41 protein-coding genes and 2 pseudogenes (1 of these 43 running past the window's edge) are annotated in these 57,671 nt (G+C 69.8%); 22 read left to right on the top strand and 21 right to left on the bottom strand.

What is annotated here, in order from left to right:
• On the bottom strand, positions 1 to 1,171 hold the 5' portion of the coding sequence (locus tag ABT263_RS26495) for an ABC transporter substrate-binding protein (RefSeq protein ID WP_352293985.1). The gene continues 170 nt to the left of window position 1, outside the view; the window shows 1,171 of its 1,341 coding nt (coding positions 1-1,171); it begins with the start codon at positions 1,169 to 1,171; the stop codon falls past the left edge of the window.
• Positions 1,172 to 1,497: 326 nt separating this feature from the next.
• Here ABT263_RS26495 and ABT263_RS26490 point away from each other — a divergent pair, with 326 nt between their 5' ends.
• Complete coding sequence (locus ABT263_RS26490; RefSeq protein WP_352293983.1) at positions 1,498 to 3,342, top strand: glycoside hydrolase family 2 protein; 1,845 nt, start codon at positions 1,498 to 1,500, stop codon at positions 3,340 to 3,342.
• 395 nt (positions 3,343 to 3,737) lie between these two features.
• On the top strand, positions 3,738 to 4,691 hold the full coding sequence (locus ABT263_RS26485) for an aldo/keto reductase (protein WP_352293981.1): 954 nt from the start codon (positions 3,738 to 3,740) through the stop codon (positions 4,689 to 4,691).
• Positions 4,692 to 4,806: 115 nt separating this feature from the next.
• Here the strand turns inward: ABT263_RS26485 and ABT263_RS26480 are convergent, their stop codons facing one another.
• The 8 genes from ABT263_RS26480 to ABT263_RS26445 form a co-directional block, all read right to left on the bottom strand.
• A complete protein-coding gene (locus ABT263_RS26480) occupies positions 4,807 to 7,665 on the bottom strand; it encodes a SpoIIE family protein phosphatase (RefSeq protein WP_352293979.1) in 2,859 nt (952 codons plus the stop codon).
• Between the two features lie 464 nt (positions 7,666 to 8,129).
• On the bottom strand, positions 8,130 to 8,597 hold the full coding sequence (locus ABT263_RS26475) for a DUF4232 domain-containing protein (RefSeq protein WP_352293977.1): 468 nt from the start codon (positions 8,595 to 8,597) through the stop codon (positions 8,130 to 8,132).
• 363 nt (positions 8,598 to 8,960) lie between these two features.
• Positions 8,961 to 9,620, bottom strand: coding sequence for an HAD family hydrolase (locus ABT263_RS26470; protein ID WP_352293975.1), 660 nt, complete (start codon positions 9,618 to 9,620; stop codon positions 8,961 to 8,963).
• Complete coding sequence (locus ABT263_RS26465; protein WP_352293973.1) at positions 9,617 to 11,287, bottom strand: prenyltransferase/squalene oxidase repeat-containing protein; 1,671 nt, start codon at positions 11,285 to 11,287, stop codon at positions 9,617 to 9,619. Before ABT263_RS26465 ends, ABT263_RS26470 begins: the two co-directional genes overlap by 4 nt.
• A gap of 154 nt (positions 11,288 to 11,441) precedes the next feature.
• Positions 11,442 to 12,209: a hypothetical protein gene (locus ABT263_RS26460; protein WP_352293971.1), complete on the bottom strand. Its 768-nt coding sequence runs from the start codon at positions 12,207 to 12,209 to the stop codon at positions 11,442 to 11,444.
• 249 nt (positions 12,210 to 12,458) lie between these two features.
• Positions 12,459 to 14,783, bottom strand: a complete 2,325-nt coding sequence (locus ABT263_RS26455) for an FtsX-like permease family protein (protein ID WP_352293969.1) — start codon at positions 14,781 to 14,783, stop codon at positions 12,459 to 12,461.
• A gap of 4 nt (positions 14,784 to 14,787) precedes the next feature.
• Positions 14,788 to 15,564, bottom strand: coding sequence for an ABC transporter ATP-binding protein (locus ABT263_RS26450; RefSeq protein WP_352293967.1), 777 nt, complete (start codon positions 15,562 to 15,564; stop codon positions 14,788 to 14,790).
• Positions 15,561 to 16,064: a helix-turn-helix transcriptional regulator gene (locus tag ABT263_RS26445; protein WP_352294003.1), complete on the bottom strand. Its 504-nt coding sequence runs from the start codon at positions 16,062 to 16,064 to the stop codon at positions 15,561 to 15,563. The genes ABT263_RS26450 and ABT263_RS26445 overlap by 4 nt, the downstream gene beginning before the upstream one ends.
• A gap of 243 nt (positions 16,065 to 16,307) precedes the next feature.
• On the opposite strand from ABT263_RS26445, the gene ABT263_RS26440 reads away from it, so the two are divergent.
• Complete coding sequence (locus tag ABT263_RS26440; protein ID WP_352294001.1) at positions 16,308 to 17,522, top strand: ABC transporter substrate-binding protein; 1,215 nt, start codon at positions 16,308 to 16,310, stop codon at positions 17,520 to 17,522.
• Between the two features lie 292 nt (positions 17,523 to 17,814).
• On the opposite strand, the gene manA is transcribed toward ABT263_RS26440, so the two are convergent.
• From manA to ABT263_RS26425, 3 genes are all read right to left on the bottom strand, one after another.
• A complete protein-coding gene (gene manA / locus ABT263_RS26435; RefSeq protein ID WP_352293965.1) occupies positions 17,815 to 19,038 on the bottom strand; it encodes a mannose-6-phosphate isomerase, class I in 1,224 nt (407 codons plus the stop codon).
• Positions 19,039 to 19,291: 253 nt separating this feature from the next.
• Positions 19,292 to 20,227: an ROK family protein gene (locus tag ABT263_RS26430; RefSeq protein ID WP_352293963.1), complete on the bottom strand. Its 936-nt coding sequence runs from the start codon at positions 20,225 to 20,227 to the stop codon at positions 19,292 to 19,294.
• Entirely contained in the window at positions 20,224 to 21,582 is a 1,359-nt protein-coding gene (locus ABT263_RS26425) for a glycoside hydrolase family 125 protein (RefSeq protein WP_352293961.1), read from the bottom strand. The genes ABT263_RS26430 and ABT263_RS26425 overlap by 4 nt, the downstream gene beginning before the upstream one ends.
• A gap of 161 nt (positions 21,583 to 21,743) precedes the next feature.
• Between ABT263_RS26425 and ABT263_RS26420 the strand changes: the two genes are divergently transcribed.
• The 10 genes from ABT263_RS26420 (at position 21,744) to ABT263_RS26375 (ending at position 35,557) form a co-directional block, all read left to right on the top strand.
• Positions 21,744 to 22,697 (top strand): carbohydrate ABC transporter permease, encoded by a 954-nt coding sequence (locus ABT263_RS26420; RefSeq protein WP_352293959.1) that lies wholly within the window; start codon positions 21,744 to 21,746, stop codon positions 22,695 to 22,697.
• A 115-nt stretch (positions 22,698 to 22,812) separates the two neighbouring features.
• Complete coding sequence (locus ABT263_RS26415; protein ID WP_352293957.1) at positions 22,813 to 23,592, top strand: carbohydrate ABC transporter permease; 780 nt, start codon at positions 22,813 to 22,815, stop codon at positions 23,590 to 23,592.
• A 61-nt stretch (positions 23,593 to 23,653) separates the two neighbouring features.
• Positions 23,654 to 24,961 carry an ABC transporter substrate-binding protein gene (locus tag ABT263_RS26410; protein ID WP_352293955.1) on the top strand — a complete coding sequence of 436 codons (1,308 nt, stop codon included), beginning with the start codon at positions 23,654 to 23,656 and terminating at the stop codon, positions 24,959 to 24,961.
• Between the two features lie 261 nt (positions 24,962 to 25,222).
• Positions 25,223 to 26,260 carry a LacI family DNA-binding transcriptional regulator gene (locus ABT263_RS26405; RefSeq protein ID WP_352293953.1) on the top strand — a complete coding sequence of 346 codons (1,038 nt, stop codon included), beginning with the start codon at positions 25,223 to 25,225 and terminating at the stop codon, positions 26,258 to 26,260.
• Positions 26,261 to 26,776: 516 nt separating this feature from the next.
• On the top strand, positions 26,777 to 28,507 hold the full coding sequence (locus tag ABT263_RS26400) for a M4 family metallopeptidase (RefSeq protein ID WP_352293951.1): 1,731 nt from the start codon (positions 26,777 to 26,779) through the stop codon (positions 28,505 to 28,507).
• 378 nt (positions 28,508 to 28,885) lie between these two features.
• A complete protein-coding gene (locus ABT263_RS26395) occupies positions 28,886 to 30,586 on the top strand; it encodes a glycoside hydrolase family 13 protein (protein ID WP_352293949.1) in 1,701 nt (566 codons plus the stop codon).
• A gap of 94 nt (positions 30,587 to 30,680) precedes the next feature.
• Entirely contained in the window at positions 30,681 to 32,003 is a 1,323-nt protein-coding gene (locus tag ABT263_RS26390) for an ABC transporter substrate-binding protein (RefSeq protein ID WP_352293947.1), read from the top strand.
• Positions 32,004 to 32,017: 14 nt separating this feature from the next.
• Positions 32,018 to 33,334 carry a carbohydrate ABC transporter permease gene (locus ABT263_RS26385; RefSeq protein ID WP_352293945.1) on the top strand — a complete coding sequence of 439 codons (1,317 nt, stop codon included), beginning with the start codon at positions 32,018 to 32,020 and terminating at the stop codon, positions 33,332 to 33,334.
• Positions 33,331 to 34,248 carry a carbohydrate ABC transporter permease gene (locus tag ABT263_RS26380; RefSeq protein WP_352293943.1) on the top strand — a complete coding sequence of 306 codons (918 nt, stop codon included), beginning with the start codon at positions 33,331 to 33,333 and terminating at the stop codon, positions 34,246 to 34,248. The genes ABT263_RS26385 and ABT263_RS26380 overlap by 4 nt, the downstream gene beginning before the upstream one ends.
• Positions 34,249 to 34,621: 373 nt before the next feature.
• Positions 34,622 to 35,557: a hypothetical protein gene (locus ABT263_RS26375; RefSeq protein WP_352293941.1), complete on the top strand. Its 936-nt coding sequence runs from the start codon at positions 34,622 to 34,624 to the stop codon at positions 35,555 to 35,557.
• A gap of 90 nt (positions 35,558 to 35,647) precedes the next feature.
• Here the strand turns inward: ABT263_RS26375 and ABT263_RS26370 are convergent, their stop codons facing one another.
• Positions 35,648 to 36,394: a DNA-methyltransferase gene (locus tag ABT263_RS26370; RefSeq protein ID WP_352293939.1), complete on the bottom strand. Its 747-nt coding sequence runs from the start codon at positions 36,392 to 36,394 to the stop codon at positions 35,648 to 35,650.
• A gap of 555 nt (positions 36,395 to 36,949) precedes the next feature.
• On the opposite strand from ABT263_RS26370, the gene ABT263_RS26365 reads away from it, so the two are divergent.
• The 5 genes from ABT263_RS26365 to ABT263_RS26345 all read left to right on the top strand — a co-directional run bounded on the left by ABT263_RS26365 (position 36,950) and on the right by ABT263_RS26345 (position 40,442).
• A complete protein-coding gene (locus ABT263_RS26365; protein WP_352293937.1) occupies positions 36,950 to 38,107 on the top strand; it encodes a C40 family peptidase in 1,158 nt (385 codons plus the stop codon).
• Positions 38,108 to 38,184: 77 nt separating this feature from the next.
• Complete coding sequence (locus ABT263_RS26360) at positions 38,185 to 38,493, top strand: DUF6112 family protein (protein ID WP_352293935.1); 309 nt, start codon at positions 38,185 to 38,187, stop codon at positions 38,491 to 38,493.
• Between the two features lie 41 nt (positions 38,494 to 38,534).
• Entirely contained in the window at positions 38,535 to 39,194 is a 660-nt protein-coding gene (locus tag ABT263_RS26355) for a hypothetical protein (RefSeq protein WP_352293999.1), read from the top strand.
• Positions 39,195 to 39,216: 22 nt separating this feature from the next.
• The gene (locus ABT263_RS38965) at positions 39,217 to 39,552 is read left to right on the top strand and encodes a hypothetical protein (protein WP_502885868.1); all 336 of its coding nucleotides are present in this window, start codon (positions 39,217 to 39,219) and stop codon (positions 39,550 to 39,552) included.
• Positions 39,553 to 39,959: 407 nt separating this feature from the next.
• Positions 39,960 to 40,442: an ATP-binding protein gene (locus ABT263_RS26345; RefSeq protein WP_352293934.1), complete on the top strand. Its 483-nt coding sequence runs from the start codon at positions 39,960 to 39,962 to the stop codon at positions 40,440 to 40,442.
• A 123-nt stretch (positions 40,443 to 40,565) separates the two neighbouring features.
• Here the strand turns inward: ABT263_RS26345 and ABT263_RS26340 are convergent, their stop codons facing one another.
• From ABT263_RS26340 to ABT263_RS26325, 4 genes and pseudogenes are all read right to left on the bottom strand, one after another.
• Positions 40,566 to 43,385, bottom strand: a complete 2,820-nt coding sequence (locus ABT263_RS26340; protein ID WP_352293932.1) for an ATP-binding protein — start codon at positions 43,383 to 43,385, stop codon at positions 40,566 to 40,568.
• A 477-nt stretch (positions 43,386 to 43,862) separates the two neighbouring features.
• On the bottom strand, positions 43,863 to 44,234 hold the full coding sequence (locus ABT263_RS38960; protein ID WP_502885867.1) for a recombination directionality factor: 372 nt from the start codon (positions 44,232 to 44,234) through the stop codon (positions 43,863 to 43,865).
• A 468-nt stretch (positions 44,235 to 44,702) separates the two neighbouring features.
• On the bottom strand, positions 44,703 to 46,286 hold the full coding sequence (locus ABT263_RS26330) for a recombinase family protein (protein ID WP_352293930.1): 1,584 nt from the start codon (positions 46,284 to 46,286) through the stop codon (positions 44,703 to 44,705).
• 65 nt (positions 46,287 to 46,351) lie between these two features.
• Positions 46,352 to 47,566 (bottom strand): annotated as a pseudogene (locus ABT263_RS26325) (GH1 family beta-glucosidase); the annotation flags it as partial.
• A 943-nt stretch (positions 47,567 to 48,509) separates the two neighbouring features.
• Between ABT263_RS26325 and ABT263_RS26320 the strand changes: the two are divergent.
• On the top strand, positions 48,510 to 51,374 hold the full coding sequence (locus tag ABT263_RS26320; protein WP_352293928.1) for an AfsR/SARP family transcriptional regulator: 2,865 nt from the start codon (positions 48,510 to 48,512) through the stop codon (positions 51,372 to 51,374).
• Positions 51,375 to 51,394: 20 nt separating this feature from the next.
• The gene (locus tag ABT263_RS26315) at positions 51,395 to 52,237 is read left to right on the top strand and encodes an MBL fold metallo-hydrolase (protein WP_352293926.1); all 843 of its coding nucleotides are present in this window, start codon (positions 51,395 to 51,397) and stop codon (positions 52,235 to 52,237) included.
• 85 nt (positions 52,238 to 52,322) lie between these two features.
• Here ABT263_RS26315 and ABT263_RS26310 read toward each other — a convergent pair whose 3' ends face one another.
• Positions 52,323 to 53,786: a S8 family peptidase gene (locus ABT263_RS26310; protein ID WP_502885866.1), complete on the bottom strand. Its 1,464-nt coding sequence runs from the start codon at positions 53,784 to 53,786 to the stop codon at positions 52,323 to 52,325.
• A gap of 189 nt (positions 53,787 to 53,975) precedes the next feature.
• Positions 53,976 to 54,803 (bottom strand): SAM-dependent methyltransferase, encoded by an 828-nt coding sequence (locus ABT263_RS26305; RefSeq protein WP_352293924.1) that lies wholly within the window; start codon positions 54,801 to 54,803, stop codon positions 53,976 to 53,978.
• Positions 54,804 to 55,216: 413 nt separating this feature from the next.
• Between ABT263_RS26305 and ABT263_RS26300 the strand changes: the two genes are divergently transcribed.
• Both ABT263_RS26300 and ABT263_RS26295 read left to right on the top strand, forming a co-directional pair.
• Entirely contained in the window at positions 55,217 to 55,774 is a 558-nt protein-coding gene (locus ABT263_RS26300) for a sigma factor-like helix-turn-helix DNA-binding protein (RefSeq protein WP_352293922.1), read from the top strand.
• Positions 55,771 to 56,472: a hypothetical protein gene (locus ABT263_RS26295; protein ID WP_352293920.1), complete on the top strand. Its 702-nt coding sequence runs from the start codon at positions 55,771 to 55,773 to the stop codon at positions 56,470 to 56,472. Before ABT263_RS26300 ends, ABT263_RS26295 begins: the two co-directional genes overlap by 4 nt.
• Positions 56,473 to 56,677: 205 nt before the next feature.
• Here ABT263_RS26295 and ABT263_RS26290 read toward each other — a convergent pair whose 3' ends face one another.
• Entirely contained in the window at positions 56,678 to 57,466 is a 789-nt protein-coding gene (locus tag ABT263_RS26290) for an ABC transporter permease (protein ID WP_352293918.1), read from the bottom strand.
• Positions 57,463 to 57,671 (bottom strand): annotated as a pseudogene (locus tag ABT263_RS26285) (ABC transporter); the annotation flags it as partial. The pseudogene ABT263_RS26285 and the gene ABT263_RS26290, both read right to left, overlap by 4 nt.

The raw sequence follows: 57,671 nt of genomic DNA, 5'->3' as shown, positions 1-57,671 counted from the left end.
AGGCATCCAGCTTGGTGGCGGCCTGCGCCTGCGGGCTGGACTGGAAGTCGGCCCCGACACGGGCGGAGTTCCGCGCGGGGATCATGCCCGACTTGGCCCAGTCGGCCGAGTGCCGGCCGATCCAGTCGATGAAGGTCTTGGAAGCGGCGAGCTTGTTGTCGTCGGGGGCCTGGCGCATCAGTACGAAGTTGTGACCGTCCGCCCACACCGCGGGCGTCTGGCCGATCGTGGGCAGGAAACCCATCTGCCACTGGAGGGACGGAGCCGTGGTCTTCAGGTCGTTGATCTGCCAGATGCCGTCCCAGGTGACTGCGGTGCGGCCGGTCTTGAAGGCGTTGTACTGGGTGTCCTGGGCCACATTCGCCGGGCTGTACCCCTTCTTGACCTGCTCGGTCATCCAGGTCAGCGCCTGCACTCCCTGGTCGGAGTCGAAGGCCGCACGACTGGTGTCGTCACTGAACGGCTGTCCGCCGTTCTGCCAGAGCAGTGACAGGAAGATCAGGTGCGCCGGCCACTGGTTCGGCATCCAGAAAGGCTGTCCGGCGCCGCCGGCGGCGAGCTTGGCGAGCGACTCGTCGAAGTTCGTCGACGGGTCGGAAAGACCTGCCTTGCCGGTCAGGTCGGTGTTCCAGTACGACGCCAGGCAGTGCACGTCCAACGGGATGCCGTAGCGGGCCCCCTGGTACAGGCCGGCCTGCCAGATGGCGGGGATGAAGTCGGATTCGGCGATCTTGAGCTCCTTGGCGACGTCGTCCAGGGGGAGGATCGCTCGGCGGGCTGCAAGAGTTGCCAGCTGGTGCTGGTGGGCGATGCCCACGTTGGGTCCCTGACCGGCCTGGACCGCAGTGGGGACCTTCTTGTAGTAGTCCGCCCACTGCATCGTGGTCATGGTCACCGAGATGTTGGGGTGCTCCGCGTTGAACTGCTTCACCAGCTCCCGCATGGTGGGGCCGTCACCGCCGGTGAAGCCGTTCCAGAAGTTCAGCGTGACGTTCGGCCCAGTGTAAGCGCCCGTGTAGGCACGACCGGGGTTGGACTGGGACGAAGGCCCCGAGGAGCCACCGCAAGCGGTGAGCAGGCCGACGCCGGCGGCCGCACCGGCCAGGCCGAGCAAGCGACGGCGGGACATGGCAGGGGTTTCGGCGGGCCCCTGCGGACGGAGTGCAGACATGGTGGCGTCCTTCGAACAAGCCCAGGGGGCGGGTGGGGGGCGGTGTCGGCGAACACCGGGTGAGGCACTTCCTACCTTTCCATTACCAACGTTGTAAAGGGGAAGGTCGGCATCGTTGCCAGGGAAGTACACACGGGCGGGGTGTCCACACCTGCGCCCGGAGGAGCAAAGTAGCAGGTGGAGGGGGTACGGCATGGTTGCCGATCCCAACAAGAGCTGTGCACCGTGCACTGTCGCTTTCCCCTCGTGATGTGATATTCAACGTTGAACCTGAGGAGATACCCACTGGCCGCACTCCCCCGAGCGGCCCCGACAGAGGAGCGCCGATGACCGAGCCCACGGCTCCCGAGCAGCACCCCGCCCCCGTACCACGGCCCGAATACCCCCGCCCGCAGTTCGCCCGCGCGCAGTGGCTGTGCCTCAACGGCGAATGGCAGTTCGAGATCGACCGCGGCGACTCAGGCCTTGAGCGGGGGCTGAGGGATCGCCCGCTCGACTCGCGCATCACCGTGCCGTTCTGCCCAGAGTCCGAACTGTCTGGAATAGGCGATACCGACTTCATGGAGGCCGTCTGGTACCGGCGCACCGTGCGCGTGCCGGAGGAATGGGCCGGCCAACGAGTCCTGCTGCACTTCCAGGCGGTGGATCACGACACCACGGTGTGGGTCAACGGCACCGAGGTGGTGCGACACCGGGGCGGGTTCACCCCGTTCAGTGCGGACCTGACAGGTACGACGGCACCCGGCGGGGAGGCCGTGATCGTCGTACGTGCGCGGGACAGCAGGCACGCGGTCCAGGCCCGCGGCAAGCAGGCCACGTGGTACGCGAACAGCGAGTGCAACTACACCCGCACCACGGGCATCTGGCAGAGCGTGTGGCTGGAGCCCGTCCCCCAGGTCCACATGAGGCGACCCCGTATCACCCCGGACCTGGCCGGCCGCGCCTTCCAGGTGGAGGTTCCCGTGTCCGCCAACCGGCGCGGACACCGCGTGCGCGCCGTCCTCCGCGACGAGTCCGGCGAGGTCGTCAGCGCCGAGATCCGGGCTGACCTCGACCTCACCCCACGCCTGCACCTGCCGCTGCCGGCCGACCGCGTACGCCCGTGGTGCCCCGAGGACCCGCACCTGTACACGCTCGACCTGGAACTGCTCGACGCGCACGGGAACGCCGTCGACCGGGCCACCAGTTACGCCGGACTACGATCGGTCGCCATCGACGGTCGCACCGTGCTGCTCAACGGCCAGCCGGTCTTCCAGCGCCTGGTCCTGGACCAGGGCTGGTACCCCGAAAGCCTGATGACCGCCCCCAGCGACGAAGCCCTGGTACACGACATCCAGCTCGGACTGCGCGCCGGCTTCAACGGCGCGCGCCTCCACCAGAAGGTGTTCGAGGAGCGCTACCTGTACCACGCCGACCGCCTCGGCTACCTGGTGTGGGCCGAGTTCGGGGACTGGGGTTGTTCCGGGCAGGGCCGCGACGGTGACAATCAACAGCCCACCGCCTCCTACACCGCTCAGTGGCTCGAGGCTGTCGAGCGCGACTACTCCCACCCCTCGATCGTCGGTTGGTGCCCTCTCAACGAGACCCATCAACTCCTGCACGACCGGATCACCCAGCTCGACGACGTCACCCGCGCCATGTTCCTGGCCACCAAGGCGGCCGACGCGACCCGGCCCGTCATCGACGCCTCCGGTTACTCCCACCGCGTCGCCGAAACCGACATCTGGGACTCCCACAGCTACGAGCAGGATCCCGGCGCTTTCGCCACCCAACAGCAGGGGCTCGCCCAGAACGTGCCCTACGCCAACGAACGCGGACCTGGAAGCCCCTACTCCCTCCCCTACCGCGGCCAGCCCTACTTCGTCAGCGAATTCGGCGGCATCTGGTGGAACCCCGACACGACGGCCCCCGACAACGACACCGCCGCCTCGTGGGGCTACGGCGACCGTCCACGCAGCGAGGAAGAGTGGCAGCAGCGCTTCGCCGGACTCACCGGAGTACTGCTCGACAACCCCGACATGTTCGGCTACTGCTACACGCAACTCACCGACGTCTTCCAGGAGGAGAACGGCATCTACCGCTTCGACCGGACCGACAAGCTCGATGTGGAGCGCGTCCGCACCGCTCAGCTGCGCCCGGCAGCCGTCGAGAAGGCCGACCACGCCCGCTAGGACCGTCTGCTGTCACAGCGCGTGCGGGGACTTGCATGGCACACTGCAGAGCACGTCCCCGCACCGGCCGCCACGGGGCGGGCACCCGCCCCGTGGCGGCCGGCCACCGGGCGAGAGCGCCGGTCGGTCCAGGCACAGGGGTCCGGCGACCGCGACTGTTCCCTCGCCAGGTGTCAGCAGCGAAAGCCCGTGCTCAGGAGGCGCCGACAGGCGGGTCCGAGGCGTGTACCGCGTACATCAAGTGGCTCGGCAAGGATCCGCGTTCGCCCGCCGTCCGACCACTACACGCCTCAACTCAACACCTCAGTAGTAGATTTGATCCTCTCTTCCACGAGTTGAACAAACCAGGACCACACACCGGGGGACGCGATCTCCCACTGAATTAGGGTGGCTGCATGACCACGACACATCCAGGCGGCAACCGCCTGCTGTACGGCTGCATGGGGTTGGGCGGCGACTGGGACGCCGAGGAGTACCGCCCGTCGGACGTCTCCGCCGCGGAAGCAGCGGTCGAGGCCGCCCTGGAGGCAGGCATCACCGTCTTCGACCACGCAGACATCTACCGGCGGGGAAAGGCGGAGGCAGTCTTCGGTGAGGTGCTCTCCCGCGCACCGGGCTTACGAGAGCGAATCACCCTCCAGAGCAAGTGCGGCATCCGCCTCGCCACCGACAGCAGCCCGGGCATCTACGACCTGCGCGGCAGCAGCATCCGCCGGCGCGTCGAGGAGAGCCTCGCCCGGCTGCGCACCGACTCCCTCGACACACTCCTGCTGCACCGCCCCGACCCGCTGGCCGATCCGGCGGACCTCGCCGAGGCGCTGATGTCACTGCACCGCGAGGGCCTCGTACGCGCCTTTGGCGTGTCGAACATGGGCGCCGCACAGATCGAGGACCTCCAGGCCTACCTGGACGTACCCCTGACGGTGAACCAGCTGGAGATGAGCCTGGCGCAGCGGGACTGGCTGGAGTCGGGAGTGCTTGTCAACACGCCCGCGGCCGCCGGCAACGGCTTTCCCTTCGGCACCGTCGAGCACTGTCGCCGTAACGGCCTGCAACTGCAGGCCTGGGGGGCCCTCGCCCAGGGCCGCTTCACCGGCCGCCAGGAGACCGCACAGGACCAACGCACGGCGAGCCTCGTCGCGTCGCTCGCGGAAGCCAGGAACACCACGCCGGAGACGGTCGTACTGTGGTGGCTCCAGCGGCATCCTGCCCGGATCGCACCGGTCATCGGCAGCACGAATCCCGGACGCATCCGCGCCTGCGGGGATGCTGCGGTACGGGAGCCCGAACTAAGCCACGAGGACTGGTACGACCTGTGGCTGACCGCGCGTGGCCAACCACTGCCCTGACCGACGCCCGGGTGATCTTCTGGAACACGCCCCTCGGGACACGAGCTGCGGTCCGGCCGGTCCCGGGGGGCGGGGCGGGGAGAAGGACGCACAGCCTGGTGCGTAGGCCGCCAGGTCAGACGCAGGCCTCGTCGACTCCTCTGGTGAGGGTGTCCGTCAGGGGCTGCTCCGTCCAGATGCACTTGCCGTTGGAGGTGTGGCGGACGCCCCAGCGCTGGCTGAGCGCCGCGATCAGCTGCAGTCCGCGGCCGCCCTCATCGGTGTCCTCGGCGTGACGGATCCTGGGCGTGGTCAGGCTCTGGTCCGAGACCTCGCAGATGAGCGTGCGGCTGCGGATGAGGCGCACTTGCAGCGGACCCTTGGCATGACGTACGACATTGCCCACCAACTCGCTGACGATCAGCTCGGTCGTCATCGAGAGCTCGTCCAGGTGCCATTGGGCGAGCCGGCCGCGGATGTGGGCGCGGGCCTGTCCGGCCGCGACCGGTTCGTCGGACAGCGTCCACGTCGCGACGTCGTCCGTGGGCAACGCATGAACCCGCGCGATGAGAACAGCGGCGTCGTCGGCGGTGTGCTCACCCTCCGGCAGGAGGCCGGAGGTGAGCGCGGCACAGAGGTCGTCCAGGTACCCGGCCCCGCCCGCCTGCACGCGATCGTCCGCTCCTGGATGCCGTCTCGGAAGGCCCGCCGGGCGCCCGGCCGCTTGCACCGAGGTGGTCAGGGCGGTGGCCAGCTGGTCGATACCGATGTCGATGTCACGCTGGGCGGATTCTACGAAGCCGTCCGTGTAGAGCACGAGAAGGCTTTCGCTGGGCAGCACCAGTTCTGCGGTTTCGAACGGGAGTGTGGCCGCGCCCAGCGGCGGGTTGGCCGGTATGTCCAGCAGGCTCACCGTGCCGTCGGGGGCCACTACTGCGGGAGGTACATGCCCCGCACGTACTACGACGCATTTGCCGTTGGTGGGGTCGTACAAGGCGTAGAGGCAGCTCGCGTAGAAGTCGTCGCCGAGGTCGCTGACCAGGTCGTTCAGATGCGCAAAGATCTCGTCGGGGGGAAGTTCGATTCCGGTGAGGGTCTGTACCGCGGTACGCAGGCGCCCCATGGTCGCAGCCTCGGGCAGGCCGTGTCCCATGACATCGCCGATGATGAGGGCGACGCGGTCGCCCGAAAGGGGGATCACGTCGTACCAGTCACCGCCGAGCATGCTCCCGCTGGCGGGGACGTAGCGGGCCGCGGAGGTAACGGCGGGGAGCTGGGGCAGAGCACGTGGGAGAAGTCCTCTCTGGAGCTCCTGGGCCCGGTCGTGTTCGGCGTCGTAGAGTCGGGCGCGTTCCAGTGTCTGGGCGATCAGCCCGCTCAACGCGATGAGCAGTCCTCGTTCGGCATCGTCAAGACGGCGTGGCCGGTCGAAGGAGATGACACAGCCGCCCACCAGCTGCCCGGACACCAGGAGGGGCAGTAGGGCCCAGGCACGCTTTCCCCCCTCAGCTGCGAAGGCGCTCAGACCGGGGTACTCGGCGTCCAGCTCCTCGGGGGAATCTATGAACCGCGGCCTGCCCGAGCGAAGCGCATGGTCGAACGGATTGTCCTGAGGTCTGTCTTCGAGGCGGTCGACGTAGGAGGCGGGGTAGCCGACCGCTTCGAGGGCGCTGCCGCCGTGCGGGTCGAAGGCCTGCACGATGAGACCGCTGGCCCCGAAGAGCGGCAGGACCCGCTGGGCCACGGCGTTGACGACGTCCTGCACGGTGAGTGCCTCGGCGAGCGCTCTGGTGAGCCCCCCGATCCGGGCAGTGCGTTCGGCTGCCGCCCGCTCCTCGGCGGCTTGTCTGGCCTCCAGCTCGCGTTTCTCGGTGATGTCGCTCAGGTACACCGTCAGCCCGTCCGGGACCGGGATGATCCGAAGGTGGTACCAGCGGTAGTCGATCGGCGACCTCACGTCGAGGTCAATGGCCATCTGGTCCGCCATGGCGACACGGCACTGCGGTTCGAGACGGGACACACGGATTGCGGGTACCTCCCACAGGGCGTGGCCGCAGACCTCACTCAGCGGACCGAGGAGCTTTTCTGCCCGCTCGTTGATGTACATGATCCGTCCGTCGGAGTCCGCCGCGAGGAAGCCGTCGCTCATGTGCTGCAGGGCCCGACCGACGGAGTCCATGGCAGCCCGCGTTTCCGTCGTCTCCCACAGGCGGCCCACCATGCGGGCCGGGTGCCCGTCGCCCTCCTCAAGGATCCGGCCGCGGGCCTCCACCCACAGAACGGTGCCGTCCGGGCGCAGCACCCGGTGTCTGACGCTGTACTCCCCACCTTTGCTCAGGGCCTGTTCCGCCTTGGTCACCACTGCCGGCAAGTCCTCGGGATGGACCAGTGCACGCCAGGTTTCGATCCGCCCGTCGAAGGAGTCCGACGGAATCCCGAGCACCTGCGTCATCTGGTCGTCCCAGTCGATGTCACCGGTGCGGATATTCCAGTTCCATGCACCGACTCGGACGGTTTCAAGTGCCTCACGCACGGACTGTTCGGCGGACGGGTCCCTGGTGTCGGGGTCCTCCGAGCCGTCTTCGAGCCGGTAGGCGATCCGTCCTGCGGCAAATTCGAGCAGGGCCCTGTCGGCGCTGGTGGGCGGGGTGGGCCGACTGGTCAGAACGGCCAGCGCTCCGACCACGTCCCCGTTGCGGCACACCGGAACCGCGACCACTCCGGTGTGTGCGGCGGAACGCCTTGGCTCGGTGGGCAGCCAGGCCATCTGCCGATCTCGGATCGCCCGGGCACTGGCTGCTTCGACCTCGGTACCGATCGGCTTGCGGCTGAACGGAAGGCCGTCGAGGGGGCCGCTGTCCGCCACCAGCCGCAGACAGCGGCGGCCGTCCGCCGCAGGGCCGTACAGGTGCACGCCTCCACCGAGGGCACCGAGAGCGGTCACCGTCTGTTGCAGCACCAGACGAAGTGAAACCATTTCGAAGGTTCGACCCATGGTTAAATCTTTACATTCGCGGGCGATAGTCCACCCATAGTAAAGCGTCAAAAGTATGCACTCAGCAAGGGTCAACGCAGAGAAACGCCCGTTGAACCCGCGAGCGCCAGCGCACTGCCGCAACCCGGAATTAGGTTCCGCCATTAACTAACCAATTTATTGTTCGTTCCTCGGGGAATCATCTGTCGATTCACAGGCCCCACAGCCCCGCTACCGCACGTCAGCCGGTATCCAGGAGGATTTTCAGGGCCGGGAGATCCCACGGAAGAACACGAACTGAGCCTCGTCGGACACGGTTCAGCGATCGTGGTGGCGGGCGCCATCGCAGCACCCCGACCTCTGCAATTCAGGCGGCCCTCTTGCGCACCTCTCGAACACTCGGCGCCCGCCGCGACCAGCCATGGCGTCGCCGTTGGGGGTGCGGATCTGCGGCGGCCCGGCCGCCGCAGATCCGCGAACGGCCGTCAGGTGCGCGGGACGGCGTCGTTCGCAGTCGTGTGCCAGTTGGTGACGATCGGCTTGTCGACCGGGGTCTTGCCGACCCGGACGCTCGCCGGGTTCGGGTCGGCGTTGCCGATGCCCACGATCACGTCGGTGAACTCGACCGCGTGGTTGTCCTTGGTGGTCTTCGTCATGATGCCCGCGTACGCGACCTTGCTGCCCGTGAGGGTGATCGGCTCGCCCGCGGCCTGCTCGGCGCTGGCGGCCTCGATGCCGCGCGAGCCGAACGCGATGGTGGGGTGCGTCTTGGGGAGCGTGCAGGTGATGCCGGGCTTGGCCTTGGCGGTGATCAGGATGTAGCCACCCGCGTGGGATTCGGTCTTCGCGGTGAGGGCCAGGTCGTTGGCGCCGCAGGCCTGGCCGTAGCCGCTCTTGTCAGCGGCGGGCGAGGACGGCGTGGGGGACTTGGATGCGGTGGGGATCTTCGTCACTGCGGTCCCGGTGGGTCCGGCTCCGGTGGACGCTGAGGCCGAAGCCGCGGTTGTCGCGGCGGGGCCGGTAGCCGGGGCGGTCGTCGTTGCGGGGCCGGCGGCGGTGGAGCCCGAGCCGCTGTTGTCCGGCCCGCAGGCCGTCGCGGTGGCAGCGAGTGCTACGAGGGCGGCGGCGAGGGTGAGGCGGCGAGGGTGCATGGCGTCTCCTGCTGATTCCAGCCGATTCGGTTCACTGGGGTGATCACGGTAAGCGGGGAGCCTTCACAGGCCGGTGCGGGAAATGTCCCGGTCTTGTTTCAGAGGTCCGTGGCCGCCGTCTCTTCCGAAAGCACGTACCGACCTCTTACGATCCAGCACGCGCTGTCACACAGGTCCGGGGGGGCGGCAAATGGACCAGGGGGTGGCACGGACATCGATGACATCCATGCCGGCGAGGCCGGCCGCAGTGATGCCGTCGTCGGTGTTTTCGTAAACCAGGCACGTGGACGGTTCGCAGCCGATCCAGGAGGCGGCGGCCAGGAAGGCATCCGGCGCCGGTTTGAGGCGCGCCACGTCCTCGCGGGCGACGACCACGGCGAACAACCCGGCCAGCCCGGAGACAGCCAAGCTGGCACGGACGATCTGGCCGTCGTTGGCCGAGGCGACCGCCACCGGACCGCTGGCCGCCGCTGCCCGTGCCGCGCTGGCAACGGCCTCCACCGGTCGTAGCCGGTCGTTATGGGACAGCCAGTACGCGCGGGCGGTCGACACGATCTCCTGGTCGGAGCACACCAAGGACGCCCCGAGGTCGTCGCGCAGCCGTGCGCGCAGCACGGTCAGGTCGGCGAGCGGAACGCCGCGCAGCCAACCCAGCGGAGCACGCACACCGTGGATGGTCAGGGCCGCGTGCACCGCGCGGAGGTTGGTGTCGCCGGTGTCGACCAGAGTGCCGTCGAAGTCGAAGATGCGCGCAGCGTACGGGTACCTGGCGGGAACCTGTTCGGCAACGGAGGAATCTCCCTGATGGTGTGCTCCAGGCCTCATCGCGACGCGGTCGACTGGACGCAGGTGGGGCCGGTGCCGGGAAAGGCGTGGGCCAGGCCGCGTAGGACGTAGGCAGGAGCCAGAGCGGGTAGATCCAGCGGGATGGGGCGCGGGGACACGGTGTCTGGTGCGGAGGCGAAACCACCGTCACTCTGCTGATGGCTCATCAGGTAGCCGAGAGCGGCGTGCAGGGTGGCAACTGGCCCGCGGTGGCCGATGGCGGCGAGCGCGTAGCCGGTCGATATCGGGTCGCTGGACCGGTCGCGCTGGTGCCCCCAACCGCCGTCCGGGTTCTGGGTGTCGTGAATGTATGTGGTGGCCCGGCTCAGTGTCCGCCGGGCGTGGCGGACGGCTTCTGCGGTGAGCAGGTGGCGGTCGAGGACGGCACTCAGACCGTGGACGGCGCGGAAGAGCGCATTGCCCTCCGAGAGGCTCCAGCCGCGTTCGAATGTCCCGTCACGCTGCTGGTTCCGTGTCAGCCAGAAGGCACCGGCAGTCAGGGAGACGGCGTTGGAGTGGGGTCCGTCGGAAAGGACGCTGAGCGCACCGCCCGTCATCGCTGCCTCGGAGGGGTTTCCATGCCGATAGACGGGCCAGCCGCCGTCAGGGTTCTGCATCCGCAGCAGGTAGGCCCGGCCTCGGTCCAGTGCGTCTGCGTGCCGGTGGGAGGCATGGCGATGCATGAGCTTGAGGACCGTGTAGGTGGTGTCGGTGTCGGTCTGCGTCACGCCGGGGGTGAACGCCCATCCGCCGTCGTCTGCCTGCTGGTCGCCGAGCCAGTCGCACATGCGATCCAGCAGCAACGGGTCGGCGCCGGCCTCGGCCAGGGCCAGACCTGCCACGGAGGTGACCCAGGTGTCGATGTCCCGGCTGAGGGAGAAGCCGCCGTCCGCGCCCTGGGTCGTCAGCAGCCGCTCCAGTCCGGTACCGACCAGGTCCCGGTACTGCGGGTAGGGGCGGAGGGCGAAGAGGTACAGCAGATGGGACAGGTGGTTGCGTTCGTGGATGATCCCACCACGCAGCGCCGCGGCCAGTGGCTCCAGCAGGAGTGAGGTGCCCTCTTCTGCTGCGCTGTGCGCGTGCACGTGGATGAGGTGGCAGGCGACCATCTCCGGCTGCTTCCAGCTGTGCAGGTCGCCCGCGGCGAACGCGACGGCCTCGCGCCGGGGAAGCCGGTCACGGGCGCCGGTCAGGTACAACAGGGTGTCCAGCAGCATCCGCTTCCGAACGGCAGTGTGATGCTCGAAGCCGGACAGGACCTCCACCTCACGACCGGTGCGGGAGGCGCGGCGCAGCGCGCCGTCGGCCAGAGTACGGTCCAGGGGTGTGGCGCTGTTGTGGGTTGTGGCTGTCGCCAGGAAGGCCCGCAGCCGGGAACGGGACTGCTCGTGACCTCGTTCGGTCTCCAGCAGACGTAGGGCCAGGGCTGATTCCAGGACACGACTTCGGCACGGGCAGTGCAGGCGGCCTTCAGCTCCCACCTGGGCAGCCAGGTGCCGGCGCAGACGGTGAGTCAGCTCCGATGTCACGTGCGGCCCGGCGGCGACACTCACGCATTCACCTCTGTCGTCGGGGTGCGCGTTGAACGCACACGCGGCGTGCCCGTCCGCGGGCATGCCGAGCGAAACCGCACCGCACGAAGGCATCGCGTCGGCCAGCCTGATCACTCTTCGGACGGTAACGCGAACTCCGTTGACTGGAAGTAGCGTGGGGAAATCCCGCACAGTCGGCGTGGACCGACCGCAGATCGCGGTTGAGACACCCGGGACCGTGCGGGTTGGACCGGTCCCGAGGGACCGGACCAAGGACCGCGTCACACGGTCAGTTGCCTTGTCCGGCGTACAGACCGCGACCTGCACGCTGAGCCCGGCCCGCCTTGGCCAGGCGTTCCAGCGCAGTGCGAACGGAGTTCACGGTGCCAGGCTCGTCGTCGATCCCCAACTGGGCGACGACGGCCTTGGCTCGCAGGGGTCCATCACTCTCGGACAGGACCTTGAGGATGCTCTCGGCGGTGATACCGGTCCGCCGACGCCGGGGCGCCGGCACGGGCGTTGTGATCTGTACCGGCTCGACGGGCTTGGCCGTCTTCGACTGCGCAACGGCCTTCTTCGTCGCGGCCTTCTTCGCCACGCTGCGCCGACGTGCACCGGGGTGGGTCGTGGTCTGCGAGATGGTGCCGGCCGGTTCCGACTCCTTCGAAGCCGCCTTGGTCGTACTCTTCTTCGCCGTCGCCCTCCTCCCGGTGCTTCCCTTCTCTGTCGGCTTCTTGACGGCAGCCCGCGTTACCGGTGCAGGCTTGCGTGTCGCCGTCGGATCGGCACCCGACTCGCCTGCAGGTTCAGCGGGCTGCTCGGCAATGACCTCGACTAGGCCGCTCTCTTCAGTGTGTCCGATCTCGGGGGCGGAGTCCGTCTCCAGCGGGAGCGGCAGCCCCGACAGCAGGCGCAGGCTCTCGAGCGCGCCGCGCAAGGCGTTCTCGGTGGCGACGGCTGCGGCCAGTTCGTCCTCGAGTACACGCCGCCGGGCTTCGGCTACGGGAAGGTCGCGTTCGAGTTGGGAGATGGCGTCATTGAATCGGGTGTCTGTCACAGCTTCTCGTTTCGTCTGACCGTGTAGCAGGACGTGGAGCTGTAGGAGTTCTACCAACTGTCGCGATTGTTTGAACGGCCGGGTGTGCGGTCGGGAGAAGCGCTGCATCAACGTGCTTGCTCCGAGGAGGTCATCGGGCTGCGCCGGAGGCCTGTGAGCATCAGGCCCTGGAAGGCAGCATGGCATGACATTCGAGGTGGTTTCCGGCTTGGTCCGGCGGCGCTGTGGAGCAACAGCTCGGCGAGGCGGTCAGAGGTCCTGCAGGACATCGCCCGGGGGTTGGTGGGCAGCGCGTACAGCCGGCAGCACCGAGGCGGCCACGGCGCCTGTGACGGCAGTGACGATCAGCAGCGCGAGAGCACCTGCGGACGGGGCCTGGGCGAGACCGGCACCGACGCCGGTGGAATCGCCCTGCTCGTTGATGAGGGCGAGGGCGAGTGGAATGCCGACGACCACTCCGAGGCAGACGCCGAACAGCGCGACGGTGGCCGAACGGATCACCACCAGTGACGTCGCCTGCCTCGGCGTGAGGCCGAGGGTGCGTAGGAGGACGAGATCCTGCCGATGCGCACGCAGTGCCGTGGCGGCGAGTGTCAGCAATTCGGCGAGGCCGATCAGCGCAAGGAGTGCAACCAGTCCGATCACTGCAGCGCGCAGGGTGCCCAGGTTGGTGAGACCTGGAACGGTCTGCGCCGTGAGGCGGTCCGGGTGGGACCCGGCGACGCTGTCCGCCCGGGCCCCGGGGCGAAGGGTGACGGCGTAGTAGTCGGGTGCGGGCTGGGAGGCGTCGGCATCGGTGAGGGCGTCCAGGGTTGCGGTGATGACGCGTCCGCCGCGGTCGGGCTCGATGGTCCGACCGACGATGTGCAGGATGCGCGGGGTGCCATCGATCGTGATCCGAGTCCACTGGCCGACGTGGATGCCGAGCAGGTCGAGCGCTCCCTGCCCGGCGACGGCTTCGTTGGATGAACGCGTGGTGCGGCCCTCGACGATCTTGAAAGGGTAAGGGTGGTCGGTGGTGCCGATGGCTCTGAGGGTGACGGTGGCGGACTGACCGGGACCGAGGGCCTCCCGTTCGAGGCCGGGGTGGACGGCTGTGACGTTCGGGTCGGCGGCGAGCTGGGCGGGGAGCGGGTCGGGGGCGGGAACGGCGCGGACGGTGAGGATGTCGGCAGCCGGACCGCCCGTGAAGGTGTGGTCGAGCCTGTCGAGGGTTGACCAGGTGGTGAGCGCCAGAGTTGCGGCCGCAACCGGAACGGCGAGGCGGGCTGCCGCGAGTACGCTGCGGCGACGGCCGCGCAGAGCGCCTCGGACACCGAGGACCACCGCGGGCGGGAGTCGGTGGAGCAGGGAGAGCCGGGCGGTGCGGGGCGGGCCGTCCTCGCCCGGGGCCGGTCCGCTGGGTGGGACGGCGGGGACCCGGGAGGCACCCAGGGCGGGGACGGCAGAGGCGAAGGCGACTGCGGCAAAGCAGGCCACTGTGGCGAGGAGGCAAACTCTCGCGCCGCCGAGGAGCTCCGACCATGCTGTCCAGGGGGTGGCCGGGGCGCCGGCCTGTGGCGTGAGCGAGGGTAGTAACCGTGCCGCGGCAAAGGCACCGGCGATGCCGAGCAGCAGACCGGCGCTGGCCAGCATCAGATGTTGGAGGACGAGCATGCCCGCGATGCCACGAGGGGTGAAGCCCATGACTTTGAGGGTGGCGATGTCGCCTTGGCGGCCCCGGATCCGGCCGCCGGCCGCGCCGGCGATGGCGAGGGCGGCGGCCAGAAGGGCGGCGAGTCCGCACAGTCCGAGCAGCAGACCGGAGGGGCGGCTCTCGCGTTGGTGGGAGTCACGTGCGTCGGTCCAGGTGGCGATGTGGGTCACCTGTTCGCTGCCGAGGGCGTTGACGGCGCGCTGGGCGAAGTAGTCGGCGTCCGGCGGGTGGGCGAGTTGTAGGCCGACTGCGTGGTTGAGGCGTTCGGAGTCGGGCTGGACGAGGTCGAGGGTGGACGGTAGGACCCAGACCAGTCCTGGCCGCAGGTCGGGGTAGCGGGCTCGATCGGGGCTGTCAGCGGTGCCGAGGACAGTGAGCGCGTGCTCCCGACCGTCGGGGCCACGGACCGTGATCCGGTCGCCGGTCCGCAGCCAGGTGGCGGTGGCGAGGGAGCGTTCGAGGACGACGCCGTCGGGGTGTGCCGGGTCGAGCCAGTGTCCAGTGGCCTGAAGTGGATGGGAGAGCGAGGTGGGGGTGGGGTCGGCGGCGCGCAGGTTGAGGCTGGGTGGTGTTCCGTTGACGGGGGTTCCGGCTCGACCGGTGAGGTCAGCGGTCGTGGCGGGGTACGGTCCGGCGATGCCTGTGACACCGGGGAGCAGTGCGAGTCGGGTGTCCGCGTGGTCGGTGCGGGTCTCGATCCAGACGTGGATTCCGTCGGCGCGGGCGAACTGTCGTTGCCAGGGCCCGCTGACGCTGTCCAGGAGGGTGCCGGCCAGGAGCAGAGCAGCGGCCGTGCCGGCGGTGGCGAGGACGACAAGGAGGGCCGGAAGCCTATGGGTTCGGAGGTCCGCGCGGATCCAGCGGAGGGCGGCGCGCATCGGGTTACCCGCCGAGGTCGATGAGGGGGCCGGCGTACGGAGTGCCGGTGATCGGGGCGTCGTCGGTTATCAGACCATCGAACAGGCTGATCACTCGGTCGGCGTGGGCGGCTACCCGGGCGTCGTGAGTGACGAGCAGGATGGTCCGACCTTCATCGTGGTGGCGGGTGAGAAGGGCGAGGACCTCGCGGACACTGCGGCTGTCAAGGCTGCCGGTGGGTTCGTCGGCGAGCAGGAGGTCGGGGTCGTTGACGAGTGCCCGGGCGAGCGCCGCACGCTGGCGTTCGCCGCCGGAGAGCGTGGAGGGTGCGGCGCCGGCGCGGTCGGTCAGGCCGAGCTCGTCGAGCAGCCGCTCACGGCGTTCGCGTGCGGTGCGGGCGGGATGGCCTGCGAGCAGGACGGGTAATTCGATGTTGTCGGCGACGGTGAGGTCGGAGACCAGGTTGCCGGTCTGGAAGACGATGCCGATCCGCCGTCGACGCAGTACGGCCCAGTCGGCCTCACCCAGGGTGTCAATCCGTCGGCCGCCCAGGTGGATTTCGCCACTGTCGGGCCGCTGGAGACCGCCGAGGAGGTGGAGCAGGGTGGACTTACCGGCCCCGGATGGACCGGTGACAGCAACGAATTCACCGGCTTGGACGGTGAGGTCGACACCCCGGACAGCTTTCACTTCGACTCCGGGGTGGACGCCGAAGTGCGTCTTGGTGAGGGCGACGGCTCGTAGTACGGGGGTCGGGACATCGACCCGGCGTGTTGCGGTGTCGGCGGGCGGGCCGTTCACGTGAGGTCCTCCTGGCAGCGTTCCAGCCAGTCGAGGTCGGCCTGCAGGTGCAGAACTGCGCCCTCGATGAGCAGTTGGGAGACCCGGTTGCCGCGTTCCTGCGTCGCCATCGTGTTGAGTCCCCGGATGACGTTGAGATAGTGACGGCGCTGGTTGTTGATGAGGGTCAGCCGGTCCGCCAGTTCGGTTTCCGGGGCGAGGACGAGCTTGATGAAGAAGTCGTCTCGCAGCTGTGGTCCTTGGGTCGGTTCGGCGAGCCAGTCCGCCACCGCCTGTCGGCCGGCGTCGGTGACGGCGTACACGCGCTTGTCCGGCTTCCCCTCCTGGGAGACGTCCTGGCCTTCGATCAGACCAGCCTTCTCGAGGCGTGCGAGGGTGACGTAGACCTGGCCGATGTTGGCCCGAGGGTAAGCGGCGCCGAAGGTCTGTTCAAGGGCCTGCTTGAGCTCGTAACCGTGGGCGGGTCCCTTGGCCAGCAAGGCGAGCAGCGGTAGCCGCACTGCGAGATTCCCCTCCCTGTTCCTGCGTTCGTCCGGGCATACTCTGTCGTCAGTAGAAACGGCCTGACGGTTCGGCCGGATCACACGGTACGCGAGCCGGGGCGCGAGGCCCATCAGGCACCCGGCTGTGGCGGTAGGCGCCTCGGCCGGCACCGCTGTACGGGCAGGTTGGAGGTCGTTGCTGTGCACCGTCCAGGTCGTCGGTTACGGGGATGGGCCGCGGTTGCGCTGTGCCTGTGGTTGATGGTCGCCGGCTGCTCGCCGCCCGACGGGGCGGACCATGTCAGGACGGACGGAGTCGGGCCGGTCACGGTGGTCACCGGTCGCGACCGGGCCGGCTACATGCAGGGACTGATCGACAGCTGGAACACGGGTCACCCGGGGCAGCGGGCGACCCTGGTCGAGTTGCCGGATGCGGCGGACGAGGTACGGGCTCAGCTCGCCGAGGGCCTGTCGCGCGGCAGTGACCGGTTTGATGTGGTCAATCTGGATGTGGTGTGGACGGCGGAGTTCGCTCAGCGGCGGTGGATCGCCCCACTGGACGAGACCGAGGTGACGGCCGGGGAACTGTTGCCGTCAGCGGTGGCGACCTGCCGGTGGGAGGACCGGCTGTACGCGGTGCCGTTCACGACCAATGCCGGCTTGCTCTACTACCGCTCCGACGTGCTGACGCAGGCCGGTGAGCAGCCCCCGACCACCTGGGCCGAGCTCGAGCGGCTGGCGAAGACGGTGGCACCACGGTTCGGCCTGGCGGGCTATGCAGGTCAGTTCCTGCCGTACGAGGGACTGACGGTGAACGTGGCGGAGGTGGTCGCGTCGGCGGGCGGTCGCTTTCTGGACGATCGGGGGAAGGTCGCCGTCGACGGGCCGCAGGCCCGGGCCGGTCTGGAGTTCCTGGCACGCGGGGTGCGCGAGGGCTGGATTTCGCACGAAGCCTTGGCCTATCGCGAGGAGGAGTCACGGCAGGCGTTCCAGGATGGGCGGCTGTTGTTCCTACGAAGCTGGCCGTATGTCTACCCGCAGGCCGAAGGACCGGATTCGAAGATCGCGGGGAGGTTCGGTGTGGCCCCTCTGCCGGGCCCTCAGGGGGCCGGTGCGGCGATGCTCGGCGGTACAGACCTAGCGGTCGGGTCCGCGTCCCGGCACCAGCGGACGGCGCGCGAGCTGATCCGTTACCTGACCGGCTCCGAGGTTCAGCGCCGGGTCTTGACCGAAGGCAGGCTGCCGCCGGTGCGAATGACCCTCTACTCCGATCCGGAACTGGTTGGACGCTATCCGTATCTGCCAGAGCTGCGGCACACCCTTGAGACGGCGGTGCAACGTCCGCAGGCGCCGACGTACCAGCAACTGAGCCTGGCGATCGGCGCGGCTTCGTACGAGGCACTTCTCGGCCGAACAACCCCGGACTCGGCAGTTTCGCGGATGGCCGCCGATCTGCGCGAGATCGTGGGCGGCTAGGAGATGCCCGGCCGGCCACGCGGCTCGCTACGCCGCTTCTCATGGACGGGTGACTGCGGTAATGACCGCTCGGGAGAAGGCAGTTGCGTTGGGGCAGAAGATCATGGATGCGATCTGTGCCGACGAAGCCTATGTGCTGAAGGTGCTGGACCGGGCTCGTGTCTGACCGGGGGCGGTTGAGCGTCGGCGCACGCTCGCGACCTTCGCCGTCCCGGATTCACTGATCGCACAGACCCTGGCGTCTGTGCGCACCAGGCTCTGTGCGATCAGCGTGCGGGTCCCTCCAGCGTGATCAGCGACCGATGGGCGGCATTCCGGTGGTGGCACGCCACACCAGAGCCTGCGTGGCGGACAGGCGAACGCCGGCGGAGCGCGCGGGGAGGAACACAGCCTGTCCTGCGCTGAGCGTCGTCGTCGGGCGGCCGGGGGCGGTCACGTCGGCCTGGCCGTGAGTGCACAGGAGGATCTGGGCCGTACCCGGCCGGAGCCTGTGGCTGCGGGCCTCGCCACGAAAGACGTAGCGACTGAGGCGGAAGTCCGCGACGGCGGCGGCGTAGGCCTCCTCGCCTCCGTAATGGGCTGCGGTCGGGCTGAGCGAGTACGGCCGGTACGGGGTGAACGCGACGGTGTTCAGCAGTTCGGGGATGTCGACGTGCTTGCTGGTGAGGCCACAACGCACGACATTGTCGGAGGCGGCCATGATCTCCACACCCAGGCCCCGAAGGTAGGTGTGGGGAATGCCGGGGCCGAGGTACAAGCCCTCCCCGGGTCGCAGGAGAACGTGGTGCAACAGCAGCGCGGCCAGCACACCCGGGTCGCTGGGATGGCTGCGGGCAAGGGCGGCGTGGGCGTGCAGTTCCTGGGCGGACAACGGTGCGTGTTCGTCTGCGGCCATGCGGTCCAGTGCGGTGGCGAGGTCGCCGGTGAGACGGTGCAGCTCGGCTCGCGGCCACCCGAGCGCGCAGGTGAAGGCGGTGCGCAGAGCGTCTTGGGGTTGCCGCAGGGCTTCGGCCAAGGGTTGGAGTGCGGGCAGGTGCAGGTTGGTGATCAGACGATGGGCCTCGCCGGGTGGCTTGAATCCGCAGAGAGCCTCGAAGTCGGTCAGCGCGCAGATCAACTCCGGTTTGTGATGGGGGTCCTTGTAGGTGCGGTGCGGTGCGTCACGCGGGATGCCTGCGGCTTCCTCGCGGGCGAATCCGGCCTGTGCCTGGACGGTAGTGGGGTGGGTCTGCAGGCTGAGTGGCCGCTCAGCGGCAATCAGCTTGAGCAGGAAGGGCAGGCGCGGGCCGAACCGCGCGACGGTGTCGGCACCGAGTTCGCCGGTGGGGTCGCCGGCGATGACTCGGTCCAACGCAAGCCGCTGCTGGTCCCCCTCCAAATGAGAGGGTGCGGCGGAGTGAGCGCCCAGCCACAGTTCGGCGTGGGGGCGACCGTCAGGGAGCCGCCCTTGAAGGTGGGGGATGAGGGTTGGCGACCCCCAGGAATAGGTGTGCAAGGTGCCGGTGAGGCGGTCCACGTCTTCTTCCTTTCACCGATCCTGCGGTGTGGTGCACCCCTGGTGCTACGGGTGCACAACGCCGGGGTCCTGCTGGTCGGGCAGGGATGATCAACTACTGGGTGGTAGGGGCAGGTGGGTACCCGGGTGACTTGCGGCGCCGGGCGACGTATGAGGCGGTCCGGGACTCGGTCGGTCTCGTCGAACTCGACATCGGTGCCGCCGGGACTCTGGAATCACGAGAAGTCACCCTTGCTGACGTCGGGGGTGCTGATCATCGCCCCAGGGTGCCGAAGCCGATCGGGACGGGGTTCGGCTGGCCGGACACCCGGTGGTAGGCGGCTCCCAGCAGCGCGGCGTGTGCATCGAGGCTGACCGTCATTGGTGGCCAGGCGGCGTCGGCGGCCGCCCGGCCCTCCGCCACGAACGGGGCCAGTAGGTCCCAGGAGGCGGCGATGGAGCCGCCCACGACCAGAATGTCGGGGTCGAAACCGGCCAGCACCGGGGCCAGGGCGCGGCCCAGGCCGCGGTAGGCGTGACGAAGTACTGCGGTGGCGGCCGGTTCGCCGGTGCGGGCGCGGGCGCAGATCTGGGCGACGTCCAGGCTCTGCCCGGTCAGCCGGCGGTACCCGCGACGCACCGCGGCGCGGGAGACGGTCTGTTCCAACGGCGCGCCGTCCAGGTCGAGCAGGTGGACGCGTCCTCCTGGCGGCAGGCCTGGGTGCTCATGCACCAGTCGGCCGTCGGCGAGGAACGCGGACCCGATTCCGCTGCCCAACGTCAGCGCCGCGCAGCGGACGGCGCCCGTGACGTGACCGCAGACCCATGCCCCCAACAAGAAGGCCTCGGCGTCGTGGCAGAAGGCGATGTCCGTCGGGGGGCATCCGAGGCGGGCCGCCAGCGCCCCACGCAGGTCCATGCCGGAGAGTTCACCGAATTTGCCGCCCGGCGCGAAGCAGGCCACGCCACGGTGGTAGTCGAACGGGTCGGGGATGGCCACGCTCCAGGCGGTGCCCCCCGGTGTGTCGGTGGCGCGGGCGGCCGCAGCGAAGGCATCCAGGACGGCATCGGCTGAGCCTTCCGGAACCGGCAGGCGCGTGACGGGCCCAGCCAGCTCCCAGCGAGCGGTGTCGACCAGCCCGGAGGTGACATGAGTGCCACCGATCTCGAGCACCGCGACCAGGCCGGCCGGCGCGGACCGGGCGCTCACACCAAGCCCCCTGCGGTGAGTGCGCGGGTGCGCGGGTGGACGGGGAACAGGCCGGCCACCGACTTACCGGCCACCTGGAGCGCCAGCTCGGAGAACATCGCGTTCGCCCAGCCGAACCACGCCCGGGTGAAGCGGGCGGGGTCGTCGGCGTGGAAGCTCTCGTGCATCAACCCGGTGCCGGCCGTGGTACCGGCAAGCACCGCGAGCGCCCGTTCCGCGTCCCCGGTCAGCCCCTGCGCGGCCAACGCGAGCGGCCAGATGTGGCCCGGCGGGGTGTGCGGGCTGCCGATACCGTTGGCATGCCGGCCTCGGTAGAACCAGGGGTTGGCCTCCGAGAGGATCAGCTCGCGGGTGGCGACGTAGAGCGGGTCGTCAGCCGTGCACCAGCCCGCCAGCGGCAGGCTCAGCAGACTGGGCAGGTTGGCGTCGTCTCCGATCAAGTACCCACCGAGGCCGTCCACTTCGTACGCCAGCACCCGCTGCCCGGCGTGCTCGACGACGCCGTGGCGGGCGATGCCGGTGTCGATCTCCGCGGCCAGCGCCTGGCACTGCGCGGCCAGCACCGGATCGGCGAGTACGACGGTGGCTAGCTCGGCCAGCCCGTGCAGGCTGACCGCGGCCAGTGCATTGGCCGGGATCAGGTAACCGAAGGCACAGCGGTCGTCGCTGGGACGGAATCCGGACCAGGTCATGCCGGTGACCGCGACCGGCGCGCCACGCCCCTCCCCGGGAAGGGTGTCACCGGCGTAAGGGCCGTGCGGGCGGACGAATCGATAGTCGGAGGACGCGTGGTCCTGTTCGGTGCGCCAAAGATCCACGATGCGCCGGCCGGCCCGCGCGAAGCCGTCGTCAAGGTGGTCGGTTCGGCCCGTAGCCCGCCACAGTGCGTAGGCCAGCTGAAGCGGCGCGCACAGCGAGTCCAACTCGTACTTGCGTTCCCACACCCATCGTCCCGGCGCGGGCCGGTCGCCCGGCTCGCCGTGTTCGCCGGTAGGCCCGTCGTTGAAGGCGTTGGCGTACGCGTCGTGCAGCACCATGCGGGTCTGGCGACGTGAGACCGCCACCAGTGCGTCCGCCACCTGCGTGTCCTCCCCCGCGGCTGCCAGGTACGGGCGGACCTGGGCGGTGCTGTCACGCAGCCACATCGCGGGGATGTCGCCGGTGGCCACGAACACCTCCCGCGGCTGGGCACCTCCAGCGGTGGACCAGCGCATCGCGGTGGTCCAGGTGTTGAGCAGGCAGTCCCGCACCAGGGGCGCGGCTGGATGCCCCGCCAGCTTCCGGACGGTCTGCGCCGCCAGGTCCTCCAGCGAGTCCGGCGCGATCCATCCCTCGCCGTTCGGGAACGTTTCCATCACGGGCATTGACTCCTTTGGAATCGGTGGTCCACAGTGTCGGCATCCAAGAGGGCGCTACAACCGGACGCCGGTAACGTTTCCAACTATTGGAAACGTTACCGCACCAGCAAGGCCAGCGAACAGGCCCACTTGGGGACGCACCAAGCGCAAGGAGAGCCGTGAGTACAGGCCAGACGCATGCAAAGACTTCGGGAAAGCGCCGGCTGCGATTGCGGGCGCAACGCCGGACCACATCGGACGCCCGGGCCGCCTACGCGTTCATGGCCCCGGCAATCACGGGCTTCTGTGTGTTCGTGCTGTATCCGCTGATCCGCTCGGCCTACTTCGCACTGACCCGCTACAACGGCCTGTCGGATCCGCAGTTCGTGGGTCTGGCCAACTTCCGTTACATGTTCCACGACGACCCCTCGTTCTGGCCGTCGGTGCGCGCCACGTCCTACCTGGTTCTTCTGTATGTGCCCGCGTCGCTGGTCATCGGCCTGGCGCTGGCCATGTTCTGCAATCAACGCCTCAGGGGCGTCAAGTGGGTGCGCACCCTGCTCTACCTCCCGGTAGTACTGCCCGTGGTGGCCACGATCACCCTGTGGAAGTTCGTCTTCGACCCACAGGTGGGGCTCGCGAACATGGTGGCCGGGTGGCTGCACCTGCCCACAAGTCTGTGGCTGTCCTCGCCGTCAATGGCGATGCCGTCCGTGGTGATCGTCATGCTCTGGGGAGTGGGCAGCACGATGATCATCTTCCTGGCAGCACTCCAGGCGGTGCCCACAGAACTGTACGAGGCGGCGAAGCTGGACGGCGCCTCCTCACGAACCGTGTTCTTCCGGATCACCCTGCCGATGATCAGCCCCATCCTGTTCCTGCAAGTGGTTCTACAGGTCACCACCGCACTGCAGAGCTTCAACCAGCCGAAGATCCTCACGGGCGGCGGGCCGGGTTTCAGCACCGACGTACTGATGCTGTCCATCTACAGCCACGGCTTCTCGACCCTGGGCCAGATGCCCCAGCTCGGCTATGCCTCGGCGCAGGTGTGGGTGCTGTTCCTGGTGATCGTCGCGATCGTGGCGGCCACCGCCCGCTTCTCCTCGATTTGGACCTACAGTGACCATGCTTGATCAGCCGAAGGTACTGGCCACGCCGGCCCACCGAACGTCAGTCACCGCTCCCCGCCGCCGACGGCTGGCGCGTCGCACATCGTGGTACGCCACCGCCCTGTTCATCTGCTCGGTCATGCTCCTGCCGATCCTGTGGATGGTCACCGTGGCCCTCAAGGGACACGCCGCGGTCTTCCAGGTGCCTCCCAAGCTACTGCCGGACCAGTACCACCTGGAGAACTTCGTCAACGGCCCCGCTGCCATCGGCTTCCCGCACCTTCTGCTCAACTCCGTCATCATCACCGGCCTGTCCGTGATCGGCGGCGTGCTGACCTCACTCATGACCGGTTACGCACTCGCCCGGATCAGGTTCCGGGGCAACCGGCTGTGGTTCTACCTCTTCGTCGGCAGCATGCTACTGCCGCCGGTGGTCGGGATCATTCCGCTGTTCCAGCTGTTCAAGGACATCGGCTGGTACGACACCTGGCTGCCCCTGATCGTGCCGGCGTGGCTGGGCGGGAACCCGCTGTTCATCTTCCTCGCACGCCAGTACTTTCTGGCCATCCCCTACTCCATCGACGAAGCCGCCAAGGTCGACGGAGCCGGCCACCTGCGGATCTTCTTCCAGGTCATGCTCCCGATGACACGCCCCGCGTGGATCACCATGGCCATCCTGGCCTTCCAGATGTCCTGGAACGACTACCTGAACCCGCTGATCTACCTCTACTCGCCCGAGAAGTGGACGCTGAGCGTTGGCATGGCCTCCTTCATCTCACCCTTCGCGGGCCAGACTCCGGACTGGAACCTGTACATGGCAACCAACCTGCTGTACATGGTCCCGCCGCTCGCCGTGTTCTTCCTGGCCCAGCGCTACTTCATCGAGGGTCTGAGCGCCCTGGGTATCAGCCAGCGCTGAACACGTCACCACCGATCAATCATGCACGCACACCTCCCCACCCCCTTGAAAGGACACCGACATGAGGACGCGCACGCTGGTCCTGGGCACCTGTCTGGCCGTCACCGCGGCACTCACCGCCACCGCCTGCGGCAGCGGCGGCACCAAGGGCACCTCCGCCACTGGCCCGGTGACCGTCACCCTGATGACCTGGGAGTCGGCGGGGACCAATGCCGCCATCGACAAGGCCCTGGCCGATTTCCACGCGCCGGGCATCACGGTCAAGCGCCTGGACACCCCCAGCGGCAACTATGCCGACAAGCTCGCCGCCCTCACCCAGGCCCACCAGCTTCCAGACCTGTTCTGGTGCGGCAACGACACCGAGCAGCAGTACGCCAGCCAGGGACTGCTGACCGATTGGAGCTCCCGCCTGGCCGCCGACACGCAGCTGGCGGGCGGCTTCGCCCCCAACGTGCTCGCCAACTGGAAGTCGCCCAAGGGCAAGCTCGGCGGCCTGCCCTCCCTGCTGAACACCTACGGGGTGTGGTACAACGCGGACGCGTTCACCGCCGCCGGCCTGCCCCTGCCCAAGGCCGGGTGGACCTGGGACGAGATGTACCGCGACGCAGCCGCACTGGCCCACAAGGACGGGGCCAGCTACGGCCTGATAGCCGACAACATGACCTCCACAGACGGCCCCTTCACGCTCAGCACCTACGCCTTGTCCCAGGGGCAGGACGGCTTCACCGACAACGCCAACAACCCCACCAGGGCCACCATCAGCCCTTCCTTCACCGAAGGCGTCACCAAGCTCGCTGCCGCGATCAAGGCAGGCGACGTGGCCCCGCCCGGCTACGACGCCGCCAACGCCCAGTCCCTCCTCGCCGCCGGCAAGCTTCCGATGCTCTTCTCCGGCCAGTGGCTCGCGGCCGGCTTCATCGCCAACAAGCCCTCGGTCAACGTGGGCTTCGCCCCCATGCCCCAGAACGGCACCCCGGCCACCCTCTACGACGCCGTCGGCGTGTGTACCCCCTCGGCCACCACCCACCCCGACGCCACCTTCCAGGTGCTCAAGTACCTCGACACCACCGTTTGGTCGAAGGTGCTGCCCTCCTCGCCGGTGGCGCCCCCGGCCTTCACCGGCGCCCAGAGCGCCTACTTCGAGGCCCTGGCAGCGGCCGACATGCCCACGGTTGCCACTGCGGTCAAGGCCGGCTTGGACACCACCGCCACCAGCGGGGTGCGCTTCACCACCAACTGGGCCGCCCAGTACAACGACCTGGTCAAGGCATACTGGCAGCCCGTGCTGGCCGGCGGCCGCCCCGTCTCGGACCTGTACACCATGGCCACCAAGATCAAGGGACTGATCCAGTCCGGCGGCAACGGCTGACCACCCCGGCTGGATCCGGCCGGCCCGCCTCCCACGGCGGGCCGGCCCTCCGCCCCCCGGGAAACCGCTGCCGTTCCCCCATCCGTCATTTCACCGGGCCACGACCGGCCGAAGCCCTCTCGCAGTCGCCGCCTTGCGCTTGAGGCCGGTCGGGCCCGACGACACCACCTCACTCACGCAGTGGAAGCGATTCCACCGTGCGCTCGCTAAGATCACCAGCAACCCGCGCAGACACGCCCCCCTGGAAAGACGGTAACCGCCATGACCGACCGCCCCGCCAACAGGCCAGCTGCGCGGCCCACCATGCGCGACGTGGCCCTGCGGGCCGGCGTAGGCCTGGGAACCGTCTCCCGAGTCGTCAACGCATCAGGCGCCGTCAAACCCGCCACCGCGGCCCGTGTCCAGGCCGCGATCGACGAACTGGGCTTCCAGCGCGATGAGATCGCGCGCGCGCTGCGTCCCGGACAGCACTCGCGCACCATCGGCCTCTTGCTCGGTGACCTCACGAACCCCTTCTACGCCTCGTTGGCCAAGGCCGCCGTCGACATCACAAGCCGCGCCGGATACGCCGTGGTGATGGCCACCGTCGACGAAGATCCTCGCGCCGAGCGCCGCGCCATCAACGAGCTCATCGGCCGCCGCGTAGCCGGTCTCATCATCGTCCCCGACCAGGGCAATTACGGATTCCTCAAGCCCCCGGGGGGACGGGAGGGCACACCCGTGGTATTCGTGGACCGCCCCGCCAACGGCATCGACGCCGACGTAGTGGTTTTCGACAACGAACGTGGGAGCCATCTGGCCACCCGACACCTGATCGACCACGGCCACCGCCGGATCGCCATCGTCGTCGCCCCCTCCTACTACACCACCGGCCTTCGTGTCCGCGGCTACCGTCGCGCCCTGCGAGAGGCGGGCATTCCCGTCGACGACCACCTCATCCTCAAACTGCGCCACGGCACGACACAAGAAGCCACCGAAGCCACCCGCACCGCTCTCGCGCTCGACGACCCGCCCACCGCGGTCTTCTCCACAACCAACTTCCTCACCGAAGGCGTACTGCGCGTCACCCTGCCGCACATCCGCCCGCTGGCCGTCATAGGCTTCGACGATTTCCGCCTCGCCGACCTGCTGCCGACGCCCGTCTCCGTCGTTACCGCCGACACCGAGGAACTCGGCCGCCGCGCCGCCCAGCTGCTGCTGCGCCGCATCGACGGAGACACCCGTGCCCCCGAGCGCATTGTCCTGCCCGTGGAGCTGATCGCTCGAGGCAGCGCCGAGATCCCTCCGGCCGACGCCTGAACAGGTAGCCCTCATCCGCTCAGTCTCCGGCATCCCGATCGTGGCTTCGTTCCGGGCCACCGCACCCGGGTCTCGGCGAGTGGCTGACCTGCTCCCCGTATGGGCGGCCCTACAGCTGGCGTGCGACGAGCAGACCACTACGCCCTGTGACGCACCGGGGCAACCCGTAGCGGCTTGCCCGCCGCCATGCCCGCCGCTTCTCCCGATGCTGATCACGCGGAGTCGCGCCGGGCTGGCTCACGGTGGTTGCTCCAGGCCGGCGAGGCAGTGCGCTCCGCTCAGGGTTCGTGAGGGGGTACCACCCACTACCACCCAAGCCTTCGCGTGACCTGCGTCACTTCTGCCTCGCACACCACAGCGCCCATTGGCGTTACGCCGGCATTTCACCGCTGGTAGCTGCACGGTTCTGCCGGAAAGTCACCAGCGAGTTCGGCAGTTGAGACGTCCATGGATCCAACGAGAGGTCATTTGGCATGCCTTGACCAAGAGTTGTGGATCAAAGAACCATACGTGGCCATGACCCCATCCCTTCGGACGGGCCTGCCGGTGCTCATCGCCTGCAGCCTCGTCATATCCGTCATGGGCGCCGCCGCGTCCGCCGTTCCCTCGTCGTCGCACAACCGACCCGCACCGGTCTCACAGGAGCAGGCCGGCCGGGAAGCCATCGCCGCCGTCCATGCAACACCGGAAGCCTCGCGGGCCGGAACGGACGACGCCTTCAGCACTCGCCGTGTCCAGGTGGAGGCCAACGGCACCCGGCACGTCCATCTCGACCGCACCTACCGCGGTCTGCCGGTGCTCGGCGGCGACGTGATCGTCCACTCGGCCGCCGACGGGCGGCTCGATTCCGCCTCCCTCACCCTTGCAGCGCCTCTCAACCTCTCGACCACACCCACGGTGACGGCCGATCAGGCGATCGCCACCGCTCTCAGCCGCTTCACCGGCACCAGGACGGACACCAGCGCCACCCTCAAGATCGACGCGCTCGGCGCCGACCCGCGGTTGGTCTGGGAATCCGTCATCGAAGGCACGGCTCCGGACCAGGCTCCCAGCCGTTTCCACGTGCTCGTCGACGCCCTCACCGGCCAGGCGGGCGCGAGCTGGGACACCTACTCGAGCTTCCTGCACGACCACCCGGTCGCAGAACAGTCGAAGCCCGCCGCTGCAACTCGGAGTCACCAGGCCACCGCCGACGCCGCCCCCACAGGCGCCGGAACGACCGCGGCGGGTGCGCTCGGGACCGGGCACGGTTTCCAGGTCGGCAACGTCAGCCTCTCCAGCAGCCGCAACTCAAATGGCTACACCCTCATCGACCCCAATCGCGGCAACGGCGAGACCCGTGACGCCGGCAACCGGACGGCGCCCCGGATGCATCCCCCGGCCGGCTGGGGCACCGCCTTCACCGACAGCGACAACGTCTGGGGCAACGGCGCCCTCAACGACCGCGCCACCGTAGCCGTCGACGCCCACTACGGCATCCAGGCCACCTGGGACTTCTACAAGAACGTCCTCGGCCGTAACGGTATCCGCGGCGACGGCGTCGGTGCCCGCTCCTTCGTCCACTACGGTACGAACTACCCCAACGCCGGCTGGGACGACGCCTCCTTCTCCATGATCTACGGGGACGGACCCGGCGGCTCCGCGCCCTTCACCCAGATCGACGTGGCCGGCCACGAGATGACCCACGGCGTCACCGCCGCCACGGCGGGCCTCGTCTACAGCGGCGATGCCGGTGGCCTCAACGAGGCCACCTCCGACATCATGGGCACGATGGTGGAGTTCAACGCGGCCAACCCGGCCGACACTCCCGACTACCTGATCGGGGAGAAGCTGAACATCCACGGCAACGGCACGCCGCTGCGGTGGATGGACGACCCCGCCAAGGATGGCAGGTCCGTCAGCTGCTGGTCCGGGAGCACCAGGAACCTCGACCCTCACTTCTCCTCCGGAATCGGCAACCACTTCTTTTATCTGCTGGCGGTCGGATCCGGCTCCTCCAACTGGGGCACCAGCCCGACCTGCAACAGGTCCAACCTCACCGGCATCGGCAACAACGACGCCACCCGGATCTGGTACCGCGCCCTCACCACCTACATGACCAGCAACACCGACTACCCGGGCGCCCGCACTGCGACGGTCAATGCCGCACGGGATCTCTTCGGCAGGAACAGCACCCGCTGCCGCGCGGTAGAGGCGGCCTGGAGCGGTGTCGGAGTCGCCCCAACGGCCAGCACCTGCAACGGGTGACACCGGCAACTACGTGAAGCGCCGACGCCCGGGCGAAAGCCCAACGGCAGGCACGGCCTTCCAGGAGACATGAGGCAGCCATGGGCGCCGACCTACGGTCGGCGCCCATGAGCATGTCCACCAAAGATCTCCAAGGCTTGGCACGGGCCCTTGCCCCCGACCGGTCACAAGGCATCCGTCCTCAGATCTACCTACATGTTAGGTATGGACGGTCGTCGATTTATCCCAATAGAAGCCAAATATCCGCGCATCGAGCAGAGTTGAACCCCTGGACGACATCCTTGCGGCATACATAACATGCATGCATCTCTGCCGCTTGGGACAGCACGCGCGGAGAACATGCCCCGCACGGCGACTACGCCCTCATTGAGGTGACACATGCTCAGGACCTCCCCGCCCGGCGACCTTTCGGCCGCCCCCGACCAGGGCTCGATCATCACGGCCCCCGAAGCGGATGCGGCACCGGACCGCGCCTGGTGGCGTGACTCGGTGATCTACCAGGTCTACGTCCGCAGCTTCCAAGACTCCGACGGTGACGGCATCGGTGACCTTCCGGGGGTCCGCGCGCGGCTGCCGTATCTCAAGCGGTTGGGAGTCGACGGCATCTGGCTCAACCCGTTCTACGTCTCACCGCAACGCGACCACGGCTACGACATCGTCGACCACTGCACCGTCGACCCGCTGTACGGCACCCTGGCGGACTTCGACGACCTCGTCGAGGACTGCCGGTTACTCGGACTGAAGATCATTCTGGACATCGTCCCCAACCACTGTTCGAGCGAGCACGCGTGGTTCCGGACCGCCCTCGCCGCCGTGCCGGGCAGCCCCGAGCGTGCACTGTTCCACTTCGCCGACGGACGGGGTGAACACGGCGAGCTGCCTCCCAACAACTGGCGGGCGATGTTCGGAGGCCCTGCGTGGAGCCGGGTACGGGAGACGGACGGCAGCTGGGGCCAGTGGTACCTGCACCTGTTCACCCCTGAGCAGCCGGACTTCAACTGGCGCCATCCAGCGGTCAGCACCGAGTTCGAGCGGGTGCTGCGTTTCTGGCTGGACCGCGGCGCCGACGGCTTCCGGATCGATGTCGCCGCAGGCCTGTACAAGCACCCCGACCTGCCTGACTCCCCCGACCCCTGGGCGGACGAGCGCACCCGAGACTCGGTCAACCCACTGGCCTGGAACCAGCCCGAGGTGCACCGGATCTGGCGGGACTGGCGGGCAATTTGCGAGGAGTACACCGCCCGCGACGGCCGCGATCGGCTACTGGTGGGCGAGGCATCCGTTCCCACACCCGCCGAGCAGGCCGCCTACCTGCGCCCGGACGAGCTCCACCAGGCGTTCTTCTTCCACCTCCTGCATGCCCCGTGGGACGCCACACACTTCCACCGCGTCATCGATGCCGCAGTCCGCGATATCACCGCCACCGGCTCGACCGTTACCTGGGTACTCAACAACCACGACCAGGTCCGCACCACCACCCGCTTCAGCGGAACCGACGAGCTCTGCGGACCGGCCCGAGCCCGCGCCGCCGCCCTGTTGATGCTGGCGCTCCCCGGCGCCGCATACCTGTATCAGGGCGAGGAGCTCGGCCTTCCCGAGGTCCACGATCTCCCGGACCAGGTCATCACCGACCCGATCTTCCACCGCACCGGGAGCCGCGACGGTATCCGCGACGGCTGCCGGGTGCCGCTGCCGTGGTCAGGCCTGGAACCGCCGTTCGGATTCAGCCCGGACAGCTCCAAGCAACCCTGGCTGCCCCAGCCCGCCCATTTCGCCGCCCACACCGCCGCGCAGGTGCTCGCGGACACCGGATCGGTCTGGCACCTCTATCGCGAGGCCCTGAGTCTGCGGCGCGCACTGCCACAACTCGGCGAAGGAACACTGCGCTGGCTCGACACCCCGCCCGGGGTACTCGCCTTCGTTCGCGGCGAGGGACTCCTGTGCGCCGTCAACTTCGCCGACGTGCCCGCTCTCGCACCGGTCGACGGGACACCACTGCTCGCCAGTGGCCCCTGCCCGCCAGGCGTCCTGCCGGCCGGCACCGCCGCCTGGTGGATCAGCGACACGCACACACTCTGACGGTACGTCAGTTCTGCACTGAACCAGATCAGTTTCCGGCTCAGCGACTCGGGACCACCCCCCGGAGCTGTGCCGCAGCGAGAGGACAATCCCCATGCGTTTCCCACGAGCCGCCGTCGCACTGACAGCATCACTCTGCCTCGCCGGCACTGCCACCGCCTGCGGCGGCGGCCAGCCCGATGACGAAGCAAGGGGCAAGCCGCTGAGCGGACAGACCCTCAGCGTCGCTGCCACCTGGACCGGCGTCGAGCAGAAGCACTTCCAGCAGGTACTGGATGCATTCACGGCCAGGACCGGTGCCAAGACCGTCTACATCTCCACCGGCGACAACGTGTCGACCCTGGTAGGAAGCAAGATCGAGGGCGGCGACCCGCCGGACGTAGTGATGATGCCGCAGCTGGGCGTGCTCCAGCAGTTCGCTCGCAAGGGCTGGCTCGACCCGCTCCCGCCCACCGTCGCGGGCCACCTGGAGCACGACTTCGCCAAGGTCTGGACTGACTACGGCACCGTTGACGGCAAGCTGTACGGCCTGTACTTCAAGGCCGCTCACAAGTCGACGGTCTGGTACAGCCCTTCGGCCCTCGAAGGAGCCGGCGTCAAGCCGCCCGCCACCTTCGACGAGCTGCTGAAGGCCGGCCACGCCATATCCGACAGCGGCCTGGCTGCCTTCGCCGTAGCCGGCGAGTCCGGCTGGCCGCTCACCGACTGGTTCGAGAACGTCTACCTCTCCCAGGCCGGCCCGGAGAACTACGACAAGCTCGCCACTCACCAGCTACCGTGGACCGACCCCAGCGTCGTCAATGCCCTCACCACCCTCGGAAAGCTCTTCGCCGACCAGCAGCTGGTGGCCGGAGGCTCAAATGGCGCCCTGCAGACCGACTTCCCCGAGTCCGTCCAGCAGGTCTTCGGCAACCAGCCCAAGGCCGCCATGGTCTACGAGGGAGACTTCGTCGGCACCGTCATCTCCGGCGAGCTGAAGAAGAAGGTCGGTGAGGACGCCAAGTTCTTCCCCTTTCCTGCCGTCGGCACGGGCAAGCCACCCGTGGTCGGTGGCGGAGATGCGGCCGTCATCCTCAAGGACGCCAAGCACAAGGAGGCCGCCCAGCAGCTGCTCGAGTACCTCTCCACCCCGCCGGCCGCAGCCGTGTGGGCCAAGGCCGGCGGCTTCCTCTCCCCCAACAAGGCTCTCGACAGCGCCAGTTACCCTGACGCCACCACCCGGCAGACCGCAGAGTCATTGATCGCCGCAGCCAACACCTTCCGCTTCGACCTCTCCGACCAGACCCCCGCAGCCTTCGGCGGAACCCAGGGCAGCGGCGAATGGAAGATCCTCCAGGACTTCCTCGCCAACCCCGGCGACGTGATGGGCACCACACAGCGCCTCGAAGCCGCCGCGACCGCCGCGTACAAGAACTGACGGGCCGACCGACCATGGCTCGCACCCGTCCCGCCGGCGTCGGGGCCGCCCTGCGGCGCCGAAGCCTGGCCTTCGCCTTCCTGCTCCCCGCCCTCGCCCTGCTCGGCGCGTTCGTGCTGTACCCCATCGGCTGGTCCGTGGTCCGCAGTCTCTTCGACGCCTCCGGCACCGGCTTCGTCGGGCTTCGCAACTACCAAACGGCCTTCACCGACGACGCCAATCTCACCGCGCTGCGCAACAGCGCCATCTGGGTCGTGGTCGCGCCCGCCCTGGTCACCGCGATCGGCCTGGTCTTCGCCGTCCTCGCGGAGAAGGTCCGTTGGGGCACCGCTTTCAAGCTGTTGGTGTTCATGCCGATGGCGATCTCATTCCTCGCCGCCGGCATCACCTTCCGTCTGGTGTACGAACAGGACCCGCAGCGCGGCGTCCTCAACGCCGCCGCCGTCGCCGTGCACGACACCTTCGAACCCGACACCACGTACCCCGGCGCCCGGGCACGCCCCGGAGGGTCCGCCACCGCCCAAGCCGACGGCTCGATCCGCGCCGCTGACACGCCCGCTGCAGCCGTTGTCAACCTCCCCCTGGTCGGGCTGAAACCCACTTCGCTGCCCGCCGCCGCGCAACCCGCCGCCACCAACCTGACCGGCACCAGCGACGCCGAACACGACGTCCACGGGGTGGTCTATCTGGACCTCCTCCCGGGTGGAGGCGGCACACCCGGCGCAGTCGATCCCGGAGAACGCGGAATGCCCGGCATGCGGGTCGAACTCCGCGACGGAGCCAAGACAGTGGCAACCACGACCACTGCCCCGGACGGTAGCTTCCGGTTCACCGGGCACACCGCTGGTACCGTCTCGTTGCCCGCGGAGAACTTCGCCGCCCCGTACCGCGGCATCGCCTGGCTCGGCCCCGCCCTGGTCACCCCGGCCATCATCGCCGCCTACATCTGGATCTGGGCCGGCTTCGCCATGGTCATCATTGCGGGCGGCCTGGCGAACCTACCCCGCGAAACCCTGGAAGCCGCCCGGATGGACGGCGCCGGCGAATGGCAGATCTTCCGCCGAATCACCGTGCCGCAGCTCGCTCCCGTCCTCGGTGTGGTCCTCGTGACCATGGTGATCAACGTGATGAAGATCTTCGACCTGGTCTTCATCATCGCCCCCGGGCCCGTTCAACAGGACTCCGCCGTACTTGCCTTGCGGCTGTGGCTGGTCTCCTTCGGCGGCGGCAACGACCAAGGACTCGGCAGCGCCCTCGGCGTCCTCCTGCTCCTCCTCGTCGTCCCCGCCATGGTCGTCAACATCCGCCGTTTCCGCAGGAGCCCGCGATGACCAAGCCGCTCCCCCGCAGTACAGCCTCCCACCACCCCGTCGTCGCAACACCGACACGCCGTCCAAGCCCGGCTGCCAGACTCGCGCGCTTCACCCGCGGCGGCCTGGTCCAGGCAGTACTGCTCCTGTGCGCCGCACTCTGGCTCACGCCCACATTCGGCCTACTGGTCACATCTCTGCGCCCCAAGGAGGACAGCAGTGCCTCCGGCTGGTGGACCGTGCTCAACTCACCCGCCAGGCTCACCCTCGACAACTACACCGCCCTGCTCTCCGGTGGAAGCGAGGTCATCGGGGCGTTCTGGAACACCGTCCTCATCTCGGTGCCGGCCACCCTGCTGACCGTCGCCCTCGCCGCGCTAGCCGGATACGCCTTCGCCTGGCTGGACTTCCCCGGTCGGGACTGGCTCTTCCTCACCGTGGTCGGCCTGTTGGTGGTGCCGGTCCAGATCGGCCTCATCCCCGTGGCCAAACTCCTCGGAGCGATCGGCCTGTTCGGCACTGTCCCCGGCGTCGTTCTCTTCCATGTTGCCTACGGGCTGCCGTTCGCCGTCTTCCTGCTCCGCAACCAGTTCCTGGAGATCCCTCAGGAGATCCTTGAAGCCGCTCGAATCGACGGCTGCAGCGAATGGACGGCATTTCGCCGACTCGCCCTGCCCCTGGCCGCGCCAGCCCTCGCCTCACTGGCCATCTTCCAGTTCCTCTGGGTCTGGAACGACATGCTCGTCGCCCTGGTGTTCGCCGGTAACGACTCACAGCCGCTGACCGTCCTACTGCAGTCCCAGATGCGTCAGTTCGGCTCCAACCTCGACGTGCTGGCCTCAGGCGCCTTCCTGTCACTGCTGGTACCAGTGATCGTCTTCTTCTCCTTCCAGCGGTACTTCGTCCAGGGTGCGATGGCGGGCTCCGTCAAGTAGGCGAAGCCCCGCAAGCCTGCCCGTGCCGGCCGAACACCGGCTCCCTGACCGGCTGCAGCATCCTTTGGCGCTCTGCGGCGCGGTGTCCATCAGACCGAGCTCGCTCGTTCGCCTGAAACCCACGGCGCGGCCGAGGGCAGGAGTCCGCTCCCGCCCTCGGCCGTCGCACTCTGCCCCGACCCGTCGATGGACGAAGCCCGGATGAGTAAGGCACTGAAGGCCATCTTCGCGGTGCCCAAGAGACTCTTCATTGTGCGTATCGGCTTTCCTCTCTCACGAGTCGAGCCTTCTTGCTCGACTTGCAGCCCTCAAGCGGAATGCGCGGACACTGCTTTTGCTTGATCTCCTCGAACAATCGTGCGAAGGGGGCTGCGTGAGCGATCTCAAGGTGTTTCGGCTCGGGGCGGACGGCCAGGACGAGGAGCTGCGCGGCACGCAGGTGACGCTGGAGGTGCAGCTCCAGCGGCGGGTGGAGGCCGGGATGGAGCGCATGCTCGGCATCCGGTTTCTGGCGTCGGAGTACTCGACCGGTCCGTGGCACCGAGGGCGGGTGGACTCGCTCGGCCTGGACGAGAACGGCGTGCCGGTCGTCGTCGAGTTCAAGAAGGGCAACGACAGCGGGGTCGTCTCACAGGCCCTGTCCTACCTCATCTGGTTGAAGTCCTGCCGGCCCGAGTTCGAGGCCCTCGTCCGGCAGAAGTTAGGCGAGAAGGCAGCCGATTCGGTCGACTGGCGTATGCCCCGAGCTCTGTGCATTGCAGCCGGGTATTCGCACCACGACCGGGTCGCGGTCGGCGACCTTGGGCGGCACTGGCCGATCGAACTGGTCCGTTACCGGATCTTCGACGGCGGGCTGCTGTGCCTCCAGCTCGTCGAGCCGGTGTCCGCCGCGGTCAGCACTGCGGTGGCGCGCAGAGCGAACACGTCCGCGACGCCGCCGGCTGCCGCCCGAGTGGCGGAGCTGCCGATCGCCGGTGAGGCACCCGCGTGCCTCCGGGCCCTGTACGGCGAGCTTGACGCAGTGCTCACCGGAGCGGGCGGGGTGGAGATCGTCCCCCTGCGCCACTACATCGCCTACCGTCGCTTGCGAAACGTGGCAAGCGTGATCTTCCGGCCGTCCGCCTCGCACCGGGCGATCCTGCTGTACCTGCGGCTAGACCCGGACACGGTCGAACTCTCGGAGAGCTTCACACGCGACATGCGCGGAATCGGGCACCTGGGCACCGGGGATCTGGAGGTACGGATCTCCTCGACAGCCGACCTGAAGAGGGCGGTCCCGCTGATCCGACGGGCGGTCCAGGCGGCCTGATGAAGGCGTGCGGGCGGCTGGAGCTAGATACTCCAGCCGCCCGTCCGTGTCTACTCCCCCGTCGGAACCTCCTGTCCGTGGTTCTCACAATCACGCCTCCGGTCCGGCGAGGACGAAGTCGTCCTGGGTCAGCTCTGCGCGCAGCCGTTGCTCGGCAACTTCCGCGTAGTGCGGGGAGAGCTCGATTCCCAGGAAACGACGGCCCTCGCGGAGGGCCGCGACGCCGGTCGAGCCACTGCCGACGAAGGGGTCGAGCACCACTCCGTTCTCGGGGCAGATCTGTACGAGCTGCTGCATGATCGCCAGCGGCTTCTGGGTGATGTGGACCCGGTCCTTGCGGGGCTGGCTGGCGATGAAGTGGCCGGGCAGGTAGATCGCGCGACTGTTGTCGAGGGTGCCCTTGACGCCCCAGGTGATGAACTCGGCGGACTGCTTGAAGCCTCCCTTGCGGGGCCGGCTGGCGGGCTTGATCCAGGGGAGGGTGCCCTGCCAGGTCCAGCCGGCCATCTGGAGGGCATCGCACGTGGTCGGCTCCTGGCGCCAGTCGGAGAAGACCATCGCGACCGCATGCTCTGTGGAGGCGCGGTACGCCTCGGTGAGCAGTTCGGTAAGCCACGAACGGTAGGAGCGCTGGTCTCGGTTCTCGCCAGGGAAGGTCTTCAGGTCGTGGGCGGAGTTGGACGTCACGTACTTGGCGCGGGCGTCGCGGCTTGTGCGCTCGGAGGACGTCCTGCCGCCCGAGTTGTACGGGGGGTCAGTGATGACCGCGTTCACGCTGTCGTCGGGCAGGGACCTGAGGACGGTGAGGGCGGCGCCTCGGTGGAGCGTGTAGGTCATGGGGCCTTCTCGGAGCAGGGGCGGAGGTGCTTCCGACTGCGGCTGCCGGAAGCGGGACGCCCGGGACGGTAGCCGCGATTCGCAGCCGCACCTAACGACGGTGCCCGGACCGTCCGTCGTGGCGTGCGGGTGTTTGGTGCGGCCGGAATTCGCGTCTACTGTCTCGCCATGTCAACCGGGCAAGATGCCAACTCTGCCCGCAGTGGCTCGTGTTGATCCGCTCCACTTCCCCCGATCGGACAGCGGACGGATCCCACGCCGCATTCCACCGCCCAGGGAGACCTTTCTGTTCCGGCTGAGATTACGAGCGCGGCCGGCTGCCGCGCGTGACCCGAGACCCGCGGCCGGGGACCACCGACTCCCCTGACCCGGGCCCGCCCTGAGTGGCGGATTCACCACCGGTGCGGTGCCGGCGACTTCTTCGCACGAGAGGCCGGCACCGCGTCTCCTACGAACTCCCGAGGAGCCGCTGCGATGCAGCATGCCCTGGCACAGCCATGCCTTGATCCACCCCCTGGGCGGCCCGGCTCACCGCCGCAGCGAGCGGCGACGACGATGAGGAAGTCCGCAGGTGCCCTCATCGGCCTCGTCGCCACCGGTCCCCTGCTCCTGGCCCTGCCGCTCGTGGTCGCCACGGCCGGAAGCGCCTCCGCCACCTGCGTTCCCGGCAACGAGGCCCAGACTGTGGATACCGCCGCCGTCGCCGCACAGGTCAAGGCGATCCCGAACGGGTCCAGCCCGCTCAGTGCTCCGGGCGTCGCCGGACTGGAGAAGCCGGACGAGCAGATCCCCAATGCCAAGGTCATCCAGGCCACGGGTGTCGCGTTGCACGTCCCTGTCCGCGGGCAGGTCGTCGCTCTGGCGACCGCACTCCAGGAGAGCGGTCTTCGCAACATCAATTACGGAGACCGTGACTCACTGGGGTTGTTCCAGCAGCGGTCGTCGCAGGGCTGGGGCTCGGCCGAGCAGATCATGCAACCGGTGTACGCCGCGACGAAGTTCTACGAGGGACTCAAGCAGCTCAACGGCTGGGAGTCGATGACGATCACCCAGGCCGCGCAAGCGGTACAGCGAAGTGGCTTCCCGGACGCCTACGCCAAGTGGGAGCCGCTGGCGACGGCGCTCCAGCAGGCCATCGCGCCATTGCTGACCAATCCCAGCACTGGCTCGACCGTGTCACCGGCTCCGGCACCGACCGCGCCGGGCACCGCCACCCCGTCTGCCGGTGGTGGTGGTTGTTCGACGGCGGGTGGTGACGGCACCGACTTCGGGAGCATCCCGGCCGGCTCTCTGCCGGCGGGGTATTCGGTTCCGGCCGACACGCCGGTCCAGGTGCAGACCGCGATCCGCTGGGCGCTCGGACAACTCGGCACGGCGTACCAGTGGGGCGGTACCTGTCAGGACTCGCACGGTGCAGATCCGATGGGCCGCTGTGACTGCTCCTCGCTGATGCAGATGGCCTACAAGGCCGCCGGGGTCACTCTGACCCGGACGACCTACACGCAGGTAGGCGAGGGTACCGCCGTCTCCGCCGGCACACTGAAGCCCGGCGACCTGCTGTTCACCCGGGGCACCGCCCTGCGGCCCGAGCACGTCGGGATGTTCATCGGTGGCGGGCTCGTCCTTCATGCCCCCAAGACCGGTGACGTGGTCAAGGTATCGACCCTCGCGTCCTGGCAGCCGGAGATCCTCGCTGCCCGCCGAGTCCTCTGACCGGCCATTCCCACTCCCTCTTCTCCCCCTTCTCTTCGGTGCACCCTTGCGTGCCCGGGTTCTCCATGGAGTTCGCTATGTTCCTTGCCGACGTGGTCACCCAGCTCGCCTACGACCCGGGGATCACCCCCAACGAGGGCGGCCTGCCCGGCCTCGGCGTGCTCAAGCAGGTCATGGGCAGCCTCAATCTGTTCGGGATCATCGCGGTCGTCGGCGCACTCGCGGTCAGCGCGGGTGTGTGGGCCTGGGGCCACCACTCGGGCGGCCACCAGGCCGAGGCCAACGGCAAGAAGGGCGTGCTCGTCAGCGCGGGCGCCGCGCTGCTGCTCGGTGCAGCAAACGGCGTGGTCGCCTTCTTCAGTGCCCTGGGCAGCCAGGTCAAGTGACCATACAGAAACGTTCCCTCACCTCTGTTTCCCGCAGCGGCATGTCCGGCGGCGCCCTCGTGCGCCGCCGGGCGCTGCTCGGCTCCGTGGTCCTGGTGTCGCTCGTGGCCCTGGCCGGCCTGTTCTCCTACCTCACCCGCGACAGCCGGGCGGCGAACAACCACCCCTCCGGGGCGCCGAGTTCATCATCGGCACGCGCTTCCACACAGGCGTCGGCCACGCCGGGCGGGAGGGCGGCGGCGCTGCCGGCGCCGCCGTCCACCCGCGATCCGATCGCGTTCGGGAAGGCTGCGGCAGCGGCCCTGTGGTCGTACGACACTCGGGCCTACTCGCAGCCCGAGCTGGTGGCCGCTCTTCACCGGTGGCTGACGACCGAGGGGCAGTACGTCGACGCCGACTCGGTCGAGCGCCAGGTGCCCTCGCCGCTGCTGTGGGGGCGGATGGCCGACTCCGGCCAGTTCGCCACCGCGGCCGCGGCCGAGGCGCACTTCCCGGAGTCGTTCACCCGGGCCCTGAAGGCCGATCCGGGGGCGATCACCCGGGCGTACGTCTACGCCGTCACCGTTTCCGGCAAGCAGTCGATCTCCTGGACCGGCTCGCCCGAGGGCGGCGCCGAGGACCGCTCGGCCACCCTCGCCGTCCAGTGCCGACCCGACCGTCCCTGCGCTCTGGTCGGCGTGATGCCGTCCGTCGCGCCCTGACCTCACGAAGGAGGTGCCCTTCGTGGGTGTCTGCGACATACCCCTGATGAGCCAGGTCTGCACCGTGGTGGACGCGGTGAGCTTCGTCTCCAACCCCGGCAAGTCCATCACTGACGGCATTGGTGCGTGGATCGCCAAGAGCATGGGCGAGTTGGCGTCCAGTGCCACGGACCTCGCAGCGCGGGCGGTCGACCAGACCACCGACACGAAGCGCTACACCGTTAGGCGGGCGATCAACAAGCTGGAGCGGTTCCGCGTGGTGGCGACCAGGTGCGACAATCGCTTCTACGTCTTCTCCTCGGCACCGCCACCGTCGCATCCCTGGCAATCAGGCCTCCTCGGGATGGCCAGCCCCTAGCTCACCGCTCACTGTCCCGAACGTGCTGGTCCGCCTCGACTGGGTGAGAGTGGGCATTACTGCGACCACGATAATCGGCCCGCGTAGTGCCGTATCGGCCGCACCAGTCGGCCCAGAATCATGCGGGGCTTGCTGCCCATTCACCTGGTCGGGGCGCTCTACCCACACCGGTCGACCCTGCGGACTACCCAGTGACCGCCGGGCGGCTACCCAATGACGTCGACGGAATCATCAATGCCATTTGATGCCGCCCCCTAGAATTGCGCAATGATCTACCAGAATCGTTATCGATATAGCCGCGCCTAGGCCTTGGATCGGGTCGGGGTTTCGTTTTCTCCTGGAGATGTGCCGGAAATGTCCGATAAGGGCGGGTACATGAATTCAGGGATGCTGCGAAGGTGAGACCGATGGCGACTGTGACTGCGAAAGAAGATCGGCCCGTGAGGCCTGCCGACTCGGCCAGGCGAAGCCGGACCTGGCAGCTCGCCCACCGGCCCGAATCTGCCGGTATCTCCCGGCGAGCGGCCCGCACCGCCCTCGCCGACTGGCAGGTCACCGGTAGTGCCGCCGATCAGATCGTGCTCGTCGTCTCAGAACTGGTCACAAACGCTGTCGAACACGCGCAGCCACCGATCGCCCTCCGCCTGGAGGCCCACACCGGCCGGGGATACGTGCGCGTCGAGGTAGACGACGGCGGCCCGGCCACCCGCGAGGGCGCCTGGACCGCCAGTTGCGCAGTTGGAGAGCATGGACGCGGTAACGGCATCATCGGCCTACTCGCCACCGACCACGGCAGCCGCGCCCGCACTGGCGGCGTGACGTATTGGGCGGACCTGAGCACCGAACCGTGTGCCGAGCCGAAATCGCGTCGCGGCGTGGGACGCAGGTGAGTTCGAGGGCTGACAGGTCGCGGGCCGCCGCTGTTCGGCCTGCTGGCCGGTGAACGCCTGAACCGGGCCGCCCGGCGGGCAGTGGCACGTGCCATCGCCGCGGCCGGCAGCTGATCGTCGCCCCTAGCCAGATCCTGCGGGCCGCGTGGTCATGGCGTCACGGGTGGTGTCGAGCTTCCTCAAGACGCTGGCGACGTGGTGTTCGGCGGTACGAACGGACAGGGCGAGGGCTCGGGCGATGTCCTTGTTGGTAGCACCGGTGCCCAAAAGGTCGGCGACCTGCTGTTCGCGGGGAGACAAGTCGGTGCCGTAGCTGTGACGGCCGCGGGGCACGGGGCGGTCCTGACCGACGTTGCGCAGGGTGCGTTGGCAGCGGGACACGTCGGCGGTGGCGCCTAGGCCGGTAAAGGCATCCATGGCCCTTTGCAGATGCGCGCCGGCCACCACCGGGCTGGTGGCAAGGAGGATCCGGCCAGCGTGCTCGGTGACCTGCGCGGCCAGGTACGGTCGGGGGATGGCCGCGAGCAGGCGTTGCGCCTGTTCGATCAGGTCCATGGCTGTGCCAGGGGCGCTGTCGGCGTCCAGCAGGCCGCGGCACACCAGGACCTCCGCCTGTGCAGCCGGAGCATCGAGATCGGCTGTTCCGGCCTCGGCCTGGTCGGTCAGTTCCTCGGCCTGGGCGCGATGACCGGCGGCGAGGCCGGCTTCGACGGCCACTGGGAGCAGACCGACTCCGCAGACCCAGATGTCCCGGTGCCGCAGCATTTGCAGAGCCTCCCGGATGCTCAGCCACGCGTCGTCCGGACGGCCTTCGAGCAGGTCGAGGCGGCCGAGCGCAGCGCTGCTGGCGAGATAGCCGACCGGCATATCCCTGGCGAGACAGAACGCCAGGGCGCTGCGGGCGTTGGACCATCGGCCGCGGGCCGTGTCGAGCAGTGCCAGCAGGTGTACCAACTCCACGTCGTAAACCGGCTCGGTGCTGCGTTCGATGATGGCGTCGGCCTTGTCCGCCAGCCCATTCCAGTGGCCGCGAGCGAAGTCGAGGTACAGCCGGCATTTGACGCATTCATGAGCGATCATCTGGTAGTCGGTGAGTTCGGCCAGTTCCTCGGCCTCGTCCAGCGATGTCGATGCCCTTTCGTCGAGGCCGCGCAGGTAGAAATTGTCCGCACTGTTGTACAGCGCACGGCAGCGTTGGCGCAGAATGTCGAGGTTGGCGCTCTCGCGCGGCAGTTGGTCCAGCAAGTCGTCGCCTGCGGGGTCGCCCACGAGGTGCATCAGCGAGACCTGGCTGGCGAGTACGGTGGCACGGGCTACCGGGTCGGTGCCCCGCTGGACGATCTCGGTGGCGCGCTGCATGCCCGCGAGATACCGCTCCCTGGTGTCGCTGGGCCATTGCCCCATCTTCAGGCTGGCCAGAGCGATTGCGGCCTGTTCGGGCTGCTCGACCTCCAGTTCACTGACTGCCAGCTCCAGTTGGACTGCGCCTTGCGGGTCGAGATGGTTCAGTAGTGTCCGTCCGAGATTGAGGCGGACTTCCCCGCGGACCGCCTTCGGTAGATTGGCGTCGGCGATGATTTGGCGCAGTGTGGCGACGGTTGCCTCGGGATTGGTGTTGCGAACGGCGATGCGGCTGAGCTCGATGGCGGCCCAGGTACGGGTGGCGGTGGACAGGGTGGGCTCGGCGAAGAGCTGGTTCAGCTGTTCTGCGGTGATGCCGTCGTCGCCGACCTCGATGGCGTAACGGGCGGCGGCCACTGTACGCGGGACCCACAGGGCCGGGTCGCCGAGCTGACGGGCGTGGTGGGCCAGCTGGACCAGCGGCGGCCGGCTCTCGCTGTCCAGGGCCTCGATCGCCTGTCGGTGCAGACGTGTGCGGCGCGGCCCCAAGATCCGTTCGTAAACGGCCTGGCGTGCCAGCGTGTGGTGGAAGGCGTACCGGTCTGGGCCGACCTCCACCACCACCCCGGCCACCAGCGCCGCTTCCAGCGCCTCCTCGGCCTGGTCCTCCTCCAGCCCGGCCAGTCGCGTCAGCAGACCCTGCCCGGCGGGCACCGCGAGTATGGCAGCGGCCTGGACCACTGCCACGGCCGACCGCGGCAGCGTGGCAACGCGGCTGCCGATCGCCTCCTGCAACGCCCGCGGCACGCCGGTGTGCTCAAGCACGGTGGCTGGCAATGAACCGTCGGCGTGGTCTAGGCGGTCGGCGATGGCCCACAGATCCTCTTCTATCGCGAGTGGAAGTCCAGCGCTACGTTCGAAGAGCTGTGGGCCCAGCACCGAGGCCTGCGCCGGGCCGATGACCTGTGCGGCGAGTTGCGTGACCTGGGCCTGGTCCAACGGACCAAGGCGCAGGTCCAGGCCGATGGTGCCGGTCGGTCGACGGTAGGGGGAACCGAGAACGTTGCCGTGCTCGGGCAGGTCGTGGCGGCGGTAGGTGAGCAGCAGCCGCAGCTGGGCGGGGGTGTTCCGGGCCAGGAGCAGGAGCAGTTCCCGGGTGGCCTCGTCGGCCCAGTGAACGTCCTCGATCGCCAGCAGCACGGGCCCGAGGGCTGCGAGTACCTCGTGGATCGCGCGCGCCAGCTGCGGGCCAGACGGGCCGGCCGGCAGATGATCGGGGCCGGGCAGCCATTCGGCGAGTTCGGGTACGTGTGCGGTGACCATGGAGGTGGCCGGGCTGAGGGCTGCCCGGCGGTCCGGCGGAGGATGGGCCTGGCGCAGGGCATCGATGACGGGGCCGAACGGCAGCGGTTCCCGCAGCGGGTGACACCAGCCACGAAGGATTTCGACTCCCGTGGCGACGACGCGCTTGGCCGCCTCGTCGAGCAGGCGTGACTTGCCCACCCCCGCCTCGCCCTCGATCAACACCACGGACGGCGCCTGCTCGAGTGCGTCGACCGTGGCGCGCAGCTCTTCCACCCGTCCGGCGAAGTCGAGGCTCATGTGACGGGTCGCCCTGCCCGCCGCGAACCCTGGCGCCTCCATGTTTCACATCCCATTAGCCGAGCAGCCAGAAGCCGGTCCTGCCTTCCAAGGTACCGACCCCTGCACTGACCAGCGACCGTTCAGGCAGGCTGGCGGTGCCGATGTCGATTCGACAAGCCACCTAACAAAGCACTACTACTCCAGCAGCACTTCTCCATTTCCGCTGGTCAGGGGCCCGGGAGTGGGGAGTGCAGCCTTGCGGAGCTGGGGGTTGGGCGGTCTTTCGCGGATCGTCCCACCATCGGGTGGCCACCCCGCATGTAGTGACAACGGCGGGCGCGTGCCTGATGGTGGCGTCACCACCAAAACCATCTCAGCGCGTGGCCAGGGTCGGCAGCACAGCGGCGGGGTCCAACTGCCAGCAGGCCTCCCGTGACCCCAGACCACAGCGTGCCGTGAACTAAACGCAGTCCTGCTCACGCTGCAGTCGCCAGATCACGAAACAAGGTTCAGCGTCGGACGTCGGCTGGCGACTTCCACGCCCTCCGCTGTAGTCACCACCGATCGACTCATACCCAACAAGGCCGCCGCTGGCCAGTCGCTCGCGCTCAGCGCCGCGGCAACCGCCTCGACCTCCTCTATCAACTCCCAAGAAGACGACTGCAAGTCGAAGCGGCCTGCGTCCGGCGCCTCGGCGATACGGAAGCTCACCGTGATCTGCGGCTTCGGACCGCACCCAGCCCTGGACGCTTCACGGCGTTGGTTCCAGGTGGGCGGGCAGCCGCACGGCGTTCCTACGACACTTGCCGGCTCCAGGAGGCGGGTTCCGTCACAGACGTGCCTCACCTGGCGTCCCCGCGCGATCATCCTGAAGCAGAGGGACTCTGGTCCGTCGAGTTCAATCGCGAACCGGTCTCGCCGAGTCACCAGTTCATAGGCCTCTGAAGCTCGGGACAGGTCCGTCCCCGCCCCTGCGCCGAGCAATCGCGCCAAGGTCGTTGCCGTCGACCTCGATGGCATTGAAACGCGCCAGCCCTCGTCCACGGTGCTCGGGTCAGCCGAAGGTCCACCCAAGTGGAACCGTCCCGCCACAGGGCTGGCATGACGGCTGTGAGGAGTGCGGGTTTTGCGCGGGAAACGAGCGGGACCAGGGCAAGCAGAGGGGGCCAATGGAACCTCCGACAATCCGTCGAGCAGGGCTCACGAATGATCCGGAGAAGCGGCAGCTTGGCGTGGCCGGACCTGGCTGATAGATCGGACCGGCCCGCCACCGAGGGCAACGGCCCGGCGCCGGGACACCACCCGCGCTGCCCGGCCCCGTCAGCAGCTGGCTCCTCAGCCCCGCGCTCCGGCCAGGCCTTCTTGGGCGTCCCACGGATCCGGCTCGTCCAGCCAGTGGATCTCGACCCGCGAGGCTCCGTTGAACGGAACTCCTCGGTGGCCCTTCGACACGACGACACGCCGCACCAGGAGCCTGATCAGCTCCCTCTGCAGCTCGCTGCCGGCGGCCGCCCAGGCCTTGCGGATGCTCGCGTCTTCGAGCAGCCAGGTGACGTCGAGCTGCTTCGGTGTGGCCGCGGCTACCTTCTCCTTCGCCGTGAGCAGTGCTGCCCTGGCCTCGGCCTGCAGCTTGGGAAGGTGAGCGTCGAAGGGCGGGTCGAAGAACCCGTCGGCCTGCTGCCTGGCCAGGCGGCGGACGGCGCCCTCCGCCGCCGCGAGGCCGGCGACCGCGTCGGCGAGCTTCGCGGCGTTCTCGGGCTGCTGATAACCGGTCCACCGCTCGGCTGCGATAACGAGCAGCGGGTCGTCGATGTCGGCGCCGTTCAACCTGGAGAACCAGGCCTCCACCACCCATTCCTCGAGGAGCTTGCGACTGGCGGAGACCGGCTCCGGGCAGATCTGCCCGGCCTTCTGGCGGTTGCAGAGGTGGTTCCGCCCGTCGGCCGAGGCGGCCCCACGACAGCCGGCGCACCGTGTGGTGTCGGTCAGCAAGTGGCGCTTGCGGTTGTCCACGGCCTCCCGGTTCGGGAAGTTGCCTGCGGTGAGCATCCGTCGTGCCCGCTGGGCGAGTTCGCTCGGGATGGGCTCAGCGCTGTCGGCCCAGACTCGTACCCGCTCCCCGTTCTGATCCCGGTACGGGATGGGGGTTCGAGGGTCGTTCGGGTGCTTCACCGTCTGCCAACCCTCGTAAACAGGGTTGTGGATCATGTAGGAGATCGTCGATACGGCCCATTCACCACCCTTGGGCGATGCAATGGGCCTCGGTCCGGAGTTCAGCGCCTTGCAGAGCAGTCGCGCGCTGATGCCGTCGGCCAGGCTTCGGAAGATGTGCAGGACGACGGGCCAGTCGGTCCCGTTCGTCAGCCTGCGGTCCTTGGTCGCCTCGGTCCCGTACGGCGGCCGGCTCGACCACTGGCCGTTCTTCAGCTGGTTCTTCTTGGTGACCCTGATGTTGTAGCTGAGGCGCTCCGAGTACTCGCGGGCCTGCTCGGCCCGATCGATGATCCAGCGGCGGTCGTTGGGATCGGAGCTGTCCAGCCTCTCCCAGTGGAAGATGACCCGGGCCTTTCCCAGCACCGGTCCGATGTCGTCGATGCCCTTGCGCGTATAGCGGTCGAGTGCGAAGCACCACAGGGCGGGCACCTGGTCGTCCAGCACCGCGGCAAGCGCGTTGTCGAATCCCGGGCGGGCGATCTCCGACCAGGCGGACAGGTTGTCGACCCAGACCTTCCGGACGCGGTAGTGGTTCCGCAACGCCCATTCGCGACCCTCGGACTCCTGGGCGCGGATCGACGTGATGTCCCGCTTGTCGCCCTCCCGGACGACCTTGGACTTACGAAGGTAGAGATCAACCTCTGGCCAGTCCTCCGAGTCCAACGAAGGGCTCTTGAGGGGTGGTTCGTGGTGGTACGCGGGCATGGACCGGATCCTCCGGGAGGACCGCGATTGGGCGCGGCCGTCGAATGACAGTACGTTCGACGGGCTTCAGCCCATTCGTAGTTGTCGAGCAGTGACCAGGTGTAGTAGCCGCGCACGTCCACGCCTTCGGCGACCGCTGCGGCCACGGCGTCGAGGTGGCCGGCGAGGTAGTCGATGCGGGGCTGGTCGTCGAGGGTGTCGGTGGTCGAGCAGCCGTTCTCGGTGATGGTGACGGGCGGGAGGGCGGCGCCGTAGCGCTGGCGGAGGCCGACGAGGAGTTCGCGGAGGCCGTCGGGGACGACGGGCCAGTCGAAGGCGGTGCGGGGGACGCCGTCGATGGGGGCTTCGGTGAAGGGGAGGCCGGGGTCGGTGGGGGCGGCGATGCGGGTGGGGTTGTAGTAGTTGACGCCGAGGGCGTCGAGGGGCGTCCCGGCGATCAGCTTCAGGTCGCCGTCCCGGACGCTGCCGCCGAGGTCGGGGCCGACGCCGTAGGCGGCGAGGTCGGGGTAGCGGCCGAGCAGGAGCGGGTCGGTGAACAGGCGGTTGTGCAGGGCGTCGTAGGCCTGCGCGGCGACCAGGTCGGTTTCCGAGGAGGAGGCGGGCCAGACCGGGGTGAGGTTGTTGGCGATCATCACCTCCAGGCCGCGCTCGCGCAGGGCGGCGGCGGCCAGGCCGTGGCCGAGCAGCTGGTGGTGGGCGGCCGGGAGGGCGTCCAGCATCAGGGCGCGGCCGGGGGCGTGGATGCCCAACGCGTAGCCGTAGACCATGTGCACGAAGGGCTCGTTGAGGGTGATCCAGGCGGGTACCCGGTCGCCGAGCCGGTCCGCGGCCACCGCCGCGTACTCGGCGAACCGGTACGCGGTGTCGCGGTTCAGCCAGCCGCCGGCGTCCTCCAGGGCCTGCGGGAGGTCCCAGTGGAAGAGCGTGGGCAGCGGGGTGATCCCGGCGTCCACCAGGGCGTCCACCAGCCGGTCGTAGAAGTCGAGCCCGGCGGGATTGACCGGGCCGGCGCCGGTGGGCCGCACGCGGGGCCAGGCGATCGAGAAGCGGTAGCCGTCCAGCCCGAGGCCCCGCATCAACGCGATGTCCTCGGGATAGCGGTGGTAGTGGTCGCAGGCGACCGCTCCGGTGTGGCCGTCGCGGACGGTGCCGGGGCGGGCGGCGAAGACGTCCCAGACGGAGGGGCCGCGCCCGTCCTCCTCGACGGCCCCCTCGATCTGGTAGGCGGCGGTGGAGACGCCCCAGCGGAACCCGGACGGCAGTTCAGGTCGATCCTGCATGACAGCCTCCTACAGAAACGCGAGGAGGGCTCATGTTACTGCCCGGACGCCGAAGCACCAGAGGTGGACGGCCAGGACATCCGGCGGCCGACGTTCCATGGTGCTGGGCGGGCGGCTGAGGGCGCGGGACGAGGCGCTCACCGTCATCGGTCCCGTGCCGCGCGACGCGGTCGAAGCCGACGTGATCAAGGTGATCGGGCTTTCGCCGAGCCACCGGGCCCGTCGCCGGACGGACCGGTTCCAGCGGAGCCGGGCCGTCCTCGCGCTCGGTGACCGGCTCGGCGACCAGGGGCTGGTGCGGCATCCGGCCGGTCCCGGGCGGCGCAGCGGAGCCACGCGTGGCTGGTGCGGGGTCCAGGTGGCGTCCGTCGCGATGGGAGTGACCGCCGTCGGCCTGACCGCCGTCGGCCTGGCCGCCGCCGAGGGAGGCCGCGCGTTCCTGGTCCCGTTCGCGGCCCCGGCCGTCCTCCTCACGGTCGGCTGGAAGGCCGCCGCCCGCCGGCGAGCGGCCACTACTGGCACTGCAGCCGGACGGACGCGGGGCGGGCCGCAGGGGAGGCCCGCTACGCCGACCACGAGCCGTGGATCCCCCGCACCCACGACGATCTCTCCGCGCACGAAGCCGAGTTGCTCGCCGCCGCCGTCCGTCGGGGCGGCTTCACCGGCAGGCTCGGCCGCCTCTCCGGGGCCGTCTCCTGGCCCTAAGGTCCGCGCCGCCGAGCCCGTCAAGGCCCCCGGGGGCTCGGCGGTCTCTGACGCGACGCCAGGCGCGGGATCCGGGACGGCACCCGGCCCGGCATCCGCGGCGGGCGCCAGGAGGTCGCCCGCCGCCCCTCCCCCGTCGGACGACGGGTGCCACCGGGATGCTACCCGTCGGTAGGATGCCACCCCTGCACGGAACAGGCACAGCACGGCAGGGCACGGCACAGACGGGACGGGGACGATGGGGATACGGCTGCTCGGACCGGTCGAGCTGTGGCGCGCGGACGGCGAGGCCGCCGCGGTCGGCGGTGCCAAGCGGCGGGCGGTGCTCGCCCTGCTCGCGCTGGAGCTGGGCCGGACGGTGGCGGTCGAGCGGTTCTTCGAGCTGCTGTGGGGCGACGAGCCGCCGGTCCAGGCGAAGGCGGCGTTGCAGGGGCACGTCGCGGCGTTGCGCAAGGTGCTGGCCGGCTCGGGGTTCACGCTCACCACCCGCGCGCCCGGCTACCGGCTCGACGGCGACACCGGGGCGGTCGACGCGCTCGCCGCCGGGGCACTGGCCGCGCGGGCCGCCGAGACAACCGACGACGCCACCGCCGCCGGGCTGCTCCAGCGGGCGCTCGGGCTCTGGCGCGGCGCCGCCCTGGCCGGTCTTCCGGCCACCCCGCTCTGCACCGATCTGGCCGGCCGGCTCGACGAGGACCGGACCGAGGCCCTGACCGCGTGGGCGCGGCGCCAGCTGCGGCTCGGCCTCGGCCACGCGGCCGTCCCCGTCCTGGAGCAGAGCGTCCGCGCGGACGGACTGCGGGAGCCCACCGCGGCCCTGCTGATGCGCTGTCTGCACCAGAGCGGTCGCGGTGCGGACGCCCTGCGCGTCTACCACCGGGCCCGTGTCCGGCTGGACGAGGAACTGGGCGTCGCACCGGGGCCCGCGCTGCAGGAGGCCCTGGCCGAGCTGCCGGCCACCGACCGCCCCGGCCGGGACGCCCCTTCCTGTCAGGCCCCCGACACCCCCTCCGGCACGGCCGCCGTCGAGCCGCCGGTGACCGTCGGGGACCTGCCCGGGCCGCCCCGGGGCTTCGTCGGGCGCTCGTCGGAGCACCCCTGGCTCGACCGGCAGTGCGGGCCCGACCGGACCGGGGACGGCCTGGCCGTGGTGACCGGCCCCGCCGGGGTGGGCAAGACCGCGACGGTGCTCCACTGGGCCCACCGCGTCGCGGCGGGCTTCCCGGACGGCGTCCTCTTCGCGGACCTGCGCGGCTTCGACCCCGCCGGTCCGGGCGACCCGGCCCAGGCCCTGGGCCGCTTCCTCCGCGCGCTCGGCCTCCCCGAGCAGGCGATCCCGGAGGACCGGGCCGCGCGCGCGGCACTGTTCCGCGACCGCACCCAGGGGCGCCGGCTGCTCGTCGTGCTGGACAACGCGCGGTGCGCCGCCGAGGTGGCCGACCTGCTGCCGTCCGGGCCCGGCTGCGCCGCCGTGATCACCAGCCGGAACAGCCTGGAGGACCTGGTCGTCACCGACGGCGCCGCGCTGCTCCAGCTCGCCGCCCTGCCGTCCGCCGACGCGCACCGCCTGCTGGAGCGCCTGCTCACCGCCGAGCGCGTGGCGGCGGAGCCGGAGCCGGCCGGGCGGCTGATCGCTCTCTGCGACCGGCTCCCGCTGGCGCTGCGGATCGTGGCCGCCCGGCTCGCCGCCCGCCCGGGCTGGCGGATCGCCGACCTGGTGGACGAGCTGAGCGACGAGGGCACCCGGCTGGCCGCGCTCGGCACCCAGGGCGGGGCGGTCAGCGTCCGGGCGGCGCTCACCCTGACGCACCACCATCTCCCGGGCGGCGCGCGGAGCCTGCTCGCGCTGCTGACCGTGCACCCGGGCAGCACCACCGACCCGTACGCGGCCGCCGCGCTGCTGGACACCGACGCCGAGGGCGCCCGGCACGCGCTCGGCCCGCTCACCGCGCACCACCTGCTGGCGGAGCAGACGCCCGGTCGCTTCGGCCGGCACGACCTGGTCCGGCTCTACGGTTCGGAGCTGTTCGCCCGCTTCGCCCCCGAGCGGCAACGGGCGGCGTTCCGGCGCCTGGTCGACTACGAGCTCGTCGCGACCGGCCTGGCGGTCCGGCGGATCAACCCGTACCACGAGCCGTTCCGGCCGGCCGGGCCCGGGCCGCGCGCGCTGCCACGGCTCGGCGACGTCCGGTCCACGCTCGCCTGGTGCCACGCCGAGGAGCCGGTGCTCCGCGCGCTGGTGACGGCCGCGACCGATCGCGGCGAGTACGAACGCGCGTGGCGCCTGGCCCGGTCGGCCTCGATCCTCTACTACGGCGCCGGGCGGGTCGCCGACCGGCTCGACTGCCTGCGGGTCGGGCTGCGGGCCGCCCGGCTGGACGGCGGCCGGGAGGGGCTGGCCGCCATGGAGGCGGCGACGGCCTGCGCCCTCGGCTCCAGCGGACGCGTCGCCGAGGCGCTGCCGCTCGCCGGGCGGGCCGTCGGCCGGACCACCCCGGACGACGGCGAACTGCACATCCACGCCCTCTCCGTACGGTCCTCGATGGCCGCCCTGTCCGGCGACCCGGCCGAGGCCGACCGGATCGCGCGGGCCGCCCTCGCCCTCATCCGGGCGAGCGGACTGCGCGAGCACGCCGCCACCGTGCTCAGCAACGCGGCGGCGATCAAGGTGGTGCTGGGCGAGCCGGTGGCCGCGCTGGAGCACGCCCGCGAGACGCGCGCGCTGCTGTCCGACCGTCCGACCGCCAACGCCCACCTGTGGGCGATGGTCAGCGAGGCCCTCGCCCGGCAGGCGCTGGGCGAACCGGAGGCGGCCGAACGGGTCTGGCGGGAGGCGCTGCACCTGTGCGGGTCGAGCGGCAACGTCCGGCTGCACGCCCTGGCGCGGCGTCACTTCGCCGACTTCCTGGCGGGGACGGGACGCACCGAGGAGGCCGGGGACCAGCTCCGGGCGGCGGGCGAGCTGTACACCGCGCACGGGGACGTCCGGCTGGCCGAGGACCTGGACAGGCGGCTGGCCGGACCGGCGGGCCGCCGGACCCCGGCGGGCCCGACCGCGATCGCGCCCACCCCCCGGGCCCGCCACGGCCTGCGACTCGCTTAGCACGGGACACCGGAGACGAGATGACCATCCATCACCTGAACTGCGCCACCATGTGCCCCGTCGGGGGCCGGCTGCTCCTGGGCAGCGGCGGACCGCTGATCGGCCGGCTGACGGCCCACTGCCTGCTGGTGGAGGGCGCGGACGGACTGGTCCTGGTCGACACCGGGTTCGGGACCGCTGACGTCGCGGACCCGCGGCGGCTCGGGCGGTCCTTCCTGCGGACGGTCCGGCCCCGGCTCCGGCCGGCCGCCACCGCGGTGCACCGGATCCGCGCGCTCGGCCACGACCCGCGCGACGTCCGTGACATCGTCCTGACCCACCTCGACCCCGACCACGCCGGCGGGATCGGCGACTTCCCGCACGCCCGGGTCCACGTCCTGGCCGACGAGCTCCGGGCCGTCGAGGCCCTGGCGACCCGCGGGGAACGCGACCGCTACCGCCCGGTCCAGTGGGCCCACGGTCCGCGCTGGGTGGAGCACCGACCGGACGCCGCCACCGAGAGCTGGTACGGCTTCCGCGCGATCCCGGCGCCCTGGCGCGGGGCCCCCGACCTGCTGCTCGTCCCCCTGCCGGGGCACACCCGCGGCCACTGCGGCGTCGCCGTCCGGGAGGCCGGCCGCTGGCTGCTGCACTGCGGCGACGCCTACTTCTCGCAGACGGACGTCGACCCCGCCGCACCCCGCCGCCCGCCCGGGCTGACGGCCTTCCAGCGCATGATGGCGTTCGACAACGGCGCACGCCTGCAGAACCGGGAACGCCTGCGCGAACTGCGCCGCGCGCACCACGACGAGGTCCGACTGATCTGCGCCCACGACCCGGCCGACTTCCCCCGCCCCCCGGCACCGCACCCGGGACGGCCCTGACCGGCGGGTGCGTCCGGGCACCGGCGGGTGCGTCGGGGCCCGGCGGGGCACGGCGCCCCGACGACGGCCCCGGACCGCCGGGTCGCTACTCCGGGGAGCCGCCGGCAACGGCCACCGGCCGCCGCGTGGCGGCGACGGCGCCGCCGACCGCCTTCAGCGCGTCGACCTCGCCCTTGCCGAAGAAGCCGTTGTCGCCCTCGGTGCCGACGCAGCGGGTGTCCGAGGCGGGGCACGGCTGCGGGTCGGCCTGGGCGGCGAGGCGTTCGCGGATCCCGGCCGGGGTGAGCGACGGGTCGGTGCTCGCGATCAGCGCGGCGACACCGGTGACGTGCGGGGAGGCCATCGAGGTGCCGCTCATCATGCCGTAGCCCCCGCCGGGCACGGTCGAGTACACGTCCGCGTCACCGTCGCCGCCCGGCGCCGCGAGGGCGATGACGCCCTCGCCGTAGTTGGAGTAGGACGCCCAGCCGCCGCCGACGGCCGTGGAGGCGACGGCCACCACGCCCGGGAGCTCGGCGGGGACGTCGAGGCAGGCCTTGGTGACGGTCCGTTCGAAGGGCTCGGAGTCGCTGGGGCTGGACGTGTCCCTCGGCGTTCCGGCGAAGTCCTGGTTGGCGTTGCCGGCGGCGGCGACCTGGAGCGATCCCCGGCTCTCGGCGTACTCCTGGGCGCGCCTGACGCCCTCGATGATGGCGGCCTGGTCCGGGTTGTCCGGGCAGTTGAACAGCCACGGGTCGGTCTCGTTGCTGCTGTTGGTCACCCGGAAACCGTGGTCACCGGCCCAGACGAGCCCGCACACGGCGTTCTCGGCGTAGGTGAGGCTGCCCGGCTCCGCGGTCCGGACCGAGGCGATCTCCACGCCCGGGGCGACACCGACGACGCCCACGCCGTTCCTGGCCGCGGCTATGATCCCCGCGACGTGGGTGCCGTGGGAGCCGATGGCGCGCCAGGATCCGGCCCGGGTGTCGGTCCTGCCGTAGGCGCAGGAGACGGAGTCGGCGGCGTCGAAGTTGGGCGCGAGGTCCTGGTGCAGGTCGTCCACACCGGTGTCCAGCACGCCGACCTTGACGGTGCGGGAGCCGGTGGTCACGTCCCAGGCCTGGTCGGCCCTGATCTGGCTCATGTTCCAGCCGACGGTCTCGTCGGGGGCCTCGTCCGACTCGTCGGGGGCGGCCGGCACCGCCGGGGCGTAGGCGTCGGCCGGCACGTCGGCGGTGCGGGTGGCGCCCACCTGCTGGATCCCGGGCACGCCCCGCAGCGTGGTGGCGAAGTCGCCGGCGGTCGAGTGCGCGACGACCACGCCGATCGCGTCGTAGGAGGCGAAGACCGTGCCCCCCTTCGCCACCACGGCGGCCTTGGCGGAGTGGACGTCGGCGGGTGCGCTGATCACCAGGTACGAGCGGATCCCGGCGGACCAGCCGGGCGGGGCCGCCTCCGGCGTGGAGGCGGGGATGGCCGTGAGCACCGCGGGGACGCCGACCGCCACCGCGGTCAGGGCGGCGACAGCGAGGACCCGACGACCGGTCCGCCGACGTACCAGGGGTGACATGTGTTCTCCGATCAGCCCGTCTGCAAGGCGTTCGCACGAGGTCTCGACGCAACGTGCCAGGGCAATGATCCCTTGAACCGGGGACCGCTCACGACACACCCCTGTCACCCGTCGGAACGGCACCGGTCTCCGGCCCCGCGGCCGGCCCCCTCCCACCGCCGGCCCCTCCCCCGGGCGGCCGCGCGCCGGTCAGGGCTTGACGGCCACGGCGGCGTAGGCGGAGGCCTCGGCCTCGGTGATCTCCGGGCCGGAGCCGTCCGGATCGGGCCGCCAGCTGTGAGTGGCCACCACGCCGGGGTCGTGGAGTTCCCAGCCGTCGAGGAAGCTCCGGACCTCCTCGCGGCCGCGCATCCGCACCGGGGTGCCGGCGGCGGCGTACACCTGGCTGACGCGCTCGGCGGCGGCGGGCGCGAAGTCCGCCGTGCCGTGGCTGATCACGAGGGCGCTGCCGGGGGCGAGCGCGCTCTTGAGCCGGTCCACCACGGCGTGCGCCTGCCGGTCGTCCGGGATGAAGTGCAGGAGCGCCACGAGGCTGAGGGCCACCGGCCGCGCCAGGTCCAGGGCCTCCCGCAGCTCCGCGGACTCCAGGATGGCCTCGGGCTTGTGGACGTCGGCCTGGAGGTAGACCGTGCGGCCCGCCGGGTTGGAACGCAGGAGGGCCTGGGCGTGGGCGAAGACGATCGGGTCGTTGTCCGTGTAGAGCACCCGGGCCTGCGGGTTGACCTGCTGGGCGACCTCGTGGAGGTTGGGGCTGGTCGGGATGCCGGTACCGATGTCCAGGAACTGGTCGATCCCCGTGCCGGCCAGGAAGCGGATGGACCGGTGCATGAACGCCCGGTTCGCCCGGGCCGCGACGGGCGCCCACGGAAAGACGGCCAGGGCCTGCCCCGCGGCCTCGCGGTCGGCCGCGAAGTTGGTCGTCCCGCCGAGGTAGTAGTCGTACATCCGGGCCGAGTGCGCCCGGTGCAACTGCAGATCGACCTCGACGCCGTCGTGACTTCCCCTGCTCCCCGCCATCTGTCTCCCCCGCCTTGTCGGCCCGTGGGCCGCGCCACCCCCATGCGCCATGCGGCGCGCGCTCAGGCGCGCCAGGGCGCACCTCTCAGTGGAGACATCTGCCCACGACCGATGCCGGTCAACCGGCGCGGCGGCCGCTGCGACCGGCGCCTCACTGAACCGGTCCAACCTATGCCACCGGCATGTGACGATCCATCAGTATCGTCTGCGTATTCATCATATTACTTTCAGTCAGTATTCTTGATTCTCTCTTTGCACACAGCCGCCCCTGCTGCGCTTGCATGTTCCACGGGGGCCTCAACCGTTCCCTCGCTCAGGCTCGGTGGCCCCGCACCGCAGACACGAGGAGGACCGACATGACGATCGACCGGCAGGCGCCGCCCCCGACGGGCGGGCGCAGGGGAGGGCAAGCCATGAACGACAGCAGCGCACCGGACGGTCCCCGCTTGCGGCTCACCTTCGAGGCGTTCTGCGCCACCCACGAGCGGGCCTGGTCGGGCTTCGCCCGCACCCAGGTCGGCGCCGACCACGGCGCCGCCGAACTGATCGTCGCCGAGATGAAGGCCCACCTGCGTCGCAACTGGTCCCTCGCCCTGCGCCAGGAGATCCCCGCCGCCTACGCCTGGCGCCTGCTCAAGGAGCACCTCGGCGCTTGGCTGGACGCCCAGAGCCAGCCCACCGCGGTGCAGATCGCCGCGATGGACGCCGTGATCGGACACTTCTGCCGACAGGCCCGGCTCAGCCTGGAGACCCTGCCCGAGCAGATCGGCCTGCTCACCGCGATCCTCGCCCTACCCGAGCGCCAACGCGACATCATGGTCCTCACCTACTGCCTCGACCTGGACGACGACGAGGCCGCCGCCTACCTCGGCACGCCGACCGCCACCCTGCGGTCCAACCGCCGCCACGCCCGCCGGCGGATAGCCAAGGCCATCGGCCGGCCCGACCTCTCGGACAGGGAGTCCCGGTGAACCGCAACCTCGACCACCCCGGCCTCACCTCCTGGCTCGACGGCGGCCCGGCCTGCAACGGCTGGCCGACCGACACGGAAGCGGGGGGCCGGACGGAGGTCTTCACCGGCACCGCGGCCGCACCGCCCGTGCAGCCGCCGCGGATCACCGTCGCACCGGCACCCTTCCCCTCCGCCCACGAGCAGGCCGCCCACGAACTCTCCCTCGCCATCGCCCTGGTCCTCAACGCACCGCAGGCCGGCGCGTCCCTGAAACAACTGGTCAACGAGTCCCGGATCCACCCGGAGGGCGCGCTCGTCCTCGCCTGTCTGCTGGCCCTCACCGGCCGGGTGGACGCCGCGCAGTTCTGGTGGCAGTTCGCGGCCGGCTCCGGCAGCACCACCGCCGCGTACCTCCTCCACCTGCACCACCAGCAGGCGGGCGAGACGCGGGACGCCGCCTACTGGCGCGCCCAGGCGGAGAACCTGGCCGAGAACTCGCGGCACCGCGCCGGACCCCACCGCCCCGCCACCACGCTGCTCCCCGAGCAGGTGCGGCACGACATCCTCGCCCGCTGCCACGACGGTCTCGCCCCCCGCCTCCCGCCCCGGCTGCAGGCCGTCCTCAACCAACTCGTCGTGGACGGCGAGGACGAGGACTTCGGCGAGATCCCCCAGCCGTCCGCCAGCCTGGTCGAGGACCTCGCCGCAGCCCGATGACGCGACCCGGTGCCGCAGCCCGGACGACGCAACCCGGCGAAGCGGCCCGGACGACGCGTCAGCCGGGTGCGGCCCGGGCGGCGCGGCCGAGGGGGCGCCCCGCCGGCCGCCGCCCCGGGCCACGGGCCACCGCCGCCGGGGCGGGGTGCGCCGGCGCGGTGTCCGCGTACCCCACCCCACCCCACCCCACCCCGGCCGCCCGGCGCTACCTCGGATCACGGTTGAAGACCGACTTCGACCAGAGGTAGCCGAGGACGGTGAGCGCCACGCACCAGGCGACGGCGAGCCACCCGTTGTGCCCGATCCCATGGCCGAGCAGCAGGCCGCGCAGGGTCTCGATGGCCGGCGTGAACGGCTGGTACTGGGCGAGCGGCTGGAACCAGCCCGGCATCGCGTCGACCGGGACGAAGGCGCTGGAGATCAGCGGCAGGACGATCAGCGGCAGCGCGTTGTTGCTCGCCGCCTCGGCGTTCGGGCTGACCATGCCCATCCCCACCGCGATCCAGGTGAGCGCCAGGGCGACGAGCGCGAGCAGACCGAAGGCGGCCAGCCACTCCAGGGCGGTGGCGTCCGTGGAGCGGAAGCCGATGGCCACGGCGACGGCGCCCACGAGGAGGACGCTGGCGACCGACTGCAGGACGCTGCCGATGACGTGTCCGACGAGGATCGACCCGCGGTGGATCGCCATGGTGCGGAAGCGGGCGATGATGCCCTCGGTCATGTCGTTGGAGACGGACACCGCCGTCCCGACCACCGTGCCACCGATGGTCATCAGCAGGATGCCCGGCACGACGTAGGCGATGTACGCGGAGCGGTCGGCGCCGCCGCCCATCCCCGCGCTCATCACGTCCCCGAACACGTAGACGAAGAGCAGCAGCAGGACGATCGGGGTGAGCAGCAGGTTCAGGGTGAGTGACGGGTAGCGCCGGGCGTGCAGGAGATTGCGGCGCAGCATCGTGGAGGAGTCGCGCACGGCGAGGGAGAGGGAGCTCATCGGACGGTCTCCTTGGACTGGTCGGTGCCGCCGGTCAGGGCGAAGAACACGTCGTCGAGGTCGGGGGTGTGGACGGTGAGTTCGTCGGCCTCGATGCCGGTGGCGTCCAGTCGGTCGAGGACGGCGCGCAGGTCGCGCTGGCTGCCGTCGCTGGGGATCTGCAGGGCCAGGGCCTCGTCGTCGCGGGTGACGTCGTGCAGGGCGA

It is taken from the genome of Kitasatospora sp. NPDC001603 (assembly GCF_040298365.1).
GTDB lineage: Bacteria > Actinomycetota > Actinomycetes > Streptomycetales > Streptomycetaceae > Kitasatospora.
The sequence above is the reverse complement of the archived record's forward strand: the minus strand, read 5'-3'. Positions and strand labels throughout refer to the sequence as shown.

Coding starts and splice junctions, on each gene's coding strand:
- ABT263_RS26415 (WP_352293957.1), top strand. CDS start 22,813: ATGCTCCTGCCGATCCTGTGGATGGTCACCGTGGCCCTCAAGGGACAC.
- ABT263_RS26310 (WP_502885866.1), bottom strand. CDS start 53,786: ATGTCACCCCTGGTACGTCGGCGGACCGGTCGTCGGGTCCTCGCTGTC.
- ABT263_RS26330 (WP_352293930.1), bottom strand. CDS start 46,286: ATGCCCGCGTACCACCACGAACCACCCCTCAAGAGCCCTTCGTTGGAC.
- ABT263_RS26440 (WP_352294001.1), top strand. CDS start 16,308: ATGGTCGCCGGCTGCTCGCCGCCCGACGGGGCGGACCATGTCAGGACG.
- ABT263_RS26390 (WP_352293947.1), top strand. CDS start 30,681: ATGCGTTTCCCACGAGCCGCCGTCGCACTGACAGCATCACTCTGCCTC.
- ABT263_RS26320 (WP_352293928.1), top strand. CDS start 48,510: ATGGGGATACGGCTGCTCGGACCGGTCGAGCTGTGGCGCGCGGACGGC.
- ABT263_RS26300 (WP_352293922.1), top strand. CDS start 55,217: ATGAACGACAGCAGCGCACCGGACGGTCCCCGCTTGCGGCTCACCTTC.
- ABT263_RS26370 (WP_352293939.1), bottom strand. CDS start 36,394: ATGACCTACACGCTCCACCGAGGCGCCGCCCTCACCGTCCTCAGGTCC.
- ABT263_RS26305 (WP_352293924.1), bottom strand. CDS start 54,803: ATGGCGGGGAGCAGGGGAAGTCACGACGGCGTCGAGGTCGATCTGCAG.
- ABT263_RS26400 (WP_352293951.1), top strand. CDS start 26,777: ATGACCCCATCCCTTCGGACGGGCCTGCCGGTGCTCATCGCCTGCAGC.
- ABT263_RS26290 (WP_352293918.1), bottom strand. CDS start 57,466: ATGAGCTCCCTCTCCCTCGCCGTGCGCGACTCCTCCACGATGCTGCGC.
- ABT263_RS38960 (WP_502885867.1), bottom strand. CDS start 44,234: ATGATCGCGCGGGGACGCCAGGTGAGGCACGTCTGTGACGGAACCCGC.
- ABT263_RS26385 (WP_352293945.1), top strand. CDS start 32,018: ATGGCTCGCACCCGTCCCGCCGGCGTCGGGGCCGCCCTGCGGCGCCGA.
- ABT263_RS26405 (WP_352293953.1), top strand. CDS start 25,223: ATGACCGACCGCCCCGCCAACAGGCCAGCTGCGCGGCCCACCATGCGC.
- ABT263_RS26340 (WP_352293932.1), bottom strand. CDS start 43,385: ATGAGCCTCGACTTCGCCGGACGGGTGGAAGAGCTGCGCGCCACGGTC.
- ABT263_RS26355 (WP_352293999.1), top strand. CDS start 38,535: ATGTCCGGCGGCGCCCTCGTGCGCCGCCGGGCGCTGCTCGGCTCCGTG.
- ABT263_RS26425 (WP_352293961.1), bottom strand. CDS start 21,582: ATGGAAACGTTCCCGAACGGCGAGGGATGGATCGCGCCGGACTCGCTG.
- ABT263_RS26345 (WP_352293934.1), top strand. CDS start 39,960: ATGGCGACTGTGACTGCGAAAGAAGATCGGCCCGTGAGGCCTGCCGAC.
- ABT263_RS26395 (WP_352293949.1), top strand. CDS start 28,886: ATGCTCAGGACCTCCCCGCCCGGCGACCTTTCGGCCGCCCCCGACCAG.
- ABT263_RS26485 (WP_352293981.1), top strand. CDS start 3,738: ATGACCACGACACATCCAGGCGGCAACCGCCTGCTGTACGGCTGCATG.
- ABT263_RS26360 (WP_352293935.1), top strand. CDS start 38,185: ATGTTCCTTGCCGACGTGGTCACCCAGCTCGCCTACGACCCGGGGATC.
- ABT263_RS26470 (WP_352293975.1), bottom strand. CDS start 9,620: ATGAGGCCTGGAGCACACCATCAGGGAGATTCCTCCGTTGCCGAACAG.
- ABT263_RS26480 (WP_352293979.1), bottom strand. CDS start 7,665: ATGGGTCGAACCTTCGAAATGGTTTCACTTCGTCTGGTGCTGCAACAG.
- ABT263_RS26410 (WP_352293955.1), top strand. CDS start 23,654: ATGAGGACGCGCACGCTGGTCCTGGGCACCTGTCTGGCCGTCACCGCG.
- ABT263_RS26490 (WP_352293983.1), top strand. CDS start 1,498: ATGACCGAGCCCACGGCTCCCGAGCAGCACCCCGCCCCCGTACCACGG.
- ABT263_RS26380 (WP_352293943.1), top strand. CDS start 33,331: ATGACCAAGCCGCTCCCCCGCAGTACAGCCTCCCACCACCCCGTCGTC.
- ABT263_RS26315 (WP_352293926.1), top strand. CDS start 51,395: ATGACCATCCATCACCTGAACTGCGCCACCATGTGCCCCGTCGGGGGC.
- ABT263_RS26455 (WP_352293969.1), bottom strand. CDS start 14,783: ATGCGCGCCGCCCTCCGCTGGATCCGCGCGGACCTCCGAACCCATAGG.
- ABT263_RS26365 (WP_352293937.1), top strand. CDS start 36,950: ATGAGGAAGTCCGCAGGTGCCCTCATCGGCCTCGTCGCCACCGGTCCC.